Origin of the sequence: Spirillospora sp. NPDC047279, from assembly GCF_040643285.1 — a bacterium.
GTDB lineage: Bacteria > Actinomycetota > Actinomycetes > Streptosporangiales > Streptosporangiaceae > Spirillospora.
Genome location: NZ_JBEYUA010000028.1, coordinates 1 through 57,521, shown reverse-complemented (window position 1 = coordinate 57,521; position 57,521 = coordinate 1). Strand labels below are relative to the sequence as shown.

The 57,521-nt window shown below is 71.4% G+C and carries 47 protein-coding genes and 1 pseudogene (1 of these 48 running past the window's edge); 11 read left to right on the top strand and 37 right to left on the bottom strand.

The window, feature by feature from the left end; translation table 11 throughout:
• Nucleotides 1-719 carry the 3' portion of an aromatase/cyclase gene (locus ABZ810_RS44280; protein ID WP_358413596.1) on the top strand. The gene continues 271 nt to the left of window position 1, outside the view, so the window shows 719 of its 990 coding nt (coding positions 272-990); its start codon lies beyond the left edge, outside the window; its stop codon occupies nt 717-719.
• A 190-nt stretch (nt 720-909) separates the two neighbouring features.
• Here ABZ810_RS44280 and ABZ810_RS44275 read toward each other — a convergent pair whose 3' ends face one another.
• Complete coding sequence (locus ABZ810_RS44275) at nt 910-1,677, bottom strand: SDR family oxidoreductase (RefSeq protein ID WP_358413593.1); 768 nt, start codon at nt 1,675-1,677, stop codon at nt 910-912.
• Nucleotides 1,678-1,751: 74 nt separating this feature from the next.
• Here ABZ810_RS44275 and ABZ810_RS44270 point away from each other — a divergent pair, with 74 nt between their 5' ends.
• Nucleotides 1,752-2,579, top strand: coding sequence for an ABC transporter permease (locus ABZ810_RS44270; protein WP_358413590.1), 828 nt, complete (start codon nt 1,752-1,754; stop codon nt 2,577-2,579).
• Nucleotides 2,580-2,706: 127 nt separating this feature from the next.
• On the opposite strand, the gene ABZ810_RS44265 is transcribed toward ABZ810_RS44270, so the two are convergent.
• Genes ABZ810_RS44265 through ABZ810_RS44230 form a run of 8 tightly spaced genes read right to left on the bottom strand, consistent with a single transcriptional unit; the run spans nt 2,707 to nt 11,017 of the window.
• Complete coding sequence (locus tag ABZ810_RS44265) at nt 2,707-3,987, bottom strand: activator-dependent family glycosyltransferase (RefSeq protein ID WP_358413587.1); 1,281 nt, start codon at nt 3,985-3,987, stop codon at nt 2,707-2,709.
• A 4-nt stretch (nt 3,988-3,991) separates the two neighbouring features.
• Nucleotides 3,992-4,693 (bottom strand): dTDP-4-dehydrorhamnose 3,5-epimerase, encoded by a 702-nt coding sequence (rfbC, locus tag ABZ810_RS44260; RefSeq protein ID WP_358413584.1) that lies wholly within the window; start codon nt 4,691-4,693, stop codon nt 3,992-3,994.
• Nucleotides 4,690-5,880, bottom strand: coding sequence for a P450-derived glycosyltransferase activator (locus ABZ810_RS44255; RefSeq protein WP_358413581.1), 1,191 nt, complete (start codon nt 5,878-5,880; stop codon nt 4,690-4,692). Before ABZ810_RS44255 ends, rfbC (ABZ810_RS44260) begins: the two co-directional genes overlap by 4 nt.
• Before the next feature lie 35 nt (nt 5,881-5,915).
• A complete protein-coding gene (gene rfbA / locus ABZ810_RS44250; RefSeq protein ID WP_358413578.1) occupies nt 5,916-6,788 on the bottom strand; it encodes a glucose-1-phosphate thymidylyltransferase RfbA in 873 nt (290 codons plus the stop codon).
• Nucleotides 6,789-6,809: 21 nt separating this feature from the next.
• Nucleotides 6,810-8,258 (bottom strand): NDP-hexose 2,3-dehydratase family protein, encoded by a 1,449-nt coding sequence (locus ABZ810_RS44245; RefSeq protein ID WP_358413575.1) that lies wholly within the window; start codon nt 8,256-8,258, stop codon nt 6,810-6,812.
• Nucleotides 8,251-9,174 carry an NAD(P)-dependent oxidoreductase gene (locus ABZ810_RS44240; protein WP_358413572.1) on the bottom strand — a complete coding sequence of 308 codons (924 nt, stop codon included), beginning with the start codon at nt 9,172-9,174 and terminating at the stop codon, nt 8,251-8,253. Before ABZ810_RS44240 ends, ABZ810_RS44245 begins: the two co-directional genes overlap by 8 nt.
• On the bottom strand, nt 9,162-9,767 hold the full coding sequence (gene rfbC / locus ABZ810_RS44235; RefSeq protein ID WP_358413569.1) for a dTDP-4-dehydrorhamnose 3,5-epimerase: 606 nt from the start codon (nt 9,765-9,767) through the stop codon (nt 9,162-9,164). Before rfbC (ABZ810_RS44235) ends, ABZ810_RS44240 begins: the two co-directional genes overlap by 13 nt.
• A gap of 56 nt (nt 9,768-9,823) precedes the next feature.
• A complete protein-coding gene (locus tag ABZ810_RS44230; RefSeq protein WP_358413566.1) occupies nt 9,824-11,017 on the bottom strand; it encodes an acyl-CoA dehydrogenase family protein in 1,194 nt (397 codons plus the stop codon).
• Nucleotides 11,018-11,222: 205 nt separating this feature from the next.
• Here ABZ810_RS44230 and ABZ810_RS44225 point away from each other — a divergent pair, with 205 nt between their 5' ends.
• Both ABZ810_RS44225 and ABZ810_RS44220 read left to right on the top strand, forming a co-directional pair.
• On the top strand, nt 11,223-12,032 hold the full coding sequence (locus ABZ810_RS44225) for a cyclase family protein (RefSeq protein ID WP_358413563.1): 810 nt from the start codon (nt 11,223-11,225) through the stop codon (nt 12,030-12,032).
• Nucleotides 12,029-13,243, top strand: a complete 1,215-nt coding sequence (locus ABZ810_RS44220; RefSeq protein WP_358413560.1) for a class I SAM-dependent methyltransferase — start codon at nt 12,029-12,031, stop codon at nt 13,241-13,243. The genes ABZ810_RS44225 and ABZ810_RS44220 overlap by 4 nt, the downstream gene beginning before the upstream one ends.
• 106 nt (nt 13,244-13,349) lie before the next feature.
• Here the strand turns inward: ABZ810_RS44220 and uvrA are convergent, their stop codons facing one another.
• The 7 genes and pseudogenes from uvrA to ABZ810_RS44185 all read right to left on the bottom strand — a co-directional run bounded on the left by uvrA (nt 13,350) and on the right by ABZ810_RS44185 (nt 23,548).
• Nucleotides 13,350-15,857 carry an excinuclease ABC subunit UvrA gene (gene uvrA / locus ABZ810_RS44215; protein WP_358413558.1) on the bottom strand — a complete coding sequence of 836 codons (2,508 nt, stop codon included), beginning with the start codon at nt 15,855-15,857 and terminating at the stop codon, nt 13,350-13,352.
• A gap of 112 nt (nt 15,858-15,969) precedes the next feature.
• Nucleotides 15,970-16,587, bottom strand: a complete 618-nt coding sequence (locus ABZ810_RS44210; RefSeq protein ID WP_358413555.1) for a hypothetical protein — start codon at nt 16,585-16,587, stop codon at nt 15,970-15,972.
• Nucleotides 16,588-16,622: 35 nt separating this feature from the next.
• The gene (locus ABZ810_RS44205) at nt 16,623-18,500 is read right to left on the bottom strand and encodes a BTAD domain-containing putative transcriptional regulator (protein ID WP_358413706.1); all 1,878 of its coding nucleotides are present in this window, start codon (nt 18,498-18,500) and stop codon (nt 16,623-16,625) included.
• 9 nt (nt 18,501-18,509) lie between these two features.
• Nucleotides 18,510-18,767 (bottom strand): annotated as a pseudogene (locus ABZ810_RS44200) (winged helix-turn-helix domain-containing protein); the annotation flags it as partial.
• Nucleotides 18,768-19,028: 261 nt separating this feature from the next.
• Nucleotides 19,029-20,660 carry an alpha/beta fold hydrolase gene (locus tag ABZ810_RS44195; protein ID WP_358413552.1) on the bottom strand — a complete coding sequence of 544 codons (1,632 nt, stop codon included), beginning with the start codon at nt 20,658-20,660 and terminating at the stop codon, nt 19,029-19,031.
• 264 nt (nt 20,661-20,924) lie between these two features.
• Nucleotides 20,925-21,698 carry a response regulator transcription factor gene (locus ABZ810_RS44190; RefSeq protein WP_358413549.1) on the bottom strand — a complete coding sequence of 258 codons (774 nt, stop codon included), beginning with the start codon at nt 21,696-21,698 and terminating at the stop codon, nt 20,925-20,927.
• A gap of 629 nt (nt 21,699-22,327) precedes the next feature.
• Nucleotides 22,328-23,548 (bottom strand): 3-deoxy-7-phosphoheptulonate synthase, encoded by a 1,221-nt coding sequence (locus tag ABZ810_RS44185; protein ID WP_358413547.1) that lies wholly within the window; start codon nt 23,546-23,548, stop codon nt 22,328-22,330.
• A 321-nt stretch (nt 23,549-23,869) separates the two neighbouring features.
• On the opposite strand from ABZ810_RS44185, the gene ABZ810_RS44180 reads away from it, so the two are divergent.
• The 3 genes from ABZ810_RS44180 to ABZ810_RS44170 are packed head-to-tail and all read left to right on the top strand — an operon-like array spanning nt 23,870 to nt 26,872.
• The gene (locus tag ABZ810_RS44180) at nt 23,870-25,177 is read left to right on the top strand and encodes a cytochrome P450 (RefSeq protein WP_358413544.1); all 1,308 of its coding nucleotides are present in this window, start codon (nt 23,870-23,872) and stop codon (nt 25,175-25,177) included.
• A gap of 16 nt (nt 25,178-25,193) precedes the next feature.
• The gene (locus ABZ810_RS44175) at nt 25,194-25,988 is read left to right on the top strand and encodes a class I SAM-dependent methyltransferase (protein WP_358413541.1); all 795 of its coding nucleotides are present in this window, start codon (nt 25,194-25,196) and stop codon (nt 25,986-25,988) included.
• Entirely contained in the window at nt 25,985-26,872 is an 888-nt protein-coding gene (locus tag ABZ810_RS44170) for a menaquinone biosynthesis protein (RefSeq protein ID WP_358413538.1), read from the top strand. Before ABZ810_RS44175 ends, ABZ810_RS44170 begins: the two co-directional genes overlap by 4 nt.
• Before the next feature lie 28 nt (nt 26,873-26,900).
• On the opposite strand, the gene ABZ810_RS44165 is transcribed toward ABZ810_RS44170, so the two are convergent.
• The 8 genes from ABZ810_RS44165 to ABZ810_RS44130 form a co-directional block, all read right to left on the bottom strand.
• Complete coding sequence (locus ABZ810_RS44165; RefSeq protein WP_358413536.1) at nt 26,901-28,484, bottom strand: MFS transporter; 1,584 nt, start codon at nt 28,482-28,484, stop codon at nt 26,901-26,903.
• Nucleotides 28,481-29,350 (bottom strand): MOSC N-terminal beta barrel domain-containing protein, encoded by an 870-nt coding sequence (locus tag ABZ810_RS44160; protein ID WP_358413534.1) that lies wholly within the window; start codon nt 29,348-29,350, stop codon nt 28,481-28,483. Before ABZ810_RS44160 ends, ABZ810_RS44165 begins: the two co-directional genes overlap by 4 nt.
• Before the next feature lie 185 nt (nt 29,351-29,535).
• Entirely contained in the window at nt 29,536-30,420 is an 885-nt protein-coding gene (locus tag ABZ810_RS44155; protein ID WP_358413532.1) for an ABC transporter permease, read from the bottom strand.
• Nucleotides 30,417-31,415: an ATP-binding cassette domain-containing protein gene (locus ABZ810_RS44150; RefSeq protein ID WP_358413530.1), complete on the bottom strand. Its 999-nt coding sequence runs from the start codon at nt 31,413-31,415 to the stop codon at nt 30,417-30,419. Before ABZ810_RS44150 ends, ABZ810_RS44155 begins: the two co-directional genes overlap by 4 nt.
• A 368-nt stretch (nt 31,416-31,783) precedes the next feature.
• Nucleotides 31,784-32,623: an NAD(P)H-binding protein gene (locus tag ABZ810_RS44145; RefSeq protein WP_358413528.1), complete on the bottom strand. Its 840-nt coding sequence runs from the start codon at nt 32,621-32,623 to the stop codon at nt 31,784-31,786.
• A 167-nt stretch (nt 32,624-32,790) separates the two neighbouring features.
• Nucleotides 32,791-34,089 (bottom strand): P450-derived glycosyltransferase activator, encoded by a 1,299-nt coding sequence (locus ABZ810_RS44140; RefSeq protein WP_358413526.1) that lies wholly within the window; start codon nt 34,087-34,089, stop codon nt 32,791-32,793.
• 133 nt (nt 34,090-34,222) lie between these two features.
• Nucleotides 34,223-35,128, bottom strand: a complete 906-nt coding sequence (locus ABZ810_RS44135) for an alpha/beta fold hydrolase (RefSeq protein WP_358413524.1) — start codon at nt 35,126-35,128, stop codon at nt 34,223-34,225.
• 15 nt (nt 35,129-35,143) lie between these two features.
• Nucleotides 35,144-35,494 (bottom strand): antibiotic biosynthesis monooxygenase family protein, encoded by a 351-nt coding sequence (locus ABZ810_RS44130; protein WP_358413522.1) that lies wholly within the window; start codon nt 35,492-35,494, stop codon nt 35,144-35,146.
• A 209-nt stretch (nt 35,495-35,703) separates the two neighbouring features.
• Here ABZ810_RS44130 and ABZ810_RS44125 point away from each other — a divergent pair, with 209 nt between their 5' ends.
• Nucleotides 35,704-36,411: a class I SAM-dependent methyltransferase gene (locus ABZ810_RS44125; RefSeq protein ID WP_358413520.1), complete on the top strand. Its 708-nt coding sequence runs from the start codon at nt 35,704-35,706 to the stop codon at nt 36,409-36,411.
• Nucleotides 36,412-36,545: 134 nt separating this feature from the next.
• Here ABZ810_RS44125 and ABZ810_RS44120 read toward each other — a convergent pair whose 3' ends face one another.
• From ABZ810_RS44120 to ABZ810_RS44080, 9 genes are all read right to left on the bottom strand, one after another.
• Entirely contained in the window at nt 36,546-37,850 is a 1,305-nt protein-coding gene (locus ABZ810_RS44120) for an activator-dependent family glycosyltransferase (RefSeq protein ID WP_358413518.1), read from the bottom strand.
• A gap of 52 nt (nt 37,851-37,902) precedes the next feature.
• Nucleotides 37,903-39,213 (bottom strand): activator-dependent family glycosyltransferase, encoded by a 1,311-nt coding sequence (locus tag ABZ810_RS44115; protein ID WP_358413516.1) that lies wholly within the window; start codon nt 39,211-39,213, stop codon nt 37,903-37,905.
• A gap of 102 nt (nt 39,214-39,315) precedes the next feature.
• A complete protein-coding gene (locus tag ABZ810_RS44110; protein ID WP_358413514.1) occupies nt 39,316-40,425 on the bottom strand; it encodes a DegT/DnrJ/EryC1/StrS family aminotransferase in 1,110 nt (369 codons plus the stop codon).
• Nucleotides 40,422-41,099, bottom strand: a complete 678-nt coding sequence (locus ABZ810_RS44105; protein ID WP_358413512.1) for a dTDP-4-dehydrorhamnose 3,5-epimerase family protein — start codon at nt 41,097-41,099, stop codon at nt 40,422-40,424. The genes ABZ810_RS44110 and ABZ810_RS44105 overlap by 4 nt, the downstream gene beginning before the upstream one ends.
• Before the next feature lie 49 nt (nt 41,100-41,148).
• Complete coding sequence (locus tag ABZ810_RS44100) at nt 41,149-42,441, bottom strand: activator-dependent family glycosyltransferase (protein ID WP_358413510.1); 1,293 nt, start codon at nt 42,439-42,441, stop codon at nt 41,149-41,151.
• Between the two features lie 102 nt (nt 42,442-42,543).
• Nucleotides 42,544-43,842 carry an activator-dependent family glycosyltransferase gene (locus tag ABZ810_RS44095; protein ID WP_358413509.1) on the bottom strand — a complete coding sequence of 433 codons (1,299 nt, stop codon included), beginning with the start codon at nt 43,840-43,842 and terminating at the stop codon, nt 42,544-42,546.
• Nucleotides 43,843-43,922: 80 nt separating this feature from the next.
• Entirely contained in the window at nt 43,923-45,383 is a 1,461-nt protein-coding gene (locus tag ABZ810_RS44090) for an NDP-hexose 2,3-dehydratase family protein (RefSeq protein ID WP_358413507.1), read from the bottom strand.
• A 38-nt stretch (nt 45,384-45,421) separates the two neighbouring features.
• Nucleotides 45,422-46,345, bottom strand: coding sequence for an NAD-dependent epimerase/dehydratase (locus tag ABZ810_RS44085; protein ID WP_358413505.1), 924 nt, complete (start codon nt 46,343-46,345; stop codon nt 45,422-45,424).
• Between the two features lie 463 nt (nt 46,346-46,808).
• The gene (locus tag ABZ810_RS44080; protein ID WP_358413503.1) at nt 46,809-48,461 is read right to left on the bottom strand and encodes an FAD-binding protein; all 1,653 of its coding nucleotides are present in this window, start codon (nt 48,459-48,461) and stop codon (nt 46,809-46,811) included.
• A gap of 182 nt (nt 48,462-48,643) precedes the next feature.
• Here ABZ810_RS44080 and ABZ810_RS44075 point away from each other — a divergent pair, with 182 nt between their 5' ends.
• Entirely contained in the window at nt 48,644-49,867 is a 1,224-nt protein-coding gene (locus ABZ810_RS44075) for a nucleotide disphospho-sugar-binding domain-containing protein (RefSeq protein WP_358413501.1), read from the top strand.
• Nucleotides 49,868-49,871: 4 nt separating this feature from the next.
• On the opposite strand, the gene ABZ810_RS44070 is transcribed toward ABZ810_RS44075, so the two are convergent.
• Nucleotides 49,872-50,945: a ketoacyl-ACP synthase III family protein gene (locus tag ABZ810_RS44070; RefSeq protein WP_358413499.1), complete on the bottom strand. Its 1,074-nt coding sequence runs from the start codon at nt 50,943-50,945 to the stop codon at nt 49,872-49,874.
• A gap of 168 nt (nt 50,946-51,113) precedes the next feature.
• Nucleotides 51,114-51,872, bottom strand: a complete 759-nt coding sequence (locus ABZ810_RS44065; RefSeq protein ID WP_358413497.1) for a TetR/AcrR family transcriptional regulator — start codon at nt 51,870-51,872, stop codon at nt 51,114-51,116.
• Between the two features lie 118 nt (nt 51,873-51,990).
• On the opposite strand from ABZ810_RS44065, the gene rfbB reads away from it, so the two are divergent.
• Nucleotides 51,991-52,956: a dTDP-glucose 4,6-dehydratase gene (gene rfbB, locus ABZ810_RS44060; RefSeq protein ID WP_358413495.1), complete on the top strand. Its 966-nt coding sequence runs from the start codon at nt 51,991-51,993 to the stop codon at nt 52,954-52,956.
• A gap of 72 nt (nt 52,957-53,028) precedes the next feature.
• Here rfbB and ABZ810_RS44055 read toward each other — a convergent pair whose 3' ends face one another.
• Nucleotides 53,029-53,538, bottom strand: coding sequence for a hypothetical protein (locus tag ABZ810_RS44055; RefSeq protein ID WP_358413493.1), 510 nt, complete (start codon nt 53,536-53,538; stop codon nt 53,029-53,031).
• A gap of 628 nt (nt 53,539-54,166) precedes the next feature.
• Nucleotides 54,167-54,616, bottom strand: coding sequence for a peptidoglycan-binding domain-containing protein (locus ABZ810_RS44050; protein ID WP_358413703.1), 450 nt, complete (start codon nt 54,614-54,616; stop codon nt 54,167-54,169).
• Between the two features lie 1,110 nt (nt 54,617-55,726).
• Here ABZ810_RS44050 and ABZ810_RS44045 point away from each other — a divergent pair.
• A complete protein-coding gene (locus ABZ810_RS44045; RefSeq protein ID WP_358413491.1) occupies nt 55,727-57,016 on the top strand; it encodes a DUF222 domain-containing protein in 1,290 nt (429 codons plus the stop codon).
• The last annotated feature ends 505 nt before the right edge of the window (nt 57,017-57,521 follow it).

Here is a 57,521-nt window from a genome sequence, read left to right as displayed (position 1 = left end):
CGATGGGCGGCGAGTGGTCGATCGAGGAGGCGCCCGGCGGCACCGCGCGCGTCGTCCTCAAGCACGACTTCCGGCCCCTCGATGACACGCCGGAGAAGGTCTCCTGGATCACCCGCGCCGTCGACACCAACAGCGAGAAGGAGCTGGCCGCGCTGAAGGCGGCCGCGGAACGCCAGCACGGCCAGGGCGACCTGGTGCTGCACTTCGAGGACACGATCCGGGTGGACGGCGACGCCGCCGCCGTCTACGACTTCATCTACCGCGGGGACCTGTGGCCGGACCGGCTCCCGCACGTGGCCAGGGTCGTGCTCGGCGAGGAGACGCCCGGCGTGCAGACCCTGGAGATGGACACCAGGGCCGCGGACGGCTCGGTGCACACCACCGAGTCCGTCCGGGTGTGCCTGCCCCCGGGGACGATCGTCTACAAACAGCTGCGGACGCCCGCGCTCATGACGGTGCACACGGGACGCTGGACGATCCGCCCGGAGGGCGCCGGGGCGGCCGTCACCTCCGCGCACACCGTGGTCATCGACCCCGAGGCGGTGCCGAAGGTCCTCGGCGCCGACGCGACGGTCGTGCAGGCGCGCGCGTTCATCCGGGGCGCGCTGGGCCGCAACAGCGTCACCACCATGCGCCAGGCGAAGGCGTTCGCGGAACGAGCGGACGCCGGGGGCGCCGGCGCGGAGAAGACCGGCGGCGAGAGAGCGGGCGCTCGCTGACGGAGAACGAGGGCGGTGCGGCGCGGACGATCCCGCGCCGCACCGCCTTCGTCATGCCGCTCCCGTCACACGGCCCTCGTCCCACCGGCCCTCATCCCACCGGCCCTCATCCCAGCGGCCCTCATCCCAGCGGCCCTCATCCCACAGGCCCTCATCCCACCGGCCCTCATCCCACCGGCCCCGGTCCGGCTCAGGTGACCGACAACCCGCCGTCCACCGACAGGACGGTGCCGTTGGCGAACGCGCTCTCCGCGCGGGTGAGGAACACGATCCACTCCGCGATCTCCTCGGGCCGGCCCACCCGCCCGGACGGCGTGCGTCCCGCGATGTGCTTCAGGAACCCCTGGTAGGACTCGTGGTCCATGCCGGCCCGGAGGCCGACGCCGGTGTCGATCACACCCGGCGCGAGGGAGACGACCCGGACGCCGCGCTCGGCGAGCTCGACCGCCCAGGTGCGCGTCAGGAAGTCCAGGCCCGCCTTGGTCGCGCCGTACACCCCGTTGCCCGGCCAGGAGCGCAGCCCGGTCGCGCCGGAGCTGCCGACGTTGACCACGACCCCGCCGGACTCCGCCAGCGGGTCCAGGGCCGCCTGGGCCAGGAAGATCGGCGCCAGCAGGTTGGTGCGGATCTGCGCCTCCGCGCCTTCGGGCGTCAGGTCGGCGAGCGACCCGAACACCCCGATGGCGGCGTTGTTCACCAGCACGTCCAGGCGGCCGAACTCGGCGAGCGCGTGCCCGACGACGCGTGCGGGCGCGTCCTGCTCGGTGATGTCGGCGGCGAGGATCTGGATTCCGTCGTGTCCCGCGGCGGTCTCGGCCAGCGTGGACTCGGTGCGCCCCACGGCCAGCACCCGGGCGCCGCCGGCGGCGAACGCGCGTGCGGTGCTCTGGCCGATGCCGGTGCCGGCGCCCGTGACGATCACTGCGGGGGCCGGGCCGTCTCCATGTGTTGTCGTCATTCACCGACGGTTCCACGGGCCCGTCGAATTCCGATCGAGGACGTTTGGAAATCGAGGACATCTAGAATGGGCGCGTGCCTACGTCAGCAGCTCTGGGCGGCGACGCGGTCGCACTACGGCGGGCCATCGCGGCCGGCCCCCGGCCGAGGCGCCCGAACGCCCTCTCCGCGAGCCTCACGCATCTGTGGCGGTCGATGCTGAGCTTCAAGCACTTCCCGCTGCAACTCCTCGAAGTGGTGCTGTTCCCCGTCATCTTCCTGCTGATGTTCACCTACGTGTTCGGCGGTGCCATCAGCGGGTCGGCCGGCGAGTACCTCCAGCTCTTCGTCCCCGGCATCCTCGTCCAGACGGTGGTGCTGATGACGGTCCGCACCGGCACCGCGCTCAACGTCGACCTCACCAAGGGGACGCACGACCGGTTCCGCTCGATGCCGTTCTGGCAGCCGGCCTCGGTCGTCGGCAACATGCTCTCCGACGTCGTGCGCTACCTGATCGCGCTGAGCGTCACGCTGGCGATCGGCGTGGCGCTGGGCTTCCGGCCGGACGCGCCGGAGGGGGTGCTGCCCGCGCTGGCGCTGCTGGCCTACTTCGCGTTCGGGATCAGCTGGATCTTCGCCGCGCTCGGGATGGTCGCCTCCCAGCCGGAGACGATCTCCAACACCAGCATGATCGTGGTCTTCCCGCTGGTCTTCACCAGCAACATCTTCGTCCCCGAGTCCAGCATGCCGGGGTGGATGGAGACGGTGGTCGGCGTCAACCCGATCTCGCACGCGACCTCGGCGGTGCGCGGGCTGCTGCACGGGAACGCCGCGGCCCTGGACATCGGGCTGGCACTGGGGTTCGCCACCGCGCTCATCGCCGTCTTCGGCCCCCTCACCATGCGCCTCTACGCGCGCAGGTGATCCGCGCCCGGACGTGCTCCCGGCGCGGGTGATCCGCACCCGGACGTGAGTCGGCCACTCCCGGTGACTTGTGGTCGTCGGGAGTGGCCGTCGGCGGTTGTGCCGCCGCCGTCGCCGCGCGCGGGGGTCAGCGCGCGGGACGGTGCTCAGCGGTGAGCCTCTCCAGCACCGGGACGATGCCGGCGGGCGCCGGGGTGGCGAGGATCTCCCGGCGGATGCGGCCGGCCTCGCGCCCGAACGACGGCTCGCCCAGGAGCCGTTCGAGGCCGCCCTTCAGGTCGTTGGCGGAGAAGTCGCCGCCGTCCCACAGCGCCAGTCCGGCGCCGCGCTCCACCAGCCGCCGCGCCGTCTCCGCCGAGTCCCAGATCATGTGCGGGACGACGAGCTGCGGGATACCGTGCAGGCACGCGGTGGTGAGCGTGCCCGAGCCGCCGTGGTGGATGACGGCCGAGCAGCTCGGCAGCAGCGCGTTGAGGGGGACGAAGTCGACCGCCCGGACGTTGTCGGGGACGGCCGGCAACGTCCTCAGCTGGTCGGCGTTCAGGGTCGCGACCACCTCGACGTCCAGCCCGGCGAGGGCGTTCAGCAACTCGCCCGCCGAGGCGCGGTCGGCGCCCAGCATCTCGCGCCGCATCAGGCCCAGCGTCAGGCAGACCCGCGGGGCCTTCGGCGGCTCCTTCAGCCAGGAGGGGACGACGGCCGGCCCGTTGTAGGGCACGTACCGCACGGGCACGGCCGGCAGGCCCAGCGGCGCGCGCAGGAACGGCGGCGTCTGGTCGATGCTGAAGTGACCGGTGACCATGGACTCGTCGAACGCGCACCCGTGGCGTTCGGCCGACCAGCCCAGCCACTCGGCCAGCGGGTCGTCGCGCCGGCCGGGCGGGCGTTCGTCCAGCATGCGCAGGAACGTCCTCCGCATCCGGCCGACGAGGTCGACGCCGTAGAGGAGCCGGGCGTGCGCGGCGCCGCTCGCCTCGGCCGCCACCGGCCCGGCGAAGGTCATCGTGTCCCAGACCACCAGGTCGGGACGCCAGGAGCGGGCGAACGCCACCAGGTCGTCCACCATCGGCTCGGGACAGTTGTTCTGGAACGCGAACGACGTCATCGCGGTGAAGACGTTGAGCACGTAGTCCCAGGTCAGCCTCGCGGGGTCGGTCTCGCCCATGTCCATGCCCACGTCGGACTCGCGCGCGCCGTCCAGCTCCTCCTCGACCTGCCGCAACCCCTCGGCCAGGCCGGAGGGCTCGCCCACGGCCACGGCGGTCAGGCCGGTGCGGACGATCTCCTCCACCAGGTCGGGCTGGCTCGCGACGAGGACCTCGTGCCCGGCGGACCGCAGCGCCTGCGCCAGCGGCACCAGCGCGTACATGTGCGTCTTGGCCGCGAACGTGGTGAACAGCACGCGCATGACGTCAGCCGACCCGATCGCGCCGAGCGGCGCCGTCCTGATCGCGGCGCCCGGCTGCGTCCTGATCGCGGCGCCCGGCGCCGTCCTGATCACGCCGTGCGGCGGCGTCCCGGTCGAGCGCGTACTGCCGGCGGCATTCGGCGTAGCCGGGCAGCAGGCCCGACCGCGCGGCCTCGCGCAGGGTCGGCGCGGCCCGGTCCTTGTCGGACAGCCGCGGCTCGCCGCCGCCGTCCGGCCACGGCAGGGCCAGGTCGGGGTCCAGGGCGTTCACCCCGATCGCGCCGGTGCCGGAGTGGAGCCGCGAGCTCAGGTAGAGGACGGTCGCCTCGTCGGTGAGCGGGGCGAAGCCGTGCGCGAGCCCCTCCGCCAGGTACAGGGCGTGCCGCTCCTGATCGTCCAGGACGACCGCGTGGTGCCGCCCGAACGTCGGCGAGCCGACCCGGACGTCCACCACGATGTCGAGGACCGCGCCGTTGACGCAGGTGGTGTACCCGGCCTGGCCGGGCGGCAGCGCGACGGCGTGCAGCCCCCGGATCGTGCCCCGCACCGTCGAGGTGCAGTTGACCTGGGCGACCGGGAACGGGCGGCCGACCGCCTCGGCGAACGCCGGCTGGCTGAGAACCTCCAGGAACAGCCCGCGGTCGTCGGGGAAGATGGTCGGCCTGATCAGGTACGAGCCGTCGATGTCGAGCGCGTCGACCTTCATCGACGGCCCTTCCCGTTCGTGCCGCCGGTGACGACGGGCAGCGACCACGATCCGCGGGTCACCGGCGCCCGCCGCCGGCCCAGCGCGGGACCGGCCGCGCTCAGCCGGGGGAACCGGCCCGCCAGGGCGCGCAGGGCCGCCTCGGCGACCGCGCGGGCGAACGGCGCCACGAGCTCGTGGGCGAAGCCGGGCGACAACGCCGGCCCCTGCCCGGCGGGCCGGTCCAGTTCGAAGGTGTCGGGGTCGGTGAACGCCTCGGCGTCGCGGCCGGTGCCGCCGATGAGGACGACGACCCGGCTGCCGGCGGTGATCTGGACGCCGTCCACCTCCAGGTCGTGGTGCGCGACCAGGCTCCGCAGGTGGACGGGCGGGTCGTGGCGGAGCGTCTCGTTCACCGCGCGGGCGGCCAGCCAGGGGTCGGCGGCCAGCTTCGACCACTGCCAGGGGTGGTCCAGCAGCGCGCGCACCGCGCCCGCGATGAGGTCGGCCGCGACGCGCACGCCCAGCAGGGCCAGCAGCAGCCCCGCGTCGCCGTGGACCGGGCGCGGCACGCCGTACAGGTCGCGCAGGTCGTCGAGGGCGGCGAGCATGCGCCGGGTGGACGCCAGCGACTGCGGGCACAGCAGGGCGTCCTGCGCGAGGCCCGCCCACCGGCAGTCCTCGGCGAGCCGGGCCCGGTCCGGCCCGGTCAGCTCGCACAGGTCGGCGAGCACCTCGGCCGGAAGGGCCTCGGCGAGCGCGGGCACCAGGTCGGCCTCGGCGCCGACGCCGGCGAGAACGCGCCGGCACGCCTGGTCGGCGAGCGCCGTGTAACGTTCGGCCGCGCCGGCGCCGAGCAGCGGCACCGACCCCGCCGCGGCGGCCTTGCCGAGCCGTTCGAGATCCTCGCGCTCCGCGCCGAGCGGGGTGTCCTCCAGCGGCGCGATCGGCTCCAGCGACCGTTCGCCGTCCGCGCGCCGCACCCCCAGCGACGGATGGGCGAGCAGGTCCGCGCCCGTCCGGTGCCGCGCCGTCACCCACACGCCGTCGCGGCTGGCCACCAGGGCGCCCGCCGCCCGCACCTCCGCGTAGCCGGGGTACGGGTCCGCGTCGTGGCCGAGCAGGAGCCTGGCGTACGGGTCGCCCTGGGTGGCGGACAGCCACTGGGCGGCGTGGATGAGCTGCAGCCGGCGCCCGAGTTCGCTCACTGTCGTCATGGTGTTCCCTTCCCTCGTCGCTGTCCTCAGGAGAATTCCTTGGCGATGTCCATGACATAGCGGCCGTAGTCCGAACTGCCGAGCCGCCGCCCCAGCTCGTAGCAGGATTCGGCGTCGATGAATCCCATGCGCAACGCCACCTCCTCGACGCAGGCGATGCGCACCCCCTGCCGTTCCTCCAGCGTCCGCACGTAGAGGCTGGCCTGGAGCAGCGACTCGGGCGTCCCGGTGTCCAGCCACGCGAAGCCCCGGCCGAGATCGACCAGCTCGGCCCGGCCGCTCCGCAGGTAGGTGCGGTTGACGTCGGTGATCTCCAGCTCGCCGCGCGCGGACGGGCGGAGGTTCTTGGCGATGTCGACCACGTCGGAGTCGTAGCCGTACAGGCCGGTGATGGCCCGGTTGGAACGGGGGTGCTTGGGCTTCTCCTCCAGCGCGACCAGCCGTCCCTCGTCGTCGGTCTCGCCGACGCCGTACCGGCCCGGGTCGGTGACCGGGTAGCCGAACAGCACGCAGCCCCGCACGCCGGTGAGATGTTGCTGGAGCAGGTCGTAGAAGCGCTGGCCGTGGAAGATGTTGTCGCCCAGCACCAGGGCGACCGGGCCGCCGGCGATGTGGTCGGCGCCGATGATGAACGCCTCCGCCAGGCCCTTCGGCTCCGGCTGGACGGCGTAGGTGAGGTTCAGGCCCAGCTGCGAGCCGTCGCCCAGCAGCCGCCGGTATTGCGGCAGGTCGCCGGGAGTGGTGATGACGAGGATGTCGGTGATTCCGGCGAGCATCAGCGTCGACAGCGGGTAATAGATCATCGGTTTGTCGCCGATGGGGAACAGTTGTTTGGAGACCGCCAGGGTCGTCGGGAAAAGGCGGCTCCCCGTTCCCCCGGCCAGAATGATCCCCTTCATGGAAGTGCTCCTTCGGATCCGTTACGCCCCGGCCGTTCCGGACAGGCTGTGCAGGCAGGCGATCAGGCTGCGCGCCTGCACGTTCAGGTAGTGGCTGTGCCGCAGCAGGTCGACCAGCTGGTGCAGGGTCATCCAGCGGAAGTCCGGATGATCGGTGTCGAAGCCGGGATCGGCCTCGACGACCAGGTGACGGTTGCGCGCGTGGTGGAAGCGGCCGCCCTCCTCGGACAGGACGGTGTCGAACCTGATCTGGTCGGGCCGGGCGTTCAGCACCTCGTCCAGGAACGTCGGCTGGGCCGCGGCGGGCAGGTCCTCGTAGTTGCGCGGGGTGCACTGCACGGTCGGCGCCAGTTCGAGGACGTCTACGTAGCCGGGTTCGACCCTGATGTGCATGAGCACGTGCAGGGTCCCGGCGACCTCGCGCACGAGGAACGCGATGACCCCGGTGCCGTAGGGCTCGATCATCGGCTGGGACCACTGGGTGATCTCCCGGCCCGTCGCGGTGACGTCGACGCCGATGACGCCGAAGTAGCGGCCGCTCTCGTGCCGGATCATCTCCTCGGTCCGGTGCCAGCCGCGTACCTGGCCCAGCGGGATGCGGGCCACGTGAAGCTCGGTCCGGGTCCGGGCGTCGGTGATCCAGCTCAGGATGCCGTCCAGCCCGTGCAGGCTGCCGCCCTCACCGGTGCACGAACGCACCAGCGCGGACCCGAAACGATCGGTACGCGGGTCCGGCCCGGGACCGGCGAACGGCAGGCACGACAACACCGTCCGCGAATCGGCGTTGACCAGGTCGTCGATCGCGAACAACCGGTGCAGCTGCCCGAGCGTCAGCCACTGGAAACCCTCACGGGCCTCGACGTCGTCGGCCTCGACCACCATGTTCCGGTTGCGCTTGTGGTGGAACCACGACCCCTGCTCGGACTGCCGCACGTCGGCGATCACTCGGTGCTTCGCGGTCTCGGTGAAGTACTCCACGTACGGCACGGGACGGCCGCGGTGGACGCGGGTGTAGTTGCTCCGGGTGGCCTGCACGGTCGGCGACAGCTGGAAGCCGTTGACGTTGCCCGGCTCGAACTTGGCCTGCATCAGGAAGTGCAGGACGCCGTCGAACTCCCGGGCCAGGATGCCGAGGATGCCGATCTCCGCCTGGTTGATGATCGGCTGGTTCCAGCGCGGCACCGGCGCCTTCGGGATGTGCACGTCCAGTCCCTCGACGGCGAAGAACCTGCCGGTGCGGTGGACGATGTCGGAGCTCCCGGGCCGGGTCCCCCACTCGCTCAGCGCGTCCAGGGGCACCCGTTCGACCTGGTTGGGGAAACGCCGTCCGAGGTCCTTGAACCAGCTCTCGACGTCCACCGGCCCCAGCGGCGTGTTCTCGACGGCGGCGACCGATCGGGCGATCCGGGCCGGCATCGTCCGGTCGTCGTCCCGCGCCGGGCTCGGCGGGCGCACGCGTGCCTCACTCATCGCTCGCTTCCCACATGTCTCGCAGCGACTCCCCGAGGCCGGTCGCCGGCGTCCAGCCGAGGGCGGCGCCGGCCAGCCTGATGTCGGTCCGCGTCCAGTCGCCTCCCTTGCTCTCCACCTGGCCGCCGTCCACCTTCAGCACGTCGGCGGGGAAGCCCGCGGCGGCGACGAACAGCGTGACGAACTCGCGCATGTCCACCGCCTCGCCGCTGCCGATGTTGACGACCGGCTCGGCGGTGGTGGCCCGCACGGCCAGGGCCGCCGCCTCCGCGGCGTCCCGCACGTCGAAGAAGTCCCGCTTGGCCGCGGCGATGCTGAGCTCCAGGGCTCCCCCCTCGGCGGCGATCTCGCGCAGCCGCCTGAGCAGGAAACCCGGGAAGCTCCCGCCCGCCGGATGGGGGCCGCAGATGTTGGCCGCCCGCAGCACGATGCCCTCGATGCGGCCGGCGGACATCGCGCGCAGCACCGCCTCGGAGCCGGCGAACTTGGTGCGCGCGTACGGCGTGACCGGCCTGGGCTCGATCGACTCGCCGATCAGGGTGCCCCACTCGGCCGGGCCGTACTCGTGGATGGTGCCCATGTGCACCAGCCGCGCCGGCCGGTCCATCAGCGCCAGCGCCTCGACCAGCCGCTCGACGAGGCGGACGTGGGCGTAGTCCATCTCCTCCTCGGTGGTTCCCCAGCCGCCGGAGGTGTTCACGACCGCCTCGACGCGTTCGGCCTCGAAGGTCTTGGCGAGGGTCCGGGCGTCGACCGCGGCGACGTCGACGGCCGCGAACGCGCGGTCCGCCAGGTGCGGTGCGGGGCGGCGCGCGATGGCCAGGACGTCGTGGTCCCGCCGGGTCAGGGCGGCGCACACCTGGCGCCCCACGCAGCCGGTGGCGCCCACGACGGCCACCCGGTTCAGCCCGCCCACAGCGCCTCCTCGAACCGCAGGCACGAGGCGTAGTCCGGGAGGAGGCCCGCGGCCTCGGCCTCGGCCAGCGTCGGCGCCTTGGAGTCCCGTTCGGAGAGGATCGGCTCGACGCCGGCGGGGATCGGCAGCCCGATCGCCGGGTCCAGAGCCGACACCGACAGCTCCTTCTCCGCGATGTAGCTCTGCGACAGCAGGTACGACATCACGGTGTCGTCCTCCAGCGCGATGAAGGCGTGGCCGGCGCCGATGGGGATGTAGGAGGCGCGGAAGTCCTTCTGGTCCATGAGGACCGCTTCGACGCGGCCGTACGTCGGCGACCCCACCCGGATGTCCACCACGACGTCGAGCGCGCTGCCCCGGGCGCAGTACACGTACTTGGCGGTGCCGGGCGGCACCACCGTGTAGTGGATGCCCCGCACGACGCCGCGCCGCGACCTGCTGTGGTTGGTCTGTGCCACCGGGAACCGGCGGCGGCCGGCCGACTCCGCGAACGCCGCCTCCTGGAACGGCGACACGAACAGGCCACGATCGTCGGGAAAGGTCCTCGGGGTGAACTCGAACGCACCGTCAACGGCGAGCGCACGTGACTGCATGATCGTCATTTCCTCCTCGCGGTCCGCCACAGCCCGCGTTCGCGGACCGCCGGCGCCTACTCGTGATCAAGGCCCAGCGCCTGGGCACTCAGGAAGTCCACGGCGTCGGCGTAGGTGTAGGGATGCATGAACGAGCCCGCCCGGACGTCGCGGTGCAGCCGGGCCAGCGGGTGGCCGCCCGCGTAGGAGGCGCCGCCGACCAGCGTGAGGCAGTCGGCCACGATCTCCGGCGCCACCCGGTTGACCATCAGCTTGGCGTGCTGGAACGGGGTCATCATCCGCCGCCCGCGTTCGGCCGGGTCGCAGTCCAGGTCGGCCGCGTAGGCGTCGGCGTTGAGCAGCGCGGACGCCACCGCCGACCGCAGCGTGTAGAGCCGCGCGTCGATCTCGGCCACCAGGGTCCGGGACCCGCCCTGGGCGCCCCCGCCCCGGCGGGCGATCATCCCCACCGCCACGTCGCGGGCCTCCTGGGCGACGCCGAGGTAGATGCCGAGCATCGTGATCGAGCTCACCGTCTGGCCCGCCAGGGCCGCGTCGCTGCGCTCGTCGACCGGGCCGCGCAGCAGCACGTCCTCGGCCGGGACGGCACAGTCCTCCATGGTGATCCCGACGCTGCCGGAGGCGCGCATGCCCAGCCCGTCCCAGTCGTCCATGACCGTGAGGCCGGGACGGCCCCGGGCCACCACCGCCGCCGCGAAGCGCGGCGCCTCGCCCTCCGGGCGCGCCTGCGCCGAGATGACGAAGTGGGTGGCGATCGGCGCCATGCTCGCCAGGATCTTCCGGCCGTTGAGCCGCCAGCCGCCGGCGCCGTCCGGCGTCAGCTCGGTGACGGTCCTGACGGGATCCTTCACGGTGGTGCAGACCACCGCCTCGCCCGAGCCCATCGCCCGCAGCATGCGGTCGGCGAGCGACCGTGCCGCCGGCGCGCCGTGCGCCCGCTCGTAGGCGAACGTCAGCCCGCGGCTGAACTGCATGTGGAGGGCCAGCGCCGAGGAGGCGTCCGCCTCGGCGAGCGCGCCCAGGGCGACCGCGACGTCGTGCATGGAGTCCACGCCCAGTCCGCCGAGCTCGGTGGGCACGGTGGCCCCGAGCACGCCGTCCTTGCGCATGGCCTCGAACGCCGCGGCGGGGAAGGCGCCGGCCCGATCGTGCTCGGCGGCGCCGGCCCGGATCGAAGGCAGATGCCCGGCGAGCAGCTCCAGCAGGGTCCGCCCCGCCGGAGTGATCGCTTCGCGGACCTCGCTCCGCACCGGCCTCACATCGACCTGTCCTGTCACTGCCTTCCCGCCTTTCGCTGGAACGGATCGCAGTACCCATGCCGACGCCGCCGATCGTGTCGGGGCCGGTTCGAGTTCCGCTGGAGCGGGCCGCCGGTCCCGCCCGTCCAGCGGGCCTTGAGTTCGGCTCTAGGGCGCCCCGGGAGCGTTCGCTCCAACGCCGTCTCGGAGGTTTGCCGTGCGGATCATTGATCTCTCCACACCGGTGGACGCGTCGTTCTGGGAGCCCGATCCCGTCACGCACGACGTGCTCACGCCCCGCGAGGGCGCCCTGCACATGAGCGAGGAGATGCGGACCCACCTCGGCGTGGAGTTCGACGTCTCCGAACTGCCCGACGGGGAGTTCCTGTCGCTGGACAGGATGAGCCTCACCACGCACACCGGCACCCACGTCGACGCGCCCTCGCACTACGGGTCGCGCGCCGCGTACGGGGACGGGGTGCCCCGGCACATCGACCAGATGCCGCTGGAGTGGTTCCTCAATCCCGGCATGGTGCTGGACCTGACGGGTCTCGGCACCGGCACGGCCGGCCCGGCCGAGCTGGAGAAGGAGTTCGAGCGCATCGGCCGCGTGCCCGAGCCGATGGACATCGTGCTGCTCAACACCGGGGCGTCCCGGTGGGTCGGGCGGCAGCGCTACTTCACCGACTTCACCGGGCTGGACGGCGCGGCCGTGCACCTGCTGCTCGACCTGGGCGTGAAGGTGATCGGCACGGACGCGTTCAGCCTGGACGCGCCGTTCGGCCACATCATCGCCCGGTACCAGGAGACCGGCGACCGTTCCGTGTTGTGGCCCGCGCACTTCGCGGGGCGCGAGCGGGAGTACTGCCAGATCGAACGGCTCGGCAACCTGGACGCTCTTCCGGCGGCCCACGGTTTCCAGGTCGCGTGCTTCCCGGTGAAGATCACCGGTGCGGGCGCGGGCTGGACCCGGGCGGTCGCCCTGATCGACGACGACCAGCCCCACACTGGAGGACTCCTTTCATGATCTGCCGAGTCTGCGGCGGCCCGCTCACCGAGTTCTTCGACTTCGGACGGCAGCCCCTCTCCGACGCGTTCCTGACAGCCGACGACCTGGACCGGCAGTTCTTCTTCCGGCTGGCCGTGGGGGCCTGCGAGTCCTGCACGATGGTGCAGCTGGTCGAGGAGGTCGCCCGGGACCGCATGTTCCACGACGCCTACCCGTACCTGTCGTCCGGGTCGTCCGCGATGCGACGGCACTTCGAGGAGACCGCGCAGTTCCTGACCGACGGCGAGCTGGGCGGGCCGGACCCCTTCATCGTGGAGATCGGCTGCAACGACGGCGTCATGCTCAAGACGATCGGCAAGGCCGGCATCCGGCACCTGGGCGTGGAACCTTCCGGCGGCGTGGCGCGGATGGCCAGGGCCGAAGGGGTGCGGGTCCGGACCGACTTCTTCGAGGAGGCGTCGGCGACCCGGGTCCTGGGCGAGGAGGGGCCCGCGGACGTCATCTACGCGGCCAACACCATCTGCCACATCCCCTACCTCGACTCGGTGTTCCGCGGCGTCGACGCGCTGCTCAAGACCGACGGGGTGTTCGTGTTCGAGGACCCGTACTTCGGCGACATCGTCGAGCGGAACACCTTCGACCAGATCTACGACGAACATTTCTTCTTCTTCACCGTGCGGTCGGTCCAGGCCATGGCCGAACGGATGGGCTTCGAGCTGGTCGACGTGCGCCGCCTGCCGGTCCACGGCGGCGAGGTCCGCTACACCATCGCCCGGGCGGGCCGCCGCCGGCCCAGCGAACGGGTCGCCGCGATGGTCGAGGAGGAGGCGGGCCGCGGGCTGGCCGCGCCGGCGACGCTCGCCCGGTTCGGCGCGAACATCGAGAGCATCCGCCACGACCTGGTGGAGCTCCTCCAGGACCTGCGCGCCCAGGGCAAGCGGGTCATCGGCTACGGCGCCACGGCCAAGAGCGCCACGGTGACCAACTACTGCGGCATCGGCCCCGACCTGATCCCGTTCGTGTGCGACACCACACCCGCCAAGCACGGCCGGCTGATGCCCGGCTCGCACATCCCGGTGCGTCCCGCCGAGGCCATGTCCGACCCGTACCCCGACTACGCCCTGCTCTTCGCGTGGAACCACGCCGAGGAGATCATGGCCAAGGAGCAGGAGTTCCGGGCCGCGGGCGGCCGCTGGATCCTGTACACGCCGGACGTCCGCATCGTCTGACCCGGCGGGCCTCCGGACACGAACCGGACCCGGACACGAACCGGCCCCGCGAGGATGATCCTCGCGGGGCCGGTCCGTCTCGCCGGTGAGCGCTGCCGCCCGGGACTCAGCCGCCCAGGACCGTGCGCAGGAAGCGCGCCGTGTGACCGGTGCCGGCGGCGACGTCCTCCGGCGTGCCGACCGCGACGATCTCGCCTCCGGAGTCACCGCCGTCCGGCCCGAGGTCCACCACCCAGTCGGCGGACTGCACCACCTCCAGGCTGTGCGACACCGTGATGACGGTGTGGCCCTGGTCCACCAGGGCGTGCAGCACCTTCATGAGCCGGTCGGTGTCACTGGAGTGCAATCCGGTGGTGGGCTCGTCGAGCAGGTAGAGGGTGTGCCGGCTGGTGCGGCGCTGGAGCTCTGCCGCGAGCTTGACCCGCTGCGCCTCGCCGCCCGACAGGGTGGTCGCCGACTGCCCGAGCCGCAGGTAGCCCAGCCCGACGTCGCAGAGCACCCCCAGCGAACGGGAGATCGCCGGCACGCCGGAGAAGAAGTCCGCCGCCTCCTCGATCGGGGCCTCCAGGACGTCGGCGATGGTGCGCCCCCGGTAGAGGATCTCCAGTGTCTCCTCGTTGTAGCGCCGGCCCTGGCAGGCGTCGCACAGCAGGAAGACGTCCGGCAGGAAGTACATCTCGATGCGGATCGTCCCGTCGCCCGTGCAGTTCGGGCAGCGGCCCGCGGTGGAGTTGAACGAGAAGCGGCCCGGCTTGTAGCCGCGCCGCCGCGCCTCCGCGGTCGCGGCGAACTCCTTGCGGATGCCGTCGAGCACGCCGGTGTAGGTGGCCGGGGTGGACCGCCCGGACCGGCCGATCGGCGCCTGGCTGACCCGGATGACCCGTTCGACCCTGGACAGTCCCTCGACGCGGTCGTGCTCCCCGGGCTCGGGCGAGTCGCCCCCGAGGGCACGGTCGAGCGCCCGGAAGAGGATCTGGTCCACCAGGGTCGACTTGCCCGCCCCCGACACCCCGCTGACCGCGATGAAGCAGCCCAGCGGGAACTCGACGTCGATGCCGGCGAGGTTGTTGGCGCGGGCGCCGCGCACGGTGAGGCTGCGACCGGGACGCGGGACCCGCCGGCGCGGCGGGACGGTGACGCCGCGCCGGCCGCTGAGGAAGGCGCCGGTGAGCGACTCCTCGGAGTTCTCCAGTTCCGCGACCGTGCCGCTGAAGATCAGCTCGCCGCCGAGCTCGCCGGCGCCCGGCCCCAGCTCCACCACGTGGTCGGCGGCGCGGATCACGTGGTGGTCGTGCTCGACGATGACGAGCGTGTTGCCCTGGGCGCGCAGGGTCCGCAGGGTGCCGATGAGGTTCTCGGTGTCCCGCGGGTGCAGCCCGGCGGTCGGCTCGTCCAGGACGTACAGCAGCCCGAAGAGCCGCGAGCCGAGCTGGCTGGCCAGCCTGATCCGCTGCGCCTCGCCGCCGGACAACGTCCGGGCGGGCCGGTCGAGGGTCAGGTAGCCGAGCCCCACCTGCACCAGGAAGTCCAGGCGCTCGGTGATCTCCTCCAGGGCCTGGGCGACGACCCTGCGATCCCGGTCGGACAACTCCAGCCCGCCCAGGAAACGTACGCTCTCCTGCACCGTCAGGCGGCTGACCTCGGCGATGCTCAGCCCGCCGACCTTCACCGCGAGCTGCGCCGGGGCCAGCCGCCCCCCGCCGCACGAACGGCAGAGGGCGCGGTGCATGAACTTCTCCAGGGCGGCCTGGCCGCCCTTGATGTAGGCCTCCTCATGGCGCGCGAACAACCAGGGCGACACCCCGGTGAACACCGCCTCGCCGTTGTCCACGCGGACGGGCCGGTCCTCGGCGTAGAGGAGGGTGTGCCGCACCTCCTCGGGCAGGCTGCGCCAGGGCTGGTACGGGTCGAGGCCCGCCTCGGCGACGACCGCCAGGGCGAGCGCCCCGTTCGTGGTGTCGCGCCACGGGACGATCGCGCCGGCGGCGACCGGCATCTCCTGGTTCGGGACGACGAGCCAGGGGGCCATCTCCAGCCGGTTGCCGAGCCCCTGGCAGTCGCCGCACCGCCCGAAGGGCAGGTTGAACGAGAAGGCCCGGCTCGCCATCTCGGGCTTCTCGGTCTCGTGCCCCTGAAGGCACACCAGCTCCCCGTCGTCGTCGGCCAGCAGTTCCTCGCCGCAGGTGGTGCAGTGCGGCAGGCCGACGCGGGCGAACGCCACCCGGAGCAGGTCGTAGACCTCGGTGACGGTGCCGACCGTGGAACGCGGGCTGCGGGTGGCGGAGGACCGCTGGTCCACCGCGACCGCCGAGCACAGCCCCTCGACGCGGTCCACGTCCGGCTTTTCCATCTCGTCCATGAACTGCCGCGCGAAGGTGGACATGGACTGCACCTGGCGGCGCTGTCCCTCCGCGTAGATGGTGTCGAAGGCCAGCGAGGACTTGCCGGAGCCGGAGACGCCGGTGAAGACGACCATGGCCCGGTGCGGCAGGTCGAGGTCGACGCCGCGCAGGTTGTTCACTCGTGCCCCGCGCACCGAGAGCACGTCCGGGAGTGCGCGCTCGTCCTCGCGCGCCGAGAGGTCGGTCATGGAGTTCCCTGAGCCGATCAGCACCGTACGTGCTCCTTTCGCCGCCCGCCTCCGGGACGGCTCCGCGGTGGGAGGATCCTTAGCTCATCAAACTTGACTAGTTTACCGGCGTCGAACCGGGTGAATCCCGGTTTCCTCACCCGGGCAGATCGGCATGGCGCACGGTGAAGCCGCCCTTGGACACCGGCGAGAAGGGCGCGGGGGCCATGCAGGTGCCGGCCTTGGTCTCGAACCACTCGCCCTGCTCGTTCTTGTCCATGTTGACGATGGCCCAGGAGAAGCCGACCCGGTCGCGGGTGCGGCCGTCACGGTCGGGGCCGGCGTCGTACACGCTGAAGCCGAGCCGCCTGCCGACCCATTCCTTCGGGTCCTCGGACGACTTGGTGATCGTGGCCGTCAGCGCGGCGTAGCCGGGGCTGGTGGTCATGCAGTCGACGTCGGCCTCGGCCCAGATGACGTAGCCGCTCTCCTTGACCTCGTGGACGAGCGTGGCCTTGCCGCGCGCGTCGGCGGGCGTGCCGTCCGGGAATCCGGTGATCGGGCGGGTGTACGGGGCGGCCTGGGCGTCGAACGAGAACGACCGCCTGTCCCCGTCCGGGTAGAAGGTGAGCCAGAAGTCGCCGGAGCCCTTCACGCTCGCCGGCTTGGGCTTGGTGCCCCGCTCCGGCGCGGCGGACGCGGCCGTGGGCCCGGCGGTGACGGCGGCGAGGGCCACCGCGGCGAGGAGGGTGATCCTGGTCTTGGTCTGGGACATGGTCTCTCCTTGTCTCGTGTTGGGTCGTCCGTCGCTCAGCCGACCGCGACCGGCTCGCACTGCCGCTCGCCCGAACCGTCCTCCCAGGGCTCCTCCCGTTCCAGTGCCTGGGTGAGCCGTTCCCGGGCGTGGCTGAGGACCAGCACCGGGAACGCGTAGCGCAGTTCACCGGCGGTCCGGCGCACGACGATCAGGTGCTCGTCGGCGAGGCGGTCGAGCGCGCCCTCCACCACGGCCTCGTCCCAGCCGAGGAGCTCGGCCGCCGTCCGGAGCGTGAACTCCGCCACGGGGAGCATGCTGAGCAAACGGAAGATCCCCTTGTCCAGCCGGCCGAGCCGCCGGTAGCCGGCGTCCAGCCTGGACCGCACGTCGAGGTCGCCCAGCCGCAGCAGGTCCAGCGGGCGCTCGGACCGTTCGAGCTGCTCGGCCGTGTCCGCGAGCAGCGCCCCCTGGCGGGTGGCCAGCCGCCCGGCGACGCAGCGCAACGCCAGCGGCAGCCCGCCGACGAGCTCCACGAGCCGTTCCGCCGCGCCCGGCTCGCGCCGGATCCGCGCCTCGCCGATGACGCGGCCGAGAAGCTCGACGCCCTCGGACCTCGTCAGCGGGCGCAGCTCGACGTGCCGGCCGCCGATCAGCCCGGGCATGCGGTGGGCGCTGGTGATGATGACGCCGCAGCCGGGGTCGCCGGGCAGCAGCGGCGCCACCTCGGCCGGTTCCGCGGCGTCGTCGATGACCAGCAGCAGGCGGCGCCCGGCGGTGGCCGAACGCAGCAGCGTGCTGCGCTCCTCCGCCGAGTCGGGGATCTGGGAGTTCGGCACGCCCACCGCGCGGAGCAGCCGGCGGAGCGACTCCGCGACGTCGCACCCGGCGCCGGTCGACGCGTGCAGATCGGCGTAGAGCTGCCCGTCGGGGAACCTGTCGCGCAGCCGGTGCGCCAGATGCACCGCCAGCGCCGTCTTGCCCACGCCGGGAAGACCGGTGATCACCGTGATGGGGATCGCGGTGTGCGCGCCGGCCGCCGCCTTCTCGAATCCGGCGGCCAGCTCCTCGATCAGCTCCTGGCGCCCGGTGAGGTCGCCGAGGTCGGGCGGGAGCTGCCTGGGCTGCTCGAACGAGCCGTCCTCGCGGCTGCGGGACGCGAGGACCGGCGGCCTGACGTTCGCGGGGGCCGCGCCCGGCCCGATCTCCGCCGGAACGTCCTTGCGCACCGGCACGACCTCGGCCCGGGGCCTGGGCACGGACCGTCCGTCCGGGGACATCTGTCTCTCCTGAGGGACCGGTCTCTCAGGAGTCACCCGTCTCTCCTGCGGTGCCGCCCGCTCCGGCGGCCCCGTCCTGTCCGGTGAGGCGCGCACGGCCGGGGCGGACGGGACCGCACGTCCCTGCGCGTTGCTCTCCCAGGGCTCCCGCGGCGGGGTGCGGTCGAGCGGCGGGGCCGGCGGCATGTCCGACAGCAGGCGCTGATGCAGCTCCTTGAGCTCCGGGCCGGGCTCCAGGCCGAGGTCCTCGACCATGTTCCCGCGCAGCACCCGGTAGATCTCGAGGGCCTCGTGCCGCCGGCCGGAGCGGTAGAGCGCGATCATCAACGTCGCGTGCAGGTGTTCGTGCAGGGTGTACTGGCGCACCAGCGACTTCAGCTCGCTGACGAGCTCGCGGTGCCGGCCGAGCCGCAGGTCGGCCTCGATGCGCAGTTCGAGGGTCCGGAGGCGCAGCTCCTCCAGGCGGGTGACATAGGACGAGAGCAGCTCGCCCTGGGCGACATCGGCCAGGGCCGGTCCGCGCCACTGGCCGAGAGCGCGCCCGAGCGTCTCCGCCGCGCCCGTGGCGTCGCCTTTCTCCAGCATTTCCTGCCCGGCATTGGCGAACTGCTCGAAGCGCCGCAGGTCGATCGCCGAGTCGGAGGTAGTGAGCATGTAGCCACCCGGCAAGGTCTGCAGGATGTCGCCGGCACCATGCTCCAGAAGAATTTTTCGCAGCTTGTAGATGTAAGTTTGGAGAGTTGTCATCGCACTTGCGGGTGGGCCGTCCTCCCACAGTTCATCGATGAGTTCGGTCGTTTGAACCACGGAGTTTCGACGCAGGAGCAGGAGAGATATCACTTGCCTGGGCTTGGGTGCCGACGGTACGATATTGGACCCGTCTTCAATTATCTCTACGGGGCCTAGTACTCGGAAGTCCACGGATTCCCCCTTGGTGGTCCAGGTTCCCGTAGACCAAACATAGACATTTCCTCCAGATTCGATCAAGAGGGCATCCCAAAGTGTCAGTCAGGGCACTGACAAAGCGACTGACCAGCGCCGGTAATATCGAAAGTTGTAATCCTGGCTAAGACACTTCTAGAATCCGCGCCGACAATGTGCGAGCACTCTCTGACTCAGTGTCGCCACCGGCGGACGGCCGCGACCGCCGGGCGGCGGTGACCGCCCGGCGGTGGCGTCAGCTCATCGCGGCGTCCGGGCCGCCGACGTCGCCCGGGTGGTCTCGGGCTCGGTGGCGTTGGGGTCCGGATCGTTGATGGCCGGATCGGCCTCGCACCCCGCGTCGGCGCCGGGCCTGTTCCCGGGCAGCGTGCCGTCGCCGAGATACGCGGCGACGACGCCGTCGACGCACTTGTTGCCGTTGAGCGAGTTGGCGTGCGACTTGCCGCCGACCTCCAGCAGCAGGCGCGACGACGGGAACCTCCGGTGCATCGCGAAGGCGCCCTCGACGGGGAACACGCCGTCGAGCGATCCGTGGATCAGCAGGAAGCCGGGCAGTCCCCGATCCTTCAGTTCGAGCGGGGACGACCCGCCGCGCACCGGCCAGAAGGCGATCGGGGCGTGGTGCCACACGTTGCTCCAGGTGATGGAGCGATACCCCTTCTCGTGCATCCTGACGGCATCGTCGTGCCAGGTCTTCCAGTCGCGCGGCCACCTGGTGTCCACGGCGTCGGCGGCGTTGCGGACGGCGAACGGGCTGTCGTCGGCGCCCGGATGCATGTTGTCCAGCAGCCAGGTCGCGTCCTGCTTGTGCACCCAGTCGGCGAGCGCCTGCGTGTTCTCCACCCACACCGTCGTGCTCATCCCGGTGTTGAGCACGTAGTCGTCCAGCTCGTCCGGACCGTACCTGCCCTGGATGGGCTGCTTCTTGAGCTGGTCCCGGACCCTCCAGTACGTCGCCTCGACCTCCCGCCGCGTCTTGCCCAGGCGGTAGACCGAGTCCCACTTGGCGGCCCACTCGTACCAGAAACCGATGTTCCGCTCGATGAGCCTGCTCTGCTCGAGCATCGCCTTGTACCCGAGCGTCCGCGGGTCGGAGACGCCGTCCCAGATCATGCGGTCGATCCGGTTCGGGAACAGCGTGGCGTAGGCCGCGCCCAGATGCGTGGCGTGCGAGAACCCGTAGTAGTTGATCTTCTCCACGCCGAGCGCCCGGCGGACGACGTCGATGTCGTGCGCGTGGTCGACGGTCCCCATGTGGGGCAGCAGCCAGCCGTACTTCTTCGCGCAGTCGTCGGCGTACTTCTTGGACCGGGCGATCCACGCCCGCTCCTCGGCCGCCGAGCTCGGCGTGTAGTCGGGCAGCGGCGGCTTCTTGTGTCCCTTGTCGCAACTCAGGACCGGGTCGGTGTCCCCCTCGATGGGCGGCCCGGGCTCCTCGGCGATCGGGTTGAAGTCGAGCGTCTCGACGCCCCGCGGATCCATGCCGATCATGTCGTACTGGGCGGCGAGCTCGGGGAACCCGCGTCCCGCCAGCCAGTTGTGCATCGCCATGGAGTTGAGGAGGCCGCTGGCGCTCACCCCACCGGGGTTGGTGAGCAGCACGCCCTTGTAGTTCGCGCGGTCGGTCGCGCGGTAGATCGAGATCCCGACGTGGATCTTCTTGCCGTGCGGCTTGCGGTGGTCCAGCGGCACCTCGATCTGCGCGCACTCCGCCCGCCCCGTCATCAACCCGGGACAGTCACGCCAGGCGATGCCCGGACCGGCCGCCGGAGCGCCCGCCCGAGCGTCCGCCCGTTCCGCCGGCGACCCCGCGGCGACGGTGCCGCTCACGACCACCGCCACGGCCGCCGCGACAACAACGAGTCTCTTCATCAGACAGACCCCCTCGGTGTGTACGACAACCGAAACCGTGACGGTTCCGCATCGCAGACCACTAGAAGACCCGTCAACCCGGCTCTCAGCGGCACCGATGCGCGCGCGGGGGCAGGGCGCGGCGCTCACGCGTCAGCGAGGTTCGGTGACTGTGGCGGGTGACTGTGGCGGGTGAAGGTGGCGGGTGAAGGTGGCGGGAGGGGGTGGCGGGTGAGGGAGACGGCGGGAACGGCAGGGGGCGGGGGGAGAGCGTGGGAACGAGGGTCAGCGGTCGCGGTTGATTCCGGCGCCACCGTGTTTCTTGGCCTCCGGGCCCTTGTGGGAGGACATCTTGAGGCCGCGCACCTGCACCGACAGGTCCTTCGACCCGTTGGGACGCGTGTCGCGGGGGGCACCGCCCACCTCGATGAGGGACGCCGCGACCGCCTTGTTGACGGCGTCGATGCGGGAGACCGCGCCGAGCTTGACGAAGATGTTCCGTAGATGGCGCTTGACGGTGGCCTCGGTGAGGCAGAGCCGGCCGGCGATCTGGGAGTTGCTCAGGGCCTCCGCCGTGAGCTGGAGGATCTGCAGCTCACGCGGGGAGAGCGCGTCCTTCGCCGGCCTGCGCACCTGGGTCAGGCTCTCCCTGGAGACCGACAGGACGACCCGGTCGGGGGTGCCGCGCACGGACCGGATGGCGGACAGGAGCTCCTGGCGGGTGGTGTTCTTGAGCAGGTAGCCGCTGATGCCGACCTCCAGCAGGCTCTGCACGAGCTGGGCGCCCTCGATCATGCTCAGGATGATCACGGCGGACTCGGGCGAGAGCCGGCTGATGCGGCCGACGACGGTGGTGGCGTCCCCGCCGGGGATCTCGGGGTCCAGGAGGACGACGTTCGGGCGGTGCTCGGCGGCGAGGGCCACGGCGGTGCGGTTCTCGTCGGCCTCGCCGACGATCTCCATGTCCGCCTCCGCCTCCAGGAGCGCGCGCAGTCCCTGCCGGAAGAGCGAATGGTCGTCGACGATCAGGATCGTCGTCCGGTCCGCGCGCTCAGTCATCGTGATGCTCCCAGCTCGCCGGATGGAGTTCGGAAGACGTCCCGGTGGCCGGGAGACGTGCACGGCCACGCAGGTGATTTCGCCAATTCGTGCCGAGGTCGACTGCTGTTCGCGCCTGCGTCACATTCCTACCCGGGTCATCTGCGACAAACATCGGGGTGGACGGGCGAAAGGCCGACCAGAAGTGTCACTTTTTCTCCGGCGCCGTCCTCGACCCGATTTCAAGCCGCCAGTCCCCCGAACCAACATGCCGGCAAGGAATTCCTTACCGGCATACCATTTTCGCGATCCTTGAATATTGGACCGATCCCGATGTCCGCGATCACCATGCTTAGGAACACTGTGTTTATGAACACCGTGTTTATTTCGCCCAGCATCGCATGACGTCTGCCGCCCGAGATCAAGCATAATCAATTCCACTCCGTTGTCAATGGTGCACCCAAGTGACAGTCAACACATTCGGAGTTCACAAACCCCCCATTGAAGCAACCCATAATCAGTCACGGAAGGTGATGCGCAAAATCCTCAGGGCCACCGAACCAATCGGGCGGCGCCGGGCGGGTTCCAGGGCGGCCACAATGGGCCACCGGGCCTCTACAAGCCCCGAAAAAAGAAATTGCTCACCCGATTCACAGGAAGGAATCGATCAGCCGGTGAGCTTGGTCGGCGTTGAGCCGGGGGTCGCAGAGAGACTCGTAACATGTTGGGACCTCGTTGTCCGTAACGACGTTTCCGCCGACACACTCGGTCACCGGCCGCACCGCGGTCTCCAGATGCAGCCCGCCGACCGGAACTCCCACGTCCTCCAGTACGCGACGGAATTGAACGGCTTCGTCGATCATATCGCCGAGCCGCCGAGTCTTCAGTCCCTCGTGCGTTCTCCGGGTGTTTCCGTGCATGGGGTCGCAGAGCCAGACGACGGGGTGTCCCCCCGCCCGCACCCGCCGGACCAGCGATTCCAGCCGTTCACCGACGAGACCGGCGCCCATCCGCGAGATCAGGACGAGCCGGCCGGGCAGCCGATTCGGGTCCAGCACCTCGCACAGCGCCGCGACATCGTCGGGACCGGCGGTCGGGCCGATCTTGCAGCCCACCGGGTTCTCGATCGCGGCCATCAGCTGCGCGTGGGCGCCGTCCGGCCGCCGGGTGCGCTCCCCGATCCAGGGCAGATGGGTGGAGGCGAGGTACAGCTCGCGGCTCTCGTCGTGCCAGCGGGTCAGGGCCGTCTCGTAGTCGAGCACGAGCGCCTCGTGGCTGGCCCACGGGCCGTCCGCTCCCGCGGCCCGCACCCCGCGCGCGAGCCGCGTCTCCCGCAGCCGGCCGATGACCCCGGCGCTCGCCTGGTACGCCAGCATCATCCGGTGCGGATCGTGCCGGCGGGCCTCCTCGGTGGCGACCTCAGAATTGATCATGTGGCCGCGGAAGGCGGGCAGCCTGCGCCCGCCGGCGGAGTCGTACGGCTGGGAGCGCGGTTTGGCGAACTGGCCGCCCATCCGGCCCACGCGGAGCACCGGGCGGCCCGCGGCCCCCTCCAGCCGGCCGGCCAGCTCGTCGAGGAGCCGCGCCTTGGCGTCGGTGTCCGGCCGGGAGACCTCGGCCATGTCCTCCGAGCAGTCACCCGTCTGAAGGAGCATCGCCCTGCCGTCGGCCACCGCGGCCAGACGCAGGCGCAACTCCAGGACCTCCGCGGCCGACACCAGCGGCGGCGCGGCGGAGAGGGCCTCGACCACGTCGTCGAAGGCCCGGTCATGCCGCCAGCCCGGCTGCTGGGGGGCCGACCGCGAACTCCGCGGCGGCATGCCGGCAACACGGGCGGCGATCCCGCCGGCGTCGGCCGTACGCGGTCTCACCCAGACACCGTTCCCTCGTCCGGAGGCCCGCTGCCGGGCCTCGTCCGATCGGCGGTCGGATCGATTCTCGTCCACGGCTGATTCAGATCCCGAACGGGTTTTCCTCGACCTGCATGGCGGCTGCTCCTTCCCTGGCACAGGGCGCGCGGCGACCAGGACATGGTCGGCGCCGGACCCTCGTATCCACCTCGAAGCCTGGTGGACGGTGACACCTTCCAGCGGTCTTCGAGCGCGCGGGGCCATCGTCCCCGGAAAGCACGTCGCCATTTGCGAACCGAATGGCGATTCCGCATAGATGGCCACGAAAAACGGGAGGCTTTCGTGGAGGCCAGCAGTTCGCCGGAGACGTCACGAGCATCGGACGGCGGGCGCCTGAACGGAGCGGCGCGGCACCTCGTGCGCCGGCTTCTGGAAATGGACGTGCGCGCCGACCCCTATCCGCTGCTGAACCGCATCCGCGCCGCCGGGCCCGTCTGGATGAGCGACGACGTCGTCGTCTTCTCGTCCCACGAGCACTGCGAGGCCGTGCTGCGGGAGGGAGCCGCCAGCACCGTCCGGACCCACGCGAACCTGTTCAAGGCCGCCGCGCCGCAGGCGCCGGCGGGCAAGCCGGTCCAGGAGCTGACCTCGTTCCTCTTCCTCGACCCGCCGGCGCACACCCGGCTGCGCCGCCTGGTGTCCCGGTCCTTCACCCCGAGGATGGTGCGCGGCCTGGACCCGGTCATCCGCGACCTCGTCGACGACCTGCTGGACGCGGCCGTCGAGCGCGGCCGGCTCGAGGTGGTCGCCGACCTGGCCTACCCGCTGCCGGTGGCCGTGATCTGCCGGATGCTCGGCGTGCCGCTCGGCGACGAGGTCTGGTTCCGGGAACGGTCGTCGCTGCTGTCCCGGGCGCTGGACCCGCACCTGGCGCTGACGGGACGCCAGCCGCCCGGTCTCGACCAGCGGCGGTCGGTCGAGGCCGAGCTCAACGAGTACTTCGTCCGGCTGGCCGCGGAACGGCGGCGCGCGCCGGGGGACGACCTCCTGTCGGCCCTGATCGCCGCCGAGGTGGACGGCGACCGGCTGACCCCGGAGGAGATCTCCACCACCTGCCGGTTCCTCCTCAACGCCGGGCACGAGACGACGGTCAACCTCCTCTCCAACGGGGTTCTGGCCCTCGTCCGCGACCCGGAACGGCAGGCGCGGCTGGTGGCGGATCCGGCGTCCACCGACCCGTTCGTGGAGGAGGTCCTGCGGCTGGATCCGCCGCTCCACCTCGTCCACCGTTACGCCGCCTCCGGCATCGACGTGTGCGGGACGCGCGTCGAGGCGGGCACCACGATGGTGCTGCTCCTTTCGGCCGCGCACCGCGACCCGGCCGTCCACGACGACCCCGACGGGTTCGCTCCTGCCGCGGAGGGCTCCCGGCATCTGGCGTTCGGCCTGGGCACCCACTTCTGCCTGGGCGCGCCGCTGGCGCGGCTCGAGGCGCGGCTGGCGTTCAGCCGGTTCGCGCAGCGGGTCGTCGCGCCCCGGTCGGCGGACGGACGGCTGTCCTACAAGCCGAACGTGGCGTTGCGCGGGCTCCAGGCACTACCGCTCAGTCCCGAGCGCTTCCTCCCCCGCACCGAAGAGTGGCTCGTGTGAGGGTCGGCGAGGGCTCATGACCACGGAGACAGCACTGGTGGAAAAGTACGGCGAGACCCTTTTCGCGTTGGACGCACCCGAACGGAACCGGCTCACACTTCTCGGCGAGGTCTTCGACCCGCTGTCCACGGCGACGCTGACCCGGCTGGGCGTCGGGCGGTCCGCCCGGTGCCTGGAGGTCGGCGCGGGCACCGGATCGATCGCCCGCTGGCTCGCCTCCCAGGTGCCCGGCGGGGAGGTCGTCGCCACCGATCTGAACGAGGCGCTGCTGGCGAGGCTCACCGGGCCGAACCTCGTCCCGCTGCGCCACGACGTCACCGTCGACCCGTTTCCGGAGAGCTCCTTCGACGTGATCCACGCGAGGTTCGTCCTCAGCCATCTGCCCGGCCGGCTCGACGTGCTGAGACGCATGAGCTCGTGGCTGCGCCCCGGCGGGTTCCTGATGTTCGAGTCGTTCTCCTGGTTCCCGATCGACAGCTCGCCCCATCCCGCCTACCGGCACGCCATGCAACGGTGGAGCGAGCTGATCCTGAGCACGATCGGCACCGACAGCCGGTGGTCGCGGGCGCTCCCCACCGTCCTCGCCGAGTACGGGCTGGCGGACGTGGGCGCCGAGACGTTCACCCGGCACATGCGGGGCGGCGGCCCGCTCGCCGAGTTCTGGTGGCAGACGCTGCGCATGTCGCGCCGCCAGCTCATCGACGGCGGGTACCTCACCACCCAGCAGGTGCTCGACGTCCAGCGGCTGCTGCGCGATCCCGGGTTCTGGGACCTCGCGCCGGCGGTCACGCAGGCCTGGGGGCGTCGGTGACCACCCTCCAGCTCGAATGGCCCGGCGACACCGAGGGGCCGCTGGCCCTCCGCCGTCCCCGGCTCGGCCACATCTCGTTCCTCAACTGCTATCCGCTGTTCTGGTCCATGACCCGCACCGGCCTGCTCACCGAGGTGGACGTCATGCGGGAGAGCCCGGAGGTGCTCAGCTCGGCCCTCGTGCGAGGCGAGCTGGACCTGGGCCCGATCGCGCTGACGGAGTACCTGCGGCACTCCCGCGACCTGCTGATCCTGCCCGGCATCGCGATCGGCTGCGACGGGCCCGTCCTCTCCTGCAACATCGTCAGCCGGGTGCCGCTGGAGAAGCTGGACGGACGCACCGTGGCCCTGGGGTCGACGAGCCGGACGACGGTCGTCCTCGCGCAGATCCTGCTGGAGGAGAGGTTCGGCGTCCGGCCGCGGTACTTCGTGTCCGAGCCCGACCTCGGCACGATGCTCGACCGCGCCGACGCCGCCGTCGTCATCGGCGACGTCGCGCTGCGCGCCTTCTACCGTGAGGCGGCCGAGCTCGGCGCGGGCGTCTACGACACGGGGCGGTTGTGGAAGGAGTGGACGGGACTGCCCATGGTGTTCGCGGTGTGGGCGGTGCGGCGGAGGTTCGCCGAAGAGCACCCGCATCTGACCAGGCCGGTCCACCAGGCGCTGCTGAACGCGCGCGACCACGGGCTCGCCGAGGTCGAGGCCGCGTCCCGCCAGTCGGCCCGGTGGGAGACGTTCACCGCGGGCGAGCTGGAACGGTACTTCCGGACGCTCAGCTACGACCTGTCCCCCGACCACTTCGAGGGCATCAGGGAGTACGCGCGCCGCGCGGCCGCCCGCGGTTCGGTCCCCGCCGGCCAGGAGTTCGCCTTCTACTCCGGCTGACCCGGCCCGCCCGGCGGGCGCCCCCGATTCAGGCGGGCGTCCGCCGGGCCACCAGGATCAGCACGGCGGCGACGGCTCCCGTGAGCGCCGCGAAGGCGACCTCGATCCCCAGGCCCGCGGCGTACCGCAGTGGCGCGCCCGCCGCGGCGGGATACAGGAGGGCACCGGTGATCGCCACCCCGGCCGCGCCGCCGAGCTGCTGGGCCGTGGTCAGCACACCCGATCCCGCCCCGGCGTCCGGGGGCGGGATCGTCGCGAGCACGATCCCCGTCACGAGCGGGATGCTCGTCCCGTTGCCGAGGCCGAAGACGGTGAGCGACACCAGCAGCGGGACCAGCGTCGCGTCGCCGGACAGCGTGAGCATGACGGCCAGCACTCCGGCGAGCCCGGCCGCGGTGCACAACGCCGCGGCGACCAGGGAGCCCGGCCCGAACCTGCGGCTCAGCGGCAGTCCCAGCCGCGAGCCCGCGGCGATGGCCACGGCGACCGGCGCGAACACGAGCCCGGACGCGGCCGGGCTCAGCCCGACCTCGTCCTGGAGGTACAGCCCGAGCAGGATGAAGAACGGCACGCTGGCCACGTACAACGTGAAGTTGAACAGCACGCCGTAGACGAAGGCCGGGACCCGGAACAGCGGGATCGGCAGGAGCGCCCGCCGCCCGCGGCGGTCCCGCGCGACCTGGTGGGCGACGAACACCGCCGTGCACCCCGCGCCCAGGGCGAGCAGCACCAGCCCGGCGGGCACGAACGAGATCTCCCGCAGGGTGGCGAGCGGGAGCAGCAGCGCCGCGAACCCGAGGGCGCTCAGCGCCACCCCCGCGAGGTCGATGCCGCTCCCCGCGCCGCGCGCGGGCCGGTCGGCGGGGATCATCCGCGGCACGGCGGCGTACGCCAGCAGGCACAGCGGGACGGCGACGTAGAAGACGGGTCGCCATGTCAGCCCGAACAGGTCCCAGGAGGGGATCGCCCCGCCGAAGAGCTGGCCCGACACCATGCCCAGGCTCATCGAGACCCCGTACCAGGAGAGGGCGCGGGACCGTTCGGAGTCGGGGAACTGCACGCGGATGAGCGCCAGCACCTGGGGCTGGAGCAGCGCCGCCGAGGCGCCCTGCGCGAGCCGGGCGGCGATCAGCACGGCCGGCGACCACGCCAGCCCGCACAGCAGGGACGTGACCGCGAAGCACAGGAGCCCGGCGCGGTAGATCCGGAGGCGCCCGTACGCGTCGCCCAGCCGGCCGCCGGTGATCAGGCCCAGCCCGTAGACGAGTCCGTAGCCGCCGACCACCGCCTGGAACTCGAACGACGTCAGCGCGAACGACCGGTTGACCGACGGTGCGGCGAGGTTGACGCAGAACTGGTCGAACAGCGAGAGGAACGGGCCGATGAGCAGCAGCCACAGTCCGGTCCACCGGCGTGGGTTGAGGGCCGGCCCGGCCCCGGAGGCCGTCGTGCCGCCGGTCGCCGTGCCGCCGGTCGCCGTGTCATGAGTCGTCGTGTCGTGCGTCGTGTCATGAGCCGTCGTGTCATGAGCCGTCGTGTCGTGCGTCGTGTCATGAGCTGTCGTGTCATGAGCCGTCGTGTCGTCCGCCGCCTGGCGAGGTACGCCGGTCATTCCACGGTCACCTGGTCGCCCACGGTGATGGCCCCTTCCCCGTCGGGGATCAGATGCGTCCCGAACCAGACCAGTCCGTCCCGTTTCCTGTATTTCGCAAGCGTGTGGATGGGCTCCCTGCCCTTCTCCAGCGTCACCGGATCGACGGCGGCGACCACGCACCGGTCGCACGGGCGGGCCGTGCGGAAGGACGCGGTACCGATGCGCACGCGGGTCCACCCGTCCTCCGCGAACGGCTCCGCGACGCCGCCGATCACGACGTTGGGCCGGAACCGGGCCATGGCGAGCGGTGCGGGCGGCGGTCCGGCGCGGCGGCGGGCGGCGCCCGCCGCGATGCGCGCGTTGAGCTCGTCCAGCGAGGTCAGGGACGTCAGGTGCACCGGGTAGTTGTCGGCGAGGCTGACCCGTTCCCGCTCGTGGCCGGGGTCGGCGACGATGGGCCGGCGGGCCGGGTCGTCCATCCAGACCACGCGCACCGGCCGTCCCAGCAGGTCGGAGAACCAGGCGGCGGCCTCGTCGCCGACGTCCTTCACCTGGACGACCGAGTCCCAGATGCGCACCTTCCGCAGCCGCCGCCCGGGGTCGGGGATCAGCTTCAGGGGTTCCGCGTGCGGCCCCGTGACGATCAGCTCGCCGCCGTCACCCGCACCGCTCGCACCGCCCGCACCGCTCGCACCGCCGCCGTAGGGTCTCGCCTCGACCGAGAGGAGGCGCGGGAAACGGCGCGCCCCGATCATCGCCCCGCTCGGGCCCACCACCATGTGGCGCCGGTCGCCGGCCAGGCCCCACGGCTCGACTCCGGCCTCGGGCACCGCCAGACCGGTGGTGGATTTGATCGGATACACGTGGATGGTGTCGAGCCACATGAGCCGCAAGCTAACAATCGCCGATGGCCCGGAACTCGCAGAACGCTTGAGCCGTGAGCACCGCGCGCACTCCCCCACGTACGCCCGCGCGCACTCGTGCGAACCCCGGCGGGCAGGGCCGTTCGCGAGCCACCGCGTACATCTCGCGGTGGCTCGCGAACGGCGCCGGCCGGCGTGCGGGACGGTTACCGCGCGTTCTTGGTGCGGTAGAGGCGAAGGGTGATCGCCCCGAAGACGGCGGTCAGGACCGTCGAGGTCACCAGGACGGTGATGACCTGTCCCGCGGTCGCGTTGCCGTGCATCAGCCCCCGCGCCGCGGTGGCGGCGTGGCTGACCGGGTTGAGGTCGACGACCACCTGCATCCAGCCGGGCATGGTGTCGGTGGGCACGAAGATGTTGCTGGTGAAGACCAGCGGGAACATCACCAGCATGCTGGTCCCGGTGATCGACTCCGGGGTGCTCACGATCAGGCCGAGCATGGCGAAGATCCAGCTGATGCTGAAGGCGAAGAAGAGCAGCAGCAGCAGGGTCCAGACCACGCCCATCACCCCGCCGTCGGCCCGGAAGCCCAGCACCAGGCCCATGCCGATGGTGAGCGTGATGGCCAGGACGTACCGCACCGAGTCGCCGACCAGGTTGCCGACGATGGACGCCGGCTGCCAGAAGGGCAGGGTGCGGAAGCGGTCGAAGATGCCCCGGTTGACGTCGGTGTTGAGCGCGGCCCCGGTGTACATGGTCATCATGACCACCGACTGGACCAGGAGCCCGGGCAGGAAGAAGTGCAGGTAGTCCTTGGTGGACCCGGCGAGCGCGCCTCCGAAGATGTAGGTGAACATCAGCAGGAAGATGAACGGGAGCACCACGACGTCGATCATCTGCGTCGGGAAGTGCAGGAAGCTGATCAGCTGGCGCCAGATGTGGGTCAGCGAGGCCGACAGCGGTCCGGGCGGCTTGGGCCGGGACCGCACCGACAGGACGGTGCTCAGGTCCGGGCTCTCGGCGGCGGCCGCGGTACCGGCCGCGGTGCCACCCGCCACCTGGGCGGAGGCCTTGGTGGACGACTCGGTCATGCGGCGTTCTCCTTCTCGGCGTCGGCGGTCTTGGCGGAGTCGGCGGATTCCGGCGGCTTGCCGGTCAGGGCGAGGAACACCTCGTTCAGGCTGGGCTGCCCGAGCGAGAAGTCGGTGACCGCGATCCCGGACCGGTAGAGCTCGGTCAGCGAGTGCGCCACCTTCTCGGGGTCGGAGACCCGCACCGACAGGGCCGTCGGCTCGGGCTCCAGGAACACCGAGGCGTTCAGCGTCTCGGTGAGCACCCGCTCGGCGCGCGGCCGTTCCTCGGCGGTGTTGAGCCGGACGAGCAGCGCGCCGGAGCCGACCGAGGCCTTCAGCTCGCCCGGCGTGCCGTCGGCGATGACCTTGCCCTGGTCGATGACGGCGATCCGGTCGGACAGCGCGTCGGCCTCCTCCAGGTACTGGGTGGTCAGCAGCACCGTGGTGCCCTCCGCGACCAGGGCGCGGACGATCCCCCACACCTGGTTGCGGCTGCGCGGGTCGAGGCCGGTGGTGGGCTCGTCCAGGAACACCAGGTCCGGGGTGACGACGATGCTGGACGCGATGTCCAGCCGCCGCCGCATGCCGCCGGAGTAGGTCTTGACCATCCGGTCGCCGGCCTCGGCGAGCCCGAACGCCTCCAGGAGCTGGTGGCCCCGTTCCTTGGCCTCCGCCCAGGAGTAGCCGAGCAGCCGGCCCACCAGGACGAGGTTCTCCAGGCCGTTGAGCCCCTCGTCCACCGAGGAGAACTGCCCGGTCAGGCTGATCCGGCTGCGCACCTTGTCGGCTTCGCGGACCACGTCGTGGCCGAAGACCTTGGCGGTGCCGTCGTCGGGGCGCAGCAGGGTGGCGAGCATTCTGATCGTCGTGGTCTTGCCTGCGCCGTTGGGTCCCAGGAAGCCGTAGACGGTGCCGGGGCGGATGGCCAGGTCGACCCCGTCCACCGCCCGGGTACCGCCGAATATCTTGACCAGCCCCGAGGTCTCGATCGCGAGATTCGATTCCGCAGACAATGTTCTCTCCCCTGGAAGTGAAGTGGCGGCCGGAGGCGGCGCAGGCCGGCGGGCCACATTGGGCTCGGCTGCACTGGCCGTTTATGGAAACGGCGGCCGGGCGCACTGGGCGGGCGCCTGCACACCGGTTGCGGATGCGGGAGCGAGCGGGCCGGCGGCCGCCCGCGCCGCGCTCCAAGCCTTACGCTTTCGCAGCGCAATTTCAAGCCCTATTCCAGCTTGACAATGCCCGAATACTGCTGTCATCGAATTGACGGCGCCGATGCGTTTATCAACGTCTTCCGATGATCAGAACGCGTCATCACCGGCGTGACGCGAGGAGAGATCAGGTCGACTCCACGGACCCTCCAAGAGGGCCCTGACCTGGTCTAACGGAAGTCCATCACATGATCGTCCGCCCACTGCGCGTAGGTACGGGCGGGCCGGCCCGTCACCTCCTCCACCGTTGAAAGGACCTCCGGCGGGTTATCGACCCACGCGGAGAAGTAATTGAAGATATGGTCGACGACTTCTCCCGGCCAGCCCCTATCAATCATCATGACTCGCACCTTCTCGGGCGTCACGTCTTTGATGGAGATATCCCGGCCGAGAGCGGCGCCGATGGCACGGACCTGGTCACGGCGGCTGAGCGACTCGGGCCCGGTCATCGTGTAGATCGCGCCGACGTGACCGTCCTCGAGCAGCGCCGTCACGGCGACCGCGGCGACGTCGGCCTCGTGAATCGGAACCCCCCGGACGTCCAGATACGCGTCCTGGACCTCGCCCTTGTCGCGGATCGACGGGCCCCAGTAGTCCGCGGTGTTCACCGCGAACTCGCCCGGCCGCAGGAAGGTCCAGTCGAGCCCGGAGGCCCGCAGCGGCTCCTCGACCTCGACCAGCGGGTTGTCCGACGCCGACAGCAGCACGACGTGCCGGACGCCCGCGCCCCGGGCCACGTCGAGGACCTCGGCGGCCGTCTCGGGTTCGAGGACGCCCCAGCCGTCGATGGCCATCATGTACATGCGGTCGACGCCCTTGAACGCGGTGTGCAGCGTCTCCGGCCGGCCGAGGTCGCCCTTGACCACCTCGACGCCGTCCGGGAGCCGCACCGCGCGCCCCGGGTCCCGGCTCAGGGCCCGCACCGGCCGTCCCGCCGCCACCAGCTGGTGGACCACCGTCCGGCCGATGTTGCCGGTGCCCGGCCCGGTCGCCCCCATCACCAAGATCATTTTCTGTCCCTTCCGTGGGTCATCGTCCGGAGCGGGGCCGGGGCCCGTCCCGGCGTCCGCGCCGGGGACGCCGGGAGGGGCCGTACTGGCCGTACGGGCGGGGCGGCCGGGACCGGTGCGCCGTCCAGCAGGAAGCGGGCAGCCACACCTTCCACTTCATGCCGTCCTCAGCGGGTGGTGACCGGGAGCCGCAGCACGCCGCGCACGACGGGCGAGCGCATGCGGCGGAGCACGGCCTCGGCGGGCGTGAGCCCGGGCACGCCCTTGGCGAGCACGCGCAGCGCCGCGGCCGCCTGGGTCCGGGCGAACGGCGCGACGAACTCGCCGTACAGCCCGCCCGTCAGCGCGAGGTTCGCCGACCCGGGGTCGCGGGTGACGTCGAACCGGTCCGGGTCGGTGAAGACCTCCGGGTCGCGGTTGGCCGCGTCGACCAGCACGACCAGCTGCGCGTCGGCCTCGATCCGCTCGCCGGCCAGGTCCAGCGCCTCCTGCGCCAGCCGGTTCTCCAGCCGGATCGGCGGGGCGTACCGCAGCCCCTCCTCCACGGCCGGGCCGGCCAGGGCCGCCGGGTCGTCGCAGAGCATCCGCCACTGCGGCGAGTTCTCCAGCAGCGCCAGGACCGTGTCGCAGATGAGGTTCGCGGTCACCTCGACGCCCGCGACCGTGGTCAGCACGCACACGCCGAGCACGTCGTCGACCGCCGTGGCGCCGTCGCCCGCGGCCTCCAGCATGGCGCTGATCGCGTCGTCGCCGGGCGACGAGCGGCGCGCCTCGATCACCCCGGTGAACAGGTCCCGCAGCTCCTCGACCGCGGCGATGAGGCGCCGGGCCGTGCGCAGCTGCGGCGGGCAGAGCCCGGCGTCCAGCGCGATGCCGAGCACCGGGCTGAGCCGGGCCACGTCCGCGCGCTTGCCCTCGGGCACGCCGAGGACGTCGCACACCTGCTCCACCACGGCCCCGCGGGCGAAGTCCACCATCAGGTCGAAGCCGCCCGCGGGCTTGCCGAGGGCCGCGGTGAAGATCCGCTCGGCGGCGGCGCCCCGGGCTTCGAGGGCGTCGGTGCCCAGCACGTTCTCGGCCAGGCCGGTGAGCCGCGCGTAGTCCTGGCGCTCCATGTTCAGGAACGCCTCGTCCAGCGGCAGCACGTGGCAGACCTTGGGGTCGCTCCACACGTCCTGGAAGACGTGCTGCTGCTGCTCCCCCGGCTCGCCTACGTGCCGCAGGCCGAGCAGCGGGTGGTTCAGTGCCTCCGCGGCCACCGCGTGCGTCGCCGTGACCGACGCCATCGCCTCGCTCTGGCTGAGCCGCCCGCGGTCGCGCACCTGCGTGCCGAGCTCCGCGGTGTCCTCGTTCCCCGCCCGCAGCAGCAGCGCGTACGGATCACGCTGGGCACCGAAGATGAAATGAAAGCCGCGAATGGTGAGCAGGTGGCGGCCGAGTTCACTGTCCGTTGCGATCGTTGCCATGTTCCGTCCCGGAGTGAGGAGGGTGGACTCGTCGAGGGGTGGCCTCATCGAGCTGAGCGGGGCCGTCGAGCTGAGCGGGGCCGTCGAGCTGGGCGGGGCCGTCAAGCTGAGCAGGCCCCGCCGGGGAGGCGGTTCAGGCCGCCTTCGTGCTGTGCGCCATCGCGTGCCCGGCGATGGCGTCGACCAGGACCTGGTGCACCGAGCTGGGCAGCGCGTGCCCCATGCCGGGCACCTCCACCAGCCGGGAGCCGGGGATGAGTTCGGTGAGGTGCTTGCCGTGCGGCGGCGGGGCGGCCGGGTCGTTCATCGCCTGGATCACCAGCGTGGGCAGCGTGAGGCCGGTCAGCTCGGCGCCGCGGGTCAGCGGGGGCAGCGTCAGCGCGTGGTGCTGGTAGGGCTCGTGCGGGGTGCCCGCGTGGTCGATGGCCTTCTGCTCCCAGCGCCGGTACTCGTCCCGGTCGAAGGGCAGCTCGTCGCCGAACAGCAGCGCCCACCGCTCGACGCGGCGGTCGAGCTCGGCCTCCACGGTCTCGACGGGCTCGGCGAACAGCGCCATCATCTCGAAGAACCGCGGCTGCGGGCCGGGGAGCCCGTCCAGGCTCGGCTCGCCCTTGAAGCCGCGCTCGATGTTGCCGTCGAAGTCGATGTCCAGCGCGCCGCCGAGCATCAGCATGAGGCTGCGCAGCCGCTTCTCGTGGTTCAGCGCCATGACCTGCGCGATCGTGGCGCCCATGGACAGGCCCAGCACGTGCGCGGACTCGACGCCCCAGCCGTCCAGGACGGCGATCCCGTCGGCGGCGAGCGTGTCGAACGTGTAGGGGTGCTCGGCGAACTGGCGGCAGGTGGACCGGCCGGTGTCCCGGTGGTCGTACCGGATCACGTGCAGGCCGCTCGCGGCCAGCAGCTCGCAGAACGGGTCCGGCCACTCCAGGGCGTTCATGTTGCCGCCCATGACCAGCAGCAGGGCCGGGGCGCCCGGCTCGCCGAAGTCCTCGCTCCAGAGCTCCACGTCGCCGGAGGGCACGATGCGCTCGGTCATGATCCTTCTCCTCTGCTATCGGCCGTCGGTCGCCACGGCCTCCGCGGCGAAGGTCAGCCGCGGCGTGTACAGGCCGTGCTCACTGGTGCTCAGCTCGCGCAACGCCGCGGCGTGCGGCTGGAAGTCCGGGTGGGACACCGCCTTCTGGAACGACTCCCGGTCCCGCCACTGCGCGACGTTGACGTAGGAGCCGGGGTCCTCGGCGTTCCGCAGCAGGGTGAACCGGATGAAGCCCGGTTGCCGGCCCATGAACTCGGACGTCCTGGCGAACACCCGCTCGAACTGCTCCGGCGGGACTTTCACGGTGAACCTGTTGACGAAGACGAGTCCGCCTTCGGTACGGGCATCGGGCTGAAGTGCCGGCATCTCGCGGTCCCTCCACGTCATCGGGCACGTGCTCTTCAGTCTCGTCCCGGCTCTCGCATCGGGCTCGAAGGCCGTTGGACGGTGCCGTCCCGGGGTCCGCGAGCCCGCCGCGGCGGTGCTTCGACCGGGCCTCCGACGCGTTTCAAGCGCCCCGTTCGAGCATGCGGCGGACCGAAGATCTCGGGAGTCGCGACCCTCAGGGAGATCCGATGTACGGACCGCAGCTCGCAGAGGTGTACGAGCTCATCTACGGCAAGCGGGGCAAGAGCTGGGCGAACGAGGCCGAGGACATCACGCGGGCGATCCGTGCGAGGCTCCCGGGCGCCCGGTCGCTCCTGGACGTCGCCTGCGGCACGGGCATGCACCTGGAGGCCTTCGGCGAGCACTTCGAGCACGTCGAGGGACTGGAGATCTCCGAGCCGATGCGGCGGCGCGCGGTGCGCCGGCTGCCGGGGGTGGACGTGCACGCCGGCGACATGCGCGACTTCGACCTCGGGCGGACGTTCGACGTGGTCACGTGCCTGTTCGTGTCCATCTCGTACGTGCGCTCGCTGGAGGAGATGCGCGCCGCCGCCCGCGCCATGACCCGGCACCTGGCCCCCGGCGGCGTGCTGGTGGTGGAGCCGTGGTGGGCCCCGCACGAGTTCATCGAGGGCTACGTCGCGAGCGACCTCGTCCAGGACGACGGCCGCACGGTGGCGCGGATCTCGCACTCGACCCTCAGCGAGGGCGCGACCCGCATGGACATCCGCTTCCTGGTCGCGGACGCCGGCGGCATCACCGCGTTCACCGAGGTGGACCGGCTGATGTTGTTCACCGAGGACGAGTACGTGACGGCGTTCGAGGACGCCGGCTGCCCGGTCGAGTGCCTGGACGGCGGGCTGATCGGCCGCCGGTACGTCGGCACCCGCAAGTGACCGGCCCGCAAGTGACCGGCACCCGCACATGACACACGCGGCACGCGGCACGCGGCGTGCGGCGTGCGGGCACGCGAATGACCGGCTCCGGATCGCCCGTCAGCGGGCGATCCGGAGCCGGTGGGAGCCGCTCTTCAGCGCCGGGCGGCCCGGTGCTCGGCCGTCAGCTTCTCCAGGAGCGGGACGATGTCGTTCGGGCTCGGCGTGCCCAGCTGCTCCTGGCGCAGCCGGGTCGCGTTCTCGGCGAACGAGGGCTCCTCCAGGAGCCGGATCAGGCCGGCCCGCAGCTCACCGCTGGAGAAGATGTTCGCGGTGTCGCGGAGGTACAGCCCGGCACCGTACTCCTCCAGGCCCTGCGCCCTGTTGTAGGTGTCCCACATCATGGTCGGCACGATCAGCTGCGGCACTCCGTGCGCCACCGCCGTCGAGGTGGTGCCCGACCCGCCCTGGTGGATGACCGCCGAGCAGCTCGGCAGCAGCGCGTCCAGCGGCACGAAGTCCACCGCCCGCACGTTCTCCGGCAGGTTCGGCACGTTCTTCAGCTGCTCGGCGTTGAGCGTCGCGACGACCTCCACGTCCAGGTCGGCGACGCTCTCCAGGAGGTCGGCGATCGAGGCCTTGTCACCGCCCCGGACCTCGCGGTGCGACAGGCCGAGCGTGAGGCAGACCCGGCGGCGCTTGGGCGCCTCGTGCAGCCATTTCGGGATCGTCGACTGCCCGTGGAACGGCACGAACCGGACCGGCACGTAGTGCAGGTCCGGCACCGGCAGCCGCAGCGCCTGCGGCATCGGGTCGATCGTCCACTGGCCGGTCACCAGCGTCTCGTCGAAGTCGACGCCGAACCGGCCCGCGGTGTAGTCCAGCCACTCGCCCAGCGGGTCGTCGCGCACCTCGGGCGGCTGCGCGTCGAGCGCCTCCAGGAAGGCGGCCCGCATGTGCCCGACGAGGTCCAGGCCGAAGATCAGCCGGGCGTGCGCGGCGCCGCAGGCCTTCGCGGCCACCGGCGCGGCGAAGGTCATCGTGTCCCAGACGACCAGGTCGGGCTGCCACTCCCGGCAGAACGTCACCAGGTCGTCGGCCATCGACTCGGGGCACTCGTTCTGGAACACCAGCGACGTCATCACCGTGAAGACGGTGAGCATGTACTCCGGCGTGAGCCTCTCCGGCCGCGTCTCGCTCATGTCCAGGCCCACGTCGGCCTCGCTCTGCTCACGGTTGGCGTCGTCGCCGACGTTCTCGTTCACCCCCTCGATGTTCTCCTCGAGGTTGAGCGGCTCACCGACGCACACCGCGGTGAGGCCCGACTTGGTGATCTCGTCGGCGAGGTCGGGCTGGCTGGCGAACCGGACCTCGTGCCCGGCCGTGTGCAGGGCCCAGGCCATCGGGACCAGAATCTGCATGTGCGACTTCGATGCGAACGTTGCGAACAGGACACGCATGAGATCTCACTCCCGCCTCAGATGGATGCCGTCATCGGTGCGCCGCACGGCGTCACCGGCGCGCCGCACGGTGCTCGGCGGTCAGCTTCTCCAGCACCGGGACGATGTCGTTCGGGGTCGGCGTGCCCGCCTGCTCCTGGCGCAGCCGGCAGGCGCTCTCGGTGAACGACGGATCGTCCAGGACACGCGTCAGGTGGGTGCGCAGATCCCCCGCCGTCAGCCCCTTGTCCTCGGTCAGGCACAGGCCGGCGCCGCGTTCCTCCAGCTTGCGCGCCCGCTCCTTGGCGTCCCAGATCTTGGCGGGGACGATGAGCTGGGGCACGCCGTTCTCCAGCGCGGTCGAGACCGTTCCCGAGCCGCCGTGGGTGATGATCGCCGAGCAGGTCGGCAGCAGCGCGTTCAGCGGCACGAAGTCCACCGTCCGCACGTTCTCCGGGACGTTCTTCACCGACTCCAGCTGGCTCGCGTCCAGCGTCGCCACGACCTCCACGTCCAGGTCGGCCACGGCCTCGAAGAGGTCCTCGAGCACGATCTCGCCGGGACGGCGGAGCACCTCCCGCGTCCCGAGCCCGAGGCTGACGGCGACCCGGCGGCGCTTGGGCTGCTCGTGCAGCCAGTCCGGCATCAGCGCCTTGCCGTTGTAGGGCACATAGCGCACCGGCACGTAGTGCACGTCCGGTACCGGCAGCCGCATCCAGGTGGGGATCGGGTCGATCGTCCACTGGCCGGTCACCAGCTCCTCGTCGAAGTCGACGCCGAACCGGCCCGCCGTCCACTCCAGCCACTCGGCCAGCGGGTCGTCGCGCAGCTCCGGCGGCCGCGTGCGCAGCACCTTCAGGAACGAGGCCCGCATCCGCGCCACGTCGTCCAGCCCGAACAGGAACCGGGCGTGGGCCGCGCCGCAGGCCCGCGCCGCCACCGACCCGGCGAACGTGAGGGTGTCCCAGATCACCAGGTCGGGCTTCCAGTCCCGGGCGAACGCCGTCAGGTCGTCCACCATCGACTCCGGGCACTCGTTCTGGAAGCCGAACGCCGTCATCCCGGTGAACACGCCCAGCATGTAGTCCCAGGTCAGCTTCTCGGGCCGGGACTCGCTCATGTCGAGCATGTCGTTGGCGGCGTCCTCCATCTCCTCCTGCTGCGCCTGCTCCTCCGCGTCCTCGCTGGGCGCCACGTGCTGCTCGCCGAGGTTCAGCTCCTCGCCCACCGGCACCGCGGTGAGCCCCGCGCTCGTGATGTCGTCGGCCACGTCGGGCTGGCTGGCGACGACGACCTCGTGCCCCGCCGTATGGAGTGCCCACGCCATGGGCACCTGGGCCTGCGTGTGCGACTTCGCGGCGAACGTGGTGAACAGGACGCGCATCGGTCTTCTCCGTCCGACGAGAGTTTTCCGGCAAGACTTCCGGCAAGAGCTTCCGGCTTGGTCAGGATCCGGCCCGCTCCTCGCACGCCGCTCGAACGCGGGTCACCAGCCGGCCTTGATCGTGTCGGCCACGTGCCGCCGGTCGTCCTCCGACAACCACCAGCCGACCGGCACGCACACCAGCCGCCTGTCCACCGTGTCGAGCGCGGGGAGCAGGGCGGTGTACGGGCGCACGCAGCTGTGCACGTCGTTGCGCGTGTGGACCTGGCTGACCATGATCCCGGCCGCGTCCATGCGCTTGACGAACGCGGCACGGTCCTCGACCAGCATCGGGTACACCCAGAACGAGCTCTGGTGGTCGGGGTGGCGCTCGGTCAGCCGGAGGCCCGGCACGCCGGCCAGCTCCCCGTCGTAGAACGCGGCGTTGGCGCGGTGCCGGGCCAGCACCTCGTCCGACCAGGCGAGGTTGGCCAGGCCGATCGAGGCGTTGATGTCGGTCATGTGGATCTTGAAGCCCCACTCGGGGATGTCCGGCATGTCGCGCAGCCGGTCGGCCTTGCGGTCGATGCCGAACCAGCGCAGCAGCTCCGCCCTGCGGTGCAGCGCCTCGTCCGGCAGCACGAGGAGCCCTCCGTCGCCGGTGGTGAGGTGCTTGACCGCCTGGAAGCTGAAGACCGACAGGTTCCCGTGGTTGCCCAGCGGCCGGCCCTTGTAGGTGGCGCCCCACGCGTGCGCGCAGTCCTCGATCACCGGCGGCCGGAACCCGAACTCCGCCTCGGCCCGGTCGAGGATCGTGCTCAACCGGTCCAGGTCGACGGGATAGCCGGCGAAGTGCACGACCATGATCGCGCGGGTGGCGGGCGAGATCTTGCGGGCGAGGTCGTCGAGGTCGACGTTGAGGGTCGCCGGGTCGACGTCGACCCAGCGGATCCGCAGCCCGTTGGCCAGGATCGCCCAGTTGGTCGCCTCCATGGTGAGGGCCGTGGTGAGCACCTCCCCGTCGGGCGCGCCGCCCGCGACCAGGTGCAGGGCGAGCTGCAGCCCGGCGGTCCCGCTGTTGACGGTGGCGGCGTGCGGGTTGCCGATCCGCTGCCGCAGCAGCCGTTCGAACTCCTCGACCTTGGGGCCCTGGCCCACCTGGCCGCCGGCCAGCAGCTCGCTGACCGCGGCGGGGGCGTCCTTCGACATCGGTACCTTGAAGAGCGGGATCATCGGTGGACTCCTCCGGTCCGATCCTGTTCACGGGCAGGTTCACGGGCGAGGACCGGCCGCGACCCGGCGCCCTCGGGCACCCGGAGGTCCTCGTACCGGGCGCGGCATTCCTGGTAGGTGGGCAGCAGGCCCTTCTCGGCGGCCTCGCGCAGGGTGGGCGCGGCCCGGTCCCCGTCGGAGAGCACCACGTCGGTCCCGGTGGGCCAGTTCAGCCCGAGCTCCGCGTCCAGCGGGTTGACCTGGATGGTCCCGCCGGGGACGTACGTGCTGGAGCACAGGTAGACGACCGTCGCCTCGTCGGTGATCGGCGCGAACCCGTGCGCCAGCCCCTCGGCGAGGTACAGCGCGTGCCGCTCGTCCTCGTCCAGCACCAGCTCGATGGTCTCCCCGAACGTCGGCGAGCCGACCCGGATGTCCACCACGTTGTCGACGATGGCGCCGCGCACGCACGTGGTGTACCTGGCCTGGCCCGGCGGCAGGGACATGGCGTGCAACCCGCGCACCGTCCCGCGCCGCGACGACGAGCAGTTGACCTGGGCGACCGTGAGGGGATGCCCCACGGCCTCCTGGAACCCCGGCTGACTGAAGACCTCCAGGAACAGGCCCCGGTCGTCCGGGAAGATCATGGGTTTGATCAGATACGCGCCGTCCATCGGGAGCGGTTCGATCTGCATGTCCAGGCCTTTCTCCGGATCGATCGGAAGTCGGTTCGGGCGCCGGCGCCTACCGGGAGGGCCTGTGCTCGGCGGTGAGCTTCTCCAGCGCCGGCACGACCGCGTTCGGGCTCGGCGTGCCGATGAGTTCCTGCCGCAGCATGGCGGCGCTGCGCGCGTACGAGGGCTCCTCCAGGAGCCGGACGAGCCGTTCGCGCAGCTCCTTCGGGGAGAGCGCCGCCGCGTCCTGGACGCACATGCCGGCGCCCTGCTCCTCCAGCCGTTCGGCCTTGTAGGTCGAGTCCCAGATCCGGGACGGCAGGATGAGCTGGGGCACGCCGTGCCGGAGGGCGGTCGCGAACGTCCCGGACCCGCCGTGGCTGACGATCGCCGAGCAGGTGGGGAGCAGGTCGTTCAGCGGGACGAAGTCGACCGCGCGCACGTTGTCCGGCACGCGCAGCGACTTGACCTGGCTCGGGTCGAAGGTGGCCACCACCTCGGCGTCCAGGCCGTCGACCGCCTCGAACAGGTCGGCGATGGAGATCTCGTCCCCGCCCTGCACCTCGCGGTGCGACAACCCGAGCGTCAGGCAGATCCGCTTGCGCTTCGGCCGTTCGTACAGCCACTCAGGAACGGTGGACGGGCCGTTGTAGGGCACGTACCGCATCGGGATGTAGTTCAGGTCGAGCGGGAACCGGATCCACGCCGGGGTGGGGTCGATGGTCCAGTTGCCGGTGACGGTGTCCTCGTCGAACTCGCAGCCGTACCGTTCGAGCGTCCAGGTCAGCCATTCGCGCTGCGGGTCGTCGCGCAGTTCGGGCGGCAGCCGGTCCAGCTCGTCGAGGAAGGCGCGGCGGGTCCGGCCCACATGGTCCAGGCCGAACAGCAGCCTGGCGTGCGCGGCGCCGCTGGCCTTGGCCGCCACCGGTCCGGCGAACGTCAGCGTGTCCCAGATGACCAGGTCCGGCTTCCACGTCCGGGCGAAGGTCACCAGGTCGTCCACCATGGGCTCGGGGCACTGGTTCTGGAAGACGACGGCCGTCATCGCGGTGAACATGCCCAGCAGGTAGTCGTGGGTGAGCATCTCCGGGCGCATCTCGGTGAGGTCCAGCTCGGCCTCGCCGTCGCTGCCCCGGCGCGTCTCCTCGTCGCCGAGGTTGTCGTCCACCTGCTTCATGCGTTCTTCGAGGTCGAGGGCCTCCCCCACCCCGACCCCGGTGAGCCCGGTCCGCGTGATGTCCTCGACCATGTCGGGCTGGCTGGCGATGCAGACCTCGTGCCCGGCGGTCCGCAGCGCCCAGGCCAGCGAGACCTGGGAGTACATGTGCACCTTCGCGGCGAAGGTCGTGAAGAGGATCCGCATTGATGACCATCCCATCCTGAGGAGCGGAACACGGCGGCCGGCGACCGGGTCAATGGTCGGCGGCCCGCCTTTCAGCCGGATCGAGAGCCCGTGCAGGCTCGGTCAAGGCCCGCTGGATTCGCCCCGGTGCTCGGCGGTCAGCCGCTCGAGCACCGGGACGAGCTCGTTGGGGGTGGGCTCGGCGAGGGTCTCCGCGCGCAGCCGGCCGGCCGCCTCGGCGAACGAGGGATCCTCGAGCACCCGCACGACCATGTCCCGCAGCCCCTCGGTGGTCAGCTCTTCGATCGGCAGCGACAGGCCCGCGCCGAGCTCCTCGACGCGCTGGCCCATGACGGTGGTGTCCACGCCGAACGGAAGGATGATCTGCGGCACCCCGTGCAGCTCGGCGTTGCACTTGGTGCCGATGCCGCCGTGGTGCACCACCAGCGCGCAGCTGGGCAGCAGGTCGTTCAGCGGCACGAAGTCCACCACGCGGGCGTTGTCGGGCACCTTGGTCACCCGTTCCCGCTGCTCCTCGTTCAGCGTGGCGATGATCTCCACGTCGAGGTCGCTGAGCGCCTCCAGCAGCTCGCTGACCCGCTCGCCCGGCATGAACGCCTGGATCCAGTCCGAGACCCCGAACGTGATGCACACGCGCGGGCGCGGCGCGGGCGCGCGCAGCCAGTGCGGGACGACCGCCTCGCCGTTGTGCGGCACGTAGCGGATCGGCACGGTCTTCAGATCCAGGTCGAGCCGGGTGCTCTCCGCCGTCGAGTCGATCGTCCACTGGCCGGTGACCATGTCCTCGCTGAACGGCTCCCGGCAGCCGAACCGTTCCAGGGTCCAGCTCAGCCACTCCGCCGTCGGGTCCTCGCGGTGCTCGGCCGGCTGGGCCGCCTGCCGTTCGAGGAACGCCCTCCGCACCCGCATCGTGATGTCCGGCCCCGCGATCAGCCGGGCGTGCGCGGCGCCGACGACCCGCGCGGTGATCGAGCCGGCCAGCGTGTAGGTCTCCCAGATCACCAGGTCCGGCGACCAGCTCCGGGCGAACTCCACCAGGTCGTCGAGCATCGCGTCGTTGGTCAGCGCCGCGTCGTGCGCGGGCACCACGATGTTGGCCATCGCCAGCAGGTACTCCCACGTCCAGCGCTCGGGCTCCTTGGCGGCCCAGTCGAACTCGCGCAGGTGGGTGAACGCGTCGTCGTGGATCGACTCCATGAGCCGCAGGTCCGACGGGTTCTCGATCATGGGCTGGGAGCCGCCGATCGGGACCGCGGTGAGCCCCGTGTCGGTGATGGCGGGGATCAGCCCCGGCTCGGCGGCCACCCTGACCTCGTGGCCGGCGCACCGGAACGCCCAGGCCAGCGGAGCCAGGGGATACCAATGCGTCCGGTGCGTCAGGCACGTGAACAGCACTTTCATCGGGTCTCTCCTCCGTGCGCGGGTGGGCGTGCTCAGGGTGGGCGAGCTCAGGTGGGCGAGCTCTTCGCTGGGGCGGGCCGTCAGCCGGGCGCCGTCATCAGGCTGTGCAGGCAGGCCACGAGGCTGCGCGCCTGGATGTTGAGGTAGTGGCTGTGCCGGAGCAGGTCGACGAGCTGGTGGACGGCCACCCACCGGAAGTCGTCGGACGGCTCCAGCCGGGCGTCGCGGGTCTCGACGATGACGTAGCGTCCGCGGGCGTGGAAGAAGCGGCCGCCCTCCTCCGAGAACGTCGTGTCGAACCTGACCCGGTCGGGCCCGGCCTGGACGATCTCGTCGAGGTACCGCGGCCACGCCGCGGCGGGCAGGTGCTCGTAGTTCTCCGGCGTGCACTGCACGGTGGGGGCCAGCTCGACGCTGTCCACCAGGCCGGGCTCGGCGCGGGCCTGCACGAGCGCGTGCAGCACACCGCTGATCTCCATGACGAGGAACGCGTTGACGCCGGCGCCGTGCGGCTCGATCATCGGCTGCGTCCAGCCGTTCACCTCACGGCCCCCGGCCGCCACCTTGACCCCGATGACGTCGAAGAACTTCCCGGTGTCGTGCGAGATCCGGTCGGCGGAGCGATGCCAGTGCCGCACCTGGCCGAGCGGGACCCGGCGGCTCCTGATCTCCGTCCGGGCGCGGACCTCGGTGATCCAGCTCTGCAGCTCGTCCATGCTGTGCAGGCCGCCCTCCTCCTCGCCGCACGAGCGGGCGAGCGCGGCCCGGAAACCCCCGCCGTCCTGCCCGTACGCCTTCACCGCGTCGGCGCCCGCGAACGGCAGGCACGCCAGGACCGTGCGGGCGTCGGCGTTGACCAGGTCGTGCACGGCCAGCAGCCGGTGCAGCTGCCCGAGCGTCAGCCAGCAGAACCCGTCCCGCGGCTCGACGTCCCCGGCGACCTCGACCACCATGTTCCGGTTCCGTTTGCGCAGGAACCACGACCCCTGTTCCGACTGCCGCACGTCGGCGATCACGCGGTGCCTCGATGTGTCCCGGAAGTACTCCAGGTAGGGGACGGCCCGGCCGCGGTGCACGCCGGAGTAGTTGCTGCGGGTCGCCTGGACGGTCGGCGAGAGCTGGAGCCCGTTGACGTTGCCCGGCTCGACCTTGGCCTGCATCAGGAAGTGCAGGACGCCGCCGAACTCCTTGACCAGGACGCCCAGGATGCCGATCTCCGGCTGGTTGATGATCGGCTGCTCCCAGCCGGTGACCGGGCCGTCGGGGACGCTGACCTCCAGGCCCTCGATCGTGAAGAACCGGCCGCTGTGATGGCGGATGTCCCCGGTGACGGGATCGCTGCTCCAGCCCTCCAGGTCGTCCAGCGGGATCCGCTCCACCTCGGTGAACGCGCGCAGCCCGAACCCGGCGAGCCACTGGTGGAAGTCGGCGAGGTCGGCGACCCGCCCCTCGGCGGCGAGCGCGGACCGCGCGATGCGGCCGGGCGTCAGGGCATCGTGCTTGGACACCAGGACGGGGGAGGTCGCACCGATCTTCGTCATTGGATCTCCTCGCTGCGTTCGCGGCCGGATGACCACGATCAGTCGTCGGTCGCTTCCCACATCGCCCGGGCCGAGTCCCGCAGGCCGATCACGGGGCGCCAGCCCAGCAGCCGCCGGGCGGCCCGGATGTCCGCACAGGTCCAGTCGCCGCCCTGGCTGCGCACCGGGGCCTCCTTGAGCCGCATGAGGTCGAGCGGCAGTCCCGCGGCGGCGAAGCAGATCGCCACCAGGTCGGCGATCCCGACCGCCTCGCCCCGCCCGATGTTGACGACCTCGCCCTCCACCGGCGCCGTCACCGCGCTCACCAGCGCCTCCGCCAGGTCACGGACGTCGACGAAGTCGCGCTCGGCGGCGGCGACGTCCAGCTCGACCGGCTCGCGCGTGACGGCGGCGGTGCGGAGCAGGCCCAGCAGCGCGGCCGGGAACGTCTCCCGCGGCGGATATGGGCCGAGCGTGTTCACCGTCCGCAGCACGACGCCGTTCAGCGCCCCCCGGCGGGTCGCGGCCAGCACCGCCCGCGATCCCGCCAGCTTGGCGCGGGCGTAGGCGTTGGCGGGCCGCTCCGGAAGGGACTCGCCGATCAGCGTGCCGGCGGGCACCGGCCCGTACTCGTGCACCGAGCCGAGATGGACGAACCGTGGCCGCGACGGCACCGGCTCCAGCGCCGTCACCAGCCGTTCGACCAGCCGGTGGTAGGACCGCGCCAGCTCGGCCTCGCTGTCGCCCGAGCGGCCGGCGACATTGACGACGGCGTCGATCCGCTCGGCGTCGATGATCCGGCCCAGCTTCTCCGGGGCGCCCTCGCCGAGGTCGAAGGCGAGGAACGGGTAGTCCGCGATCTGCGGGGCGGGGTGCCGGGCGATGGCCAGGACCTCGTGGCCGCGCCGCGCGAGCGCCGGGCACACGTGGCGCCCGACGCTGCCGGACGCCCCCAGCACCGCCACCCGCTTCGCCGCGGTCACGACGCCCCGCCCGGTCCCCCGAGTGCGGTCCCCCCGAGCCCGGTCCCCCCGAGCGCAGCCCTCCCGAGCCCGGTCCCCCCGAGCACAGCCCTCCCGAGCACCATCCGCCCGAGCCCGGTCCCCCTGAGCACAGCCCTCCCGAGCCCGGTCCGCCCGAACACAGCCCTCCCGAGCACGATCCGCCCGAGCCCGGTTCCCCCGAGCCCGGTCCCCCCGAGCACGGTCCGCCCGAACACAGCCCTCCCGAGCACGATCCGCCCGAACACAGCCCTCCCGAGCACGATCCGCCCGAGCCCGGTTCCCCCGAGCCCGGTTCCCCCGAGCACGGTCCGCCCGGGGGCGCCGCCCGCCGAGGGTGCACGTACCTGCATGGTCTGCTCCTGCCGCGCTCGCCCGACCCGTCGCAACAAGGCTTTTCCGACCGGTTCGAGAACGGCTGGAGCGCGGCTGGGGCGGGCGCCGGTCAGCGGGGGGACCGGACCGTCGGCTTGATGGACAACCCGTGGTGGAAGACGTCCCGCGGGTCCCAGCGATCCTTGACCGCCTGGAGACGCGCGTAGTTGTCCTTGAAGTAGAGCGTGTGCCAGGGGACGCCCGAGGCGTTGAGCTTCGGATCGGCCAGGTCGCGGTCCGGGTAGTTGATGAACGCCCCGTCGGTGTCGGCGTTGGGCGCCGGCACGCCGCCCGAGTCGGCGTACACCTCCTTGTAGAGGCCGCGGATCCAGCCGAGCTGCTCGTCGTCGTGCGCCGGATCCCACCACACGGTCTCGTAGTAGGCGCTCATCAGCGCGTTCCGGTGCGGCATCGCGGTGGCGCCCGGCGCCACGGTGTTGACCTTCCCGCCGAACCCTGCGAGGTAGACCGCCCCGCCGTACCGTTCCTCCCCGCCCGTGGACTGGTGGCGGTAGATGGCCGCGATCTGCCGCGCCGAGAACGGCGTGCGGTGGAACGCGTGCTTGGTCTTGAAGCTGTAGCCGCCGGGCCCGACCTCGACCGACAGCGTCGACTTCATCCAGGGCATGGTGAGGCGGTCGTCGGAGTGCGGCGCCGTGACATCGCGCGTCACCGCCTTGAGGTAGGCGCCGAGCAGCTCGTCGGCGTCCGCCCGCCCTCCGTCGACCGAGGCGTCCAGCCTGATCTGGCCGGTCACCTTGTGGGACAGGCTGACGCCGCACTCGACGGCGGCGAACCGCTCGCCCGGGGCCGAGTCCCGCTCGAGCAGGGAGCCGAAGTTCCCGACGATCGTGGTGAACGTGCGTTCGTCCAGGTCGGACCACTGCCAGCCGACCGACATCGACTTGACCACGGCCGGCGGCCTGGGCAGCAGGGACCCCGGATCGTCGCCCGTGGCGCCCGGCGAACGCATCCAGTAGCGCGTCACGATGCCGAAGTTGCCGCCGCCGGCGCCGGTGAACGCCCACCACAGATCCCGGTTCGGATCGCCGGGCTCCCGGGTGGCCACCACCGTGCGGGCGCGGCCGGACCGGTCGGCCACGACGACCTCGACGGCGTACAGATGATCCACGACCAGGCCCTCGCGGCGCGACAACGAGCCGTACCCGCCGCCCGCGATATGGCCCCCGGTGCCGACGCTCGGGCACGCTCCGGCCGGGACGGTCACTCCCCATCCCAGGTACAACGTCCTGTACACCTTGCCGAGAGTGGCCCCCGCCTCCACCGCGAACGCGCGGCGACGCCGGTCGTAGTACACGGCGTTCATCTCGGAGATGTCGAGGAGGACCGTCACGGCCGGGTCGTCCACGAAGTTCTCGAAGCAGTGCCCGCCGCTGCGGACCGCGACGCGCTTGCCGGCGCGCACCGCCGCCTCCACCTCGTGCACGACCTGGTCCGCCGAGTAGACCAGCCGGACCGACTCGGGCCGGCTGCTGAACCGGCCGTTGAACCCGCGTGCGGTCAGCTCCCCGTAGCGCGGATCCTTGGGCCCGACGACGACCGTTCCCGGCGTCGGCTGGCAGGCCCCGGCCGCCCCCGCCCCCGCCCCGGCTGCGGTCCCGGTCCCCGCCTCGGCCCCGGCGGCGTACGCGACCGGCGTTCCGGCCACCAGCCCCACGGTCCCGGCCGCGGCCGTTCCCCTGATGAACCCACGACGCGTCATCCTGGTCAACGCAGACACCTGCCTTCCGGGGTCGTCCCAGGGCATGTGACCGCCATCGGCTCGCAAACGGCCGGAGGGCAACTCGAACCCCGCTCGCCACGCCGTCACCATCCGGCCTCCGGCCGCGCCCGAGCCACGACTGTCATGCTCTTCGCGCCGCAGCACCGAACGAGGGAGCCCAGATGCGGGTCATGTTCACCGTGTCGTCGCATCCGACCCACTACTCGGCGATGGTCCCGCTCGGGTGGGCCCTCCAGGCCGCCGGGCACGAGGTGCGGGTGTTGTGCACGCCCTCGCAGACGGCGGCGGTCGGGCGCACCGGCCTGCTGCCCGTGCCGGTCCTGGACGGGATGGACGTCGCCACCCGGCTCCGCCTCCAGTACTACTGGGAGGCGGTCAACGGGATCTGGCCGTACCCGTGGCTGCCCACGCACCCGCTGACCGGGGAACGCCTGGACGACCTCGCCGGCTTCGACACCGCGGCCTTCACCGCGAAGGTCGCGCCCGAACTCGCCGCACGGGCCGCCCGCGGTTTCGACGCCGCCGTCGAGTTCGCCCGCGCCTGGCGGCCCGGCCTCGTCCTGCACGACCCGGCGAGCCTGGAGGGCCTGCTGGCGGCCCGCGTCACCGGCGTCCCGTCCGCGCTCTGCCTGTGGGGGCCGGCGGGGACGCACGAACCCGAGCACATGCGCAGCGTGCCGACCGACCACAGCGGTTCGTTCCCGAGGTACGGCCTGGGCGAGTTCGGCCTCGACATGTTCGACCGGGTCGTCGACCCCTGCCCGCCGTCGCTGGACGTGCCGGTCCGGGCCGCGCGCCTGCCGGTCCGGTACGTGCCGTTCAACGGCACCTCGCCCGTCGCGCCGGAATGGGTCGAGGGCCCCGCCCCCGGCCGGCCGCGCGTGTGCGTGACCTGGTCGACCGCGCTGACCAGGACCTCGGGCCCGGACTCCTACCTCCTGCCGGACATCGTGCGGGGTCTGGCGGACGTGGACTGCGACGTCATCGTCACCGCGACCCCGGCGGACGTCGCCAGGCTCGGCCGGGTGCCCGCCGGCGTCCAGGTCCTCGAGTACGCCCCGCTCCAGGCCGTCCTGCCGGGCTGCGCCGCCGTCGTCCACCACGGCGGCAGCGGCAGCACGCTGACCTCGCTGTGGGCGGGCGTGCCCCAGCTGCTGCTGACGTTCGCCTCCGAGCAGACGGCCACCGCACGGCGGGTGGCCGACACCGGCGCCGGCACGCACGCGCTCGGCCACCTCGCCGACCGGAACTTCATCGGCGCGGCGGCCGGCAAGCTCATCAGCGACGACTCCTACCGCTCCGCCGCCGCGGGGCTGCGCGCCGAGATGCTGGCCCGCCCGACGCCGGCCCGGCTCGTCCAGACCCTGGAGGAGTTGACCGCCTGAACGCTCAGGCGGCGGCGCCGGTCGCGGCGCCGCCGGCAGGGTCCTCGGCCCAGGCGGGGACGCGGAGCAGCTCGACCACCGCGCACGACCAGCTGAACCCGGCGCCGACGCTCACCAGCAGGCAGCGGTCCCCCGGGCCGACCTGCCCGCTGCTCACCAGATGGTCGAACCCGGCGATGGGGTCGCCACCTCCCAGGTGGCCGATCCCCCGGCTCCACGGCCACGTCGTGATCTCCGGGTCCAGGTCGAACTTGCGGAAGTAGCCGGCGTTCAGCCTGCGGCGGCCCAGATGCGGCAGCACCACGCGGTGGATCTCGCCCAGGCCGGTGTCCGCCTCGGTCAGCGCCTGCTTGATCGCGGTCTCCTGCCCCGCCGTGACCCGCGCCACCGCGTACGACGTGCCGACCTCGGCGACGAACGCCCGCTTGCACGCGTCCAGGTCGACGGTCGGCCGGTTGCCTAGCGGGACGACGGCGAACGGGTCGTCGCCGCGGTGCATGCCCTCCAGCTCCGGGTCCGACACCGTGACCAGGCTGCGCACCCGCGCGAAGCCGGACCGCCGCGACAACACCAGCGCCGTCCCGCCGTCCGCGTACACGGTCCCCGGGTCGGTGCGCCACCGGTCGAACCCGGGCGGCGGGCACTTGTCGCCGGTCGTCACCAGCGCCGCCGAACGCCGCGCGTCGGCGGTCAGGTAGGCGGCGGCCAGTTCGGCCGCGGCCAGCCCGCCGTTGGACGCCTGCCGGATCTCCATCGCCGGGCACTGGTTGCCGACCGCGACGCGCTGGACGTACGACGCGGGGGCCCAGACGTCGTGGCCCTGGTAGAAGAAGTTCGCGTGCAGGATCAGGTCGATGTCGCCCGGCCCGCACGCGGCCCGTTCCAGGGCCACCCGGGCGGCGCGCGCCGCCATCTCCGGGGCCGACTCCTCCCCCGCCACGGCCACCGCCGTCACGCCGGTGACCTTCGCGAGCGCCTCGTCGCACTGCCCCGCCGCGATCGCGTCCCCGACGGTGACCCGCGGGGGCAGCCACGTCCCGCACCCGGCGATGAACAACCCGTCCCCGAACCCGGTCATCAGTGTTCCTCCCACGTGCAGGCGCCGTTCTCCGCGGCCCACGGTGGTGGAGCGGCGTCGCGCCCCCCTCGAAACCCGCTGGACGCCCCCAGCCGCGTCGACCAAGCAGCACATCGACCAAGCAGCACATCGACCAAGCAGCACATCGACCTAGCGGCGGGCGTCGGCCTAGCGGCGGGCGTCGACGAGCACCTGCACCCCGTCCAGCACCCGTTCCAGGCCGAACTCGAAGGCGTGCGCGGGACCGATCGCCCCGCCGTGCTCCTTGCCCGCCGCGGCGCCGACCCGCGACCCGATCGGGTAGCGCTCCGGGCCGAACAGCTCGGCCAGCAGCGGGCTGGAGGCGTCCCACCAGTCCTGGTCGCTCATCCCGGTACGGCGCGCGGCCCGCACGCCCTCCACCGAGAACCGCGCCGCGTTGTGCGCGTGCCCCACGACCAGGGTGACCACCGCGTCCATCTCCAGGTCGGTGAGCCCCAGCCCCTCGACCGCCGCCAGCTCGTCCTCGTACTTGGCGCACGAGTTGGGACCGAGCGGCGGGCGCCCGGTCGAGACCCGCAACATCCACGGGTGCCGGTGGCACAACTCCCAGTTCTGGCGGGCGATGTGCGTGAGCCGCGCCCGCCAGCCGCCCGGCACGTCCGCGCCCGGCTCCAGCTCGCCGTAGACGCGGTCCAGCATCACGTCGATGAGCTCGGCCTTGCCCGGCACGTACGTGTAGATCGACATCGACGACACCCCCAGCTCCTCGCCGATGCGGCGCATGGCCAGCGCGCCCAGCCCCTCGTCGTCCGCGATCCGGATCGCGCACCGGACGATCTCCTCCACGGTGAGCCGGGGCTTGGGGCCACGCCGGGGAGGTCCCTGAACGCCCCACAACAACTCCAGCGTGCGCCGGGGATCGCCGGTCCCGCTGTACTCGGTCATCGACCCTCCTCGAGTGCGGCGTTCCGGAGGTTGTCATGCGGGAGTCCAGCAATCCTCAACTCGCTCTGGAGGCGGCCCGAGAAGCATGACCACCTCAGCGAGGCCTGGAGGTCAAGGCATGAGGATCCTGGTCACCGGGGGCGCCGGCTTCATCGGTTCGCACTACGTGCGCACCCTGCTCGACGGCGCGTACCCGGATCATGGCGATACCCGCGTCACCGTGTTCGACAAGCTGACCTACGCCGGCGACCGCGGCAAGCTGCCCGAGCCGCATCCCCGGCTGACGTTCGTCCAGGGCGACGTCTGCGACGCCGACGCGCTCCTGGCCGCCCTGCCGGGACACGACGCGGTCGTGCACTTCGCGGCCGAGTCCCACGTCGACCGTTCGCTGGCCAGCGCCCGCGAGTTCTTCACCACCAACGTCCTCGGCACCCAGACGCTCCTGGACTGCTGCCGCCGGACCGGCGTCGACCGCATCGTGCACGTCTCGACCGACGAGGTCTACGGCACCATCGACGAGGGCTCCTGGACCGAGGACCACCCCCTCCTCCCGAACTCCCCCTACGCCGCGTCCAAAGCGGCCAGCGACCTCGCGGTCCGGGCGTACTTCCGTTCCCACGACCTCCCCGTGATGATCACCCGCTGCTGCAACAACTACGGCCCCTACCAGTACACCGAGAAGGTGATCCCGCTCTTCGTCACCAACCTGCTCTCCGGCCGCGACGTCCCCCTCTACGGCGACGGGCTCAACGTCCGCGAGTGGATCCACGTCGACGACCACTGCCGCGCCGTCCAGCTCGTCCTGGAGAACGGCCGCCCCGGCGAGGTCTACAACATCGGCGGCGGCACCGAGATCACCAACAGGGAGCTGACGAAGCAGCTGCTCGAACTCTGCGGCGAAGGCTGGGACCGCGTCCGCCACGTCACCGACCGCAAGGCCCACGACCGCCGCTACTCCCTCGACGACACGAAGATCCGGCGCGAACTCGGCTACCAGCCCGCGATCGCCTTCGAACAAGGCCTGGCCGACATCGTCAAGTGGTACCGCGACAACCGCGACTGGTGGGACAAGACCACCCGCTGATCTCGGGGACGCCATCCGCGGACCACTGCGGATGGCGTCCCCGAGATCAGCACGGCGCACATGGAACACCCATCAGGCGCAGGTGCGAATGTGATGGACCGGCCCCCAGTCCACCGGCGCGCGCATGCCTCCCGTGTACCACCCGATCTCGCTGTAGTTCTGGCTGAGCCAGATCGCGGTGGACGACCGGTGGTTGTGCGTGTCGAACAAGCCCGTGAAGTCGTACAGGTGGAAGACGCCGCATCCGTGGAAGTGGAACACCCGGTAGCGGTCGTTGTTGAAGATCTGGATGGTGCAGAGATCGTCGTGATCATCGCACTGGCCACGGCCGTTCAACGCATGGACGTAGTCCCTGGCATAGGCCGCGGCAGCCGATCGACCGCCCTCGAGGCTCCACAGGAAATCGACGTGGTGCACATCCCGGCCCCCACCTGCGACCGGGACGGCGTGGGGCTGGCCTGCCGCGGCCACCGAGTTCCGGTCGCTTGAAGTCTGTGCCGCCGCCGGGAGTCCGGCGACAAGGCTCAGCAGGAGCCCGAAGGCCGCCGTCAGCGTCATGACGATCACGCGGTTCTTGGTCAAGATGGGCACCCCATCCCCTCGTGACGTGCGGGTCCGTCCTGCATCGTTCCTCCTGTCGACGACGGCCGCCGGGCGCTGCCGCCTTCCTCATGCGAGGTTGCACGCAGCGACCGGAACCCGCCTTACGCGGGAACGCACACGTCTTTATTCAGCGCGCACGATCGTCCCCCGCCGCCAGGTAACGCGCTGGGCGCCACCCGCGGACCACTACGGATGACGTCCACCGCTCCCCCGAATCTCGGGTCAGCAGCACACGATGTCGACGTTGCCCGACGCGTGCGCCGACACCGGCGCACCGCCGACCAGCGCGACCGCCGCAACGACCGAGACGACCGCGACCACCAGACGCCGGATCCTCACGATCCCCCCTCCAACCCGTTCACTCAGCAGCACAGGCTCCGGTCCGGCCCACCGGCCCCGCTCGCCGAGCCACCCGACACCGGCACCCCCGCCACCAGCGCGACCGCCGCGACCAGGCCGAGCAGCAAGCTCCGAACTCGCACGGCATCCTCCTTTCCTCGGGCGCCGAGGACGGTGCCAAAAGATCCGTCGGCGCCAATGTGCGAGAAATCCGCCCCGAGATCCAGATCTTGCCCCGTCCCGCTCTGTTCCGCCTTGTCCACGCAAGTCAGCGGGGCGCAACCGGGATCGGACCCGGCTCGCACGACCAATGACGGAAATCCCCGGTGCGCGCCCAGATGGTCCGCGCCGTCCGGACGTTCCACTCAGGATCCAGGGCCCTGGCGTACGCACGTGACCCGAGACCGAAGAAGGTCGACGTCCCCGTACTGGAACAGGCCCCAGGCCCGCCTGCCCTGAGCGTCTCCGATCCACAACGGATCCGCGTTCGACAGGCAGCGCACCAGAGCGACCGCCCCCGCCGGATCCTCCGGGAACATCTCCCTGATGAGCCGCTCAACCTCCCGTCCGACCACCGCGGCCTCTGCCCCGGGACGCCGCCCTTGAGCCTGGCCCACGTCCCAGCATCGGCGACCCCGGTAGGCGTGACCCCCGCGAAGGCCTGGAAGGCCATCAACCGCATCCGCGTGTACGGCCCGAACCACGCGCCCGTCGGCACGTTCAACCCCCGCCGCTGCAACTCCAGCTGCACATGACCGCACACGTCCCCGTCGCACCCACCTGCAACGGCCTCGCACACTCAGCCCTGCCCTCCGAGGTGCCGGGAACCCCGGAAGCCTCCGGAGCAGGGACTCACCTCCAGTCCAGCCCTCACCAACCACAGCCCCGATCGCCAGGCCGCGCCGAACATCAGCCCACCGGCCGACCGTCCCGCGATCACACCCACACGCCTGAACGAACGCCGACACCAACTCCTCCTCACGCGGCAGCCGGTCCCGGCGCAACGCCACCACCAGAGTGCTGCGCGGCCGCACGTCTCCGCCGCCTCAGCACGACGTTCCAGCTCCCGAAACGTCAACCCCGACCAGGCCCGAAGCCGCCGCATCTCCACGACGACTCCTCAGGACTCGAAGCGCACCGCGGATCAGGAACCCCGTCCCTCGCCATCACCCAACCCCCCACCGGTGCTCTTGACCACGCGGACAGATCGACTCACCCGGATAGTGCCATCGGTCCCCAACCCTCGCCAGGCCGAGCTCTGATCCCTTGACGCCGCGCTGCGGGTCAATGCTTCTCCGGTTAGATCATTAGTCCCTTCGGGTGGGCGGCCTCGGTCACCCCTTTGGTCAACGCCTATCTCCCGAGTGCGGGGTGGGTGCGGTCTGCTGCTCAAACGCGGCAGCGACAAGAAAGTAGGCGGCCGGTCAGGGTCTTCTGCCATTGTGCGGGTGCTGCTGGTGGTTGATGTTCGAACTTTAGGGCCGCGCAAAGCGCGGGTTTCCGGTGCGACCTCAGGCAGCAGCGCTACCTCCGCCTAATCGCATCCTGGGCTTTCCGGGACCTCAGCCAACGTGCCAGCAACCCTCGGAAGGGCGGAGGTGTGTGCGCGGTGGGTCAGTTCGGCTCCGCTCAGCCATCCACCAGCAGCAACCCGCCTAGACCCCGACCCACCCGCGCCGGGCCACGCACCCACCGTGGGACGATCAACCACCCAACGGTGCCGCCCGCCGCGACCTGTTTGCGCCCAGTGAATTGATGGCCACCTGCGGCCAATCGAAATGTCCGTAATCAGATAATTGCAATCCGTCACCGTCGATATAATCAAGACATGCATTCGATCGTCGCGGATCTAGAAACCGCTTCCACCGCAGAATTGGTGGAAGCGGTAGCCGCGATCGCCACCCACCTCGCACACCGCCCCGCCCCCGACTCCGGCGCCACCTGCATGGAACTGGCCGAAGACCTGGCGCGCGCATTCGACCAAGGCGAATCCGCATTGGCCGCGATGATCGCGACGGTGGACCGCACCGGCGAAATGAAGCACTGGGGATTCCCGTCCACCCAGGCGTGGCTGCGGTGCCGTCTGGGGATGCGGGAAGGCCGCGCCAAGGAGCGCATCACCCTGGCCCGGCAACTCCCGCGTCTGGAACGGGTGAGCAAGGACCTGGCCACCGGTGACCTGTCGCTCGGCTACGCCGCCACCGTCGCCGACGCCGTCCAACGGCTCAACGACGAAGACTGCGCGGCCGCCGAGGACATCCTGTTGAACGCCGCCAACGACGGACTCTCGGCGGGCAAGGTCGCCCGGCTCGGCCGCAAGATCCACGACCTGGTGGCCGAGCAGAACGGCACCGAGAAAGCCCCCGAAGACGTCAAACGCGGTTACGAGCGGTCCTGGTTGACGTTGAGCCGGTCGTTGGATGGCGGGTCGTATGTGAACGGGTGGCTCAATCCCGAAGACACCGCGATCCTGGACGGCGTCCTCGGTCCGCTGACCAAACCAGCCGGGGCCGACGACCGGCGTGACCTGGGCGAGCGGACGGCAGCCGCGTTGACCACGGTGTTGTCGCAGGGCCATAAGGACACCCGGGTCACCGTCATCGCCAACCTCGAAACGCTGATGGGCGAGGACGTGCCCGGTTGGCTGCGCGACGGCACCCCCATCCCTGCCGGGCAGGTGCGGCGGCTGGCGCTCACCGCAGGCGTCTCACCCCTGCTCCTGGGGCCGGGGAACGTGCCGCTCTACCTGGGCCACACCACCCGCATCGCCACCCCAGGCCAACGCCGCGTCCTGGAAACCCAATACGACACCTGCGCCGTACGCGGCTGCGAAGTCCCCGGCTTCCTGTGCGAAGTCGACCATGTTGACGGATGGGCACTGGGAAACAGCCCCACCGACATCAACAAACTCGCCCTGTGCTGCGGATGGCACAACCGCTGGAAACACACCCACCCCGACCAGATCAACATCAGCAAAAACCAAGCCGGACAGTACGTCTACCAGACACTGCCACCCGACGGGACCACACGATCCAGACGCGGCAGATGGCCCACCGGACAAACACCCGACCCCGGCGACAGCGACAACCCGTGGAACGACCACCACCTCGCAGCCTGACCACCCACAGCAAGCCAGCCCGCCTGTAGACCCGGCCCCCACTCAGACAGCCGGGTCTACAAGCACGCCCCGCAACCACCCAGCCCTCCCAGCACACACCGCACAAACCTCGCCGGTAACAGCGGCGACCCGTTCAACAGCACACGAACCCGCCACCCATCGCCACCCACACCCGCACGTTCAACCCTGCGAGAGACCCTTCACCATTCACCCGCACCCCGACGATGCCCACGACCGACCACGGCTACCGAAGCCCCGGAGCCCAAAGCCAGCCCACCCCCTAGCTGTACTGCCAAGGCAACCCGTGGCCAGGGCCCGGCTCCCACCCCAGCGCCCATGGCGCCCGCCAGACGTCAATGCGGATCCCGATCACCTAGTGCGCTGACCACATACGTTCGCCGGGTTTTGGTCGGGGGTATCTCTCCAAGTGTGGAAAGTGATCTTGCTGGGAAGTGAGTGATCTGGGCCGATGGTCCACTTCTTCGGGGGGAAGCATCATCATGTC

Excerpts from the sequence above, each read along its gene's own strand:
- ABZ810_RS44275 (WP_358413593.1), bottom strand. The coding sequence starts at position 1,677 with ATGACGACAACACATGGAGACGGCCCGGCCCCCGCAGTGATCGTCACG.
- ABZ810_RS44265 (WP_358413587.1), bottom strand. The coding sequence starts at position 3,987 with ATGCGCGTGCTGTTCACCACGTTCGCGGCCAAGACGCACATGTACGCG.
- rfbC (WP_358413584.1), bottom strand. The coding sequence starts at position 4,693 with ATGAAGGTCGACGCGCTCGACATCGACGGCTCGTACCTGATCAGGCCG.
- rfbA (WP_358413578.1), bottom strand. The coding sequence starts at position 6,788 with ATGAAGGGGATCATTCTGGCCGGGGGAACGGGGAGCCGCCTTTTCCCG.
- ABZ810_RS44245 (WP_358413575.1), bottom strand. The coding sequence starts at position 8,258 with ATGAGTGAGGCACGCGTGCGCCCGCCGAGCCCGGCGCGGGACGACGAC.
- rfbC (WP_358413569.1), bottom strand. The coding sequence starts at position 9,767 with ATGCAGTCACGTGCGCTCGCCGTTGACGGTGCGTTCGAGTTCACCCCG.
- ABZ810_RS44220 (WP_358413560.1), top strand. The coding sequence starts at position 12,029 with ATGATCTGCCGAGTCTGCGGCGGCCCGCTCACCGAGTTCTTCGACTTC.
- ABZ810_RS44210 (WP_358413555.1), bottom strand. The coding sequence starts at position 16,587 with ATGTCCCAGACCAAGACCAGGATCACCCTCCTCGCCGCGGTGGCCCTC.
- ABZ810_RS44205 (WP_358413706.1), bottom strand. The coding sequence starts at position 18,500 with ATGCTCACTACCTCCGACTCGGCGATCGACCTGCGGCGCTTCGAGCAG.
- ABZ810_RS44195 (WP_358413552.1), bottom strand. The coding sequence starts at position 20,660 with ATGAAGAGACTCGTTGTTGTCGCGGCGGCCGTGGCGGTGGTCGTGAGC.
- ABZ810_RS44190 (WP_358413549.1), bottom strand. The coding sequence starts at position 21,698 with ATGACTGAGCGCGCGGACCGGACGACGATCCTGATCGTCGACGACCAT.
- ABZ810_RS44175 (WP_358413541.1), top strand. The coding sequence starts at position 25,194 with ATGACCACGGAGACAGCACTGGTGGAAAAGTACGGCGAGACCCTTTTC.
- ABZ810_RS44165 (WP_358413536.1), bottom strand. The coding sequence starts at position 28,484 with ATGACCGGCGTACCTCGCCAGGCGGCGGACGACACGACGGCTCATGAC.
- ABZ810_RS44160 (WP_358413534.1), bottom strand. The coding sequence starts at position 29,350 with ATGTGGCTCGACACCATCCACGTGTATCCGATCAAATCCACCACCGGT.
- ABZ810_RS44155 (WP_358413532.1), bottom strand. The coding sequence starts at position 30,420 with ATGACCGAGTCGTCCACCAAGGCCTCCGCCCAGGTGGCGGGTGGCACC.
- ABZ810_RS44145 (WP_358413528.1), bottom strand. The coding sequence starts at position 32,623 with ATGATCTTGGTGATGGGGGCGACCGGGCCGGGCACCGGCAACATCGGC.
- ABZ810_RS44140 (WP_358413526.1), bottom strand. The coding sequence starts at position 34,089 with ATGGCAACGATCGCAACGGACAGTGAACTCGGCCGCCACCTGCTCACC.
- ABZ810_RS44135 (WP_358413524.1), bottom strand. The coding sequence starts at position 35,128 with ATGACCGAGCGCATCGTGCCCTCCGGCGACGTGGAGCTCTGGAGCGAG.
- ABZ810_RS44130 (WP_358413522.1), bottom strand. The coding sequence starts at position 35,494 with ATGCCGGCACTTCAGCCCGATGCCCGTACCGAAGGCGGACTCGTCTTC.
- ABZ810_RS44125 (WP_358413520.1), top strand. The coding sequence starts at position 35,704 with ATGTACGGACCGCAGCTCGCAGAGGTGTACGAGCTCATCTACGGCAAG.
- ABZ810_RS44120 (WP_358413518.1), bottom strand. The coding sequence starts at position 37,850 with ATGCGTGTCCTGTTCGCAACGTTCGCATCGAAGTCGCACATGCAGATT.
- ABZ810_RS44115 (WP_358413516.1), bottom strand. The coding sequence starts at position 39,213 with ATGCGCGTCCTGTTCACCACGTTCGCCGCGAAGTCGCACACGCAGGCC.
- ABZ810_RS44110 (WP_358413514.1), bottom strand. The coding sequence starts at position 40,425 with ATGATCCCGCTCTTCAAGGTACCGATGTCGAAGGACGCCCCCGCCGCG.
- ABZ810_RS44105 (WP_358413512.1), bottom strand. The coding sequence starts at position 41,099 with ATGCAGATCGAACCGCTCCCGATGGACGGCGCGTATCTGATCAAACCC.
- ABZ810_RS44100 (WP_358413510.1), bottom strand. The coding sequence starts at position 42,441 with ATGCGGATCCTCTTCACGACCTTCGCCGCGAAGGTGCACATGTACTCC.
- ABZ810_RS44095 (WP_358413509.1), bottom strand. The coding sequence starts at position 43,842 with ATGAAAGTGCTGTTCACGTGCCTGACGCACCGGACGCATTGGTATCCC.
- ABZ810_RS44090 (WP_358413507.1), bottom strand. The coding sequence starts at position 45,383 with ATGACGAAGATCGGTGCGACCTCCCCCGTCCTGGTGTCCAAGCACGAT.
- ABZ810_RS44080 (WP_358413503.1), bottom strand. The coding sequence starts at position 48,461 with ATGACGCGTCGTGGGTTCATCAGGGGAACGGCCGCGGCCGGGACCGTG.
- ABZ810_RS44075 (WP_358413501.1), top strand. The coding sequence starts at position 48,644 with ATGCGGGTCATGTTCACCGTGTCGTCGCATCCGACCCACTACTCGGCG.
- ABZ810_RS44070 (WP_358413499.1), bottom strand. The coding sequence starts at position 50,945 with ATGACCGGGTTCGGGGACGGGTTGTTCATCGCCGGGTGCGGGACGTGG.
- ABZ810_RS44065 (WP_358413497.1), bottom strand. The coding sequence starts at position 51,872 with ATGACCGAGTACAGCGGGACCGGCGATCCCCGGCGCACGCTGGAGTTG.
- rfbB (WP_358413495.1), top strand. The coding sequence starts at position 51,991 with ATGAGGATCCTGGTCACCGGGGGCGCCGGCTTCATCGGTTCGCACTAC.
- ABZ810_RS44045 (WP_358413491.1), top strand. The coding sequence starts at position 55,727 with ATGCATTCGATCGTCGCGGATCTAGAAACCGCTTCCACCGCAGAATTG.